General features: G+C 72.6%; 44 protein-coding genes, 1 tRNA gene and 4 pseudogenes (2 of these 49 running past the window's edge). 23 read left to right on the top strand and 26 right to left on the bottom strand.

Annotated features, from left to right (window positions below; all coding sequences use genetic code 11):
* From A8W25_RS05085 to A8W25_RS05070, 4 genes are all read right to left on the bottom strand, one after another.
* Positions 1-84 carry the 5' end (the start) of a VOC family protein gene (locus tag A8W25_RS05085; protein ID WP_067156335.1) on the bottom strand. 699 nt of this gene lie to the left of the window's left edge, so the window shows 84 of its 783 coding nt (coding positions 1-84); it begins with the start codon at positions 82-84; its stop codon lies beyond the left edge, outside the window.
* 208 nt (positions 85-292) lie between these two features.
* Positions 293-823 (bottom strand): VanZ family protein, encoded by a 531-nt coding sequence (locus A8W25_RS05080; RefSeq protein ID WP_067156332.1) that lies wholly within the window; start codon positions 821-823, stop codon positions 293-295.
* A 118-nt stretch (positions 824-941) separates the two neighbouring features.
* Positions 942-1,823 (bottom strand): diacylglycerol/lipid kinase family protein, encoded by an 882-nt coding sequence (locus A8W25_RS05075; protein ID WP_067156329.1) that lies wholly within the window; start codon positions 1,821-1,823, stop codon positions 942-944.
* A gap of 61 nt (positions 1,824-1,884) precedes the next feature.
* A complete protein-coding gene (locus A8W25_RS05070) occupies positions 1,885-3,501 on the bottom strand; it encodes an FAD-binding oxidoreductase (RefSeq protein ID WP_067156727.1) in 1,617 nt (538 codons plus the stop codon).
* 98 nt (positions 3,502-3,599) lie between these two features.
* Between A8W25_RS05070 and A8W25_RS05065 the strand changes: the two genes are divergently transcribed.
* Positions 3,600-4,199: a TetR/AcrR family transcriptional regulator gene (locus A8W25_RS05065; protein ID WP_199831659.1), complete on the top strand. Its 600-nt coding sequence runs from the start codon at positions 3,600-3,602 to the stop codon at positions 4,197-4,199.
* Entirely contained in the window at positions 4,196-5,776 is a 1,581-nt protein-coding gene (locus tag A8W25_RS05060; RefSeq protein WP_067156323.1) for a glycerol-3-phosphate dehydrogenase/oxidase, read from the top strand. Before A8W25_RS05065 ends, A8W25_RS05060 begins: the two co-directional genes overlap by 4 nt.
* Before the next feature lie 219 nt (positions 5,777-5,995).
* Here A8W25_RS05060 and A8W25_RS05055 read toward each other — a convergent pair whose 3' ends face one another.
* Both A8W25_RS05055 and A8W25_RS05050 read right to left on the bottom strand, forming a co-directional pair.
* Positions 5,996-6,238, bottom strand: a complete 243-nt coding sequence (locus tag A8W25_RS05055) for a WhiB family transcriptional regulator (RefSeq protein ID WP_067156320.1) — start codon at positions 6,236-6,238, stop codon at positions 5,996-5,998.
* A gap of 101 nt (positions 6,239-6,339) precedes the next feature.
* Complete coding sequence (locus tag A8W25_RS05050; protein ID WP_234386188.1) at positions 6,340-7,578, bottom strand: phosphodiester glycosidase family protein; 1,239 nt, start codon at positions 7,576-7,578, stop codon at positions 6,340-6,342.
* 84 nt (positions 7,579-7,662) lie between these two features.
* On the opposite strand from A8W25_RS05050, the gene A8W25_RS33810 reads away from it, so the two are divergent.
* Positions 7,663-7,806, top strand: coding sequence for a hypothetical protein (locus tag A8W25_RS33810; protein WP_158942382.1), 144 nt, complete (start codon positions 7,663-7,665; stop codon positions 7,804-7,806).
* Here the strand turns inward: A8W25_RS33810 and A8W25_RS05045 are convergent.
* The gene (locus A8W25_RS05045; RefSeq protein ID WP_067156317.1) at positions 7,803-8,198 is read right to left on the bottom strand and encodes a peptidoglycan-binding domain-containing protein; all 396 of its coding nucleotides are present in this window, start codon (positions 8,196-8,198) and stop codon (positions 7,803-7,805) included. The genes A8W25_RS33810 and A8W25_RS05045 overlap by 4 nt on opposite strands.
* Before the next feature lie 258 nt (positions 8,199-8,456).
* On the opposite strand from A8W25_RS05045, the gene A8W25_RS05040 reads away from it, so the two are divergent.
* Positions 8,457-8,603, top strand: a complete 147-nt coding sequence (locus A8W25_RS05040) for a hypothetical protein (RefSeq protein ID WP_420708400.1) — start codon at positions 8,457-8,459, stop codon at positions 8,601-8,603.
* A gap of 118 nt (positions 8,604-8,721) precedes the next feature.
* On the top strand, positions 8,722-9,807 hold the full coding sequence (locus tag A8W25_RS05035) for a hypothetical protein (RefSeq protein ID WP_067156312.1): 1,086 nt from the start codon (positions 8,722-8,724) through the stop codon (positions 9,805-9,807).
* Between the two features lie 68 nt (positions 9,808-9,875).
* On the opposite strand, the gene A8W25_RS05030 is transcribed toward A8W25_RS05035, so the two are convergent.
* Both A8W25_RS05030 and A8W25_RS05025 read right to left on the bottom strand, forming a co-directional pair.
* Positions 9,876-10,394, bottom strand: a complete 519-nt coding sequence (locus A8W25_RS05030) for an RNA polymerase sigma factor (RefSeq protein ID WP_420708406.1) — start codon at positions 10,392-10,394, stop codon at positions 9,876-9,878.
* Positions 10,395-10,488: 94 nt separating this feature from the next.
* A complete protein-coding gene (locus tag A8W25_RS05025) occupies positions 10,489-11,787 on the bottom strand; it encodes a phthiocerol/phthiodiolone dimycocerosyl transferase family protein (protein WP_067156723.1) in 1,299 nt (432 codons plus the stop codon).
* 839 nt (positions 11,788-12,626) lie between these two features.
* Between A8W25_RS05025 and A8W25_RS05020 the strand changes: the two genes are divergently transcribed.
* The 3 genes from A8W25_RS05020 to A8W25_RS05010 all read left to right on the top strand — a co-directional run bounded on the left by A8W25_RS05020 (position 12,627) and on the right by A8W25_RS05010 (position 22,879).
* Positions 12,627-21,278 (top strand): non-ribosomal peptide synthetase, encoded by an 8,652-nt coding sequence (locus A8W25_RS05020; protein WP_067156307.1) that lies wholly within the window; start codon positions 12,627-12,629, stop codon positions 21,276-21,278.
* Between the two features lie 44 nt (positions 21,279-21,322).
* Positions 21,323-21,982 (top strand): leucine efflux protein LeuE, encoded by a 660-nt coding sequence (leuE, locus tag A8W25_RS05015; protein WP_067156304.1) that lies wholly within the window; start codon positions 21,323-21,325, stop codon positions 21,980-21,982.
* Between the two features lie 108 nt (positions 21,983-22,090).
* Complete coding sequence (locus tag A8W25_RS05010) at positions 22,091-22,879, top strand: HAD family acid phosphatase (protein ID WP_067156301.1); 789 nt, start codon at positions 22,091-22,093, stop codon at positions 22,877-22,879.
* A gap of 86 nt (positions 22,880-22,965) precedes the next feature.
* Here A8W25_RS05010 and rox read toward each other — a convergent pair whose 3' ends face one another.
* Positions 22,966-24,393, bottom strand: a complete 1,428-nt coding sequence (rox, locus tag A8W25_RS05005; RefSeq protein ID WP_067156298.1) for a rifampin monooxygenase — start codon at positions 24,391-24,393, stop codon at positions 22,966-22,968.
* A 212-nt stretch (positions 24,394-24,605) separates the two neighbouring features.
* Between rox and A8W25_RS05000 the strand changes: the two genes are divergently transcribed.
* Positions 24,606-24,902: a chaplin gene (locus A8W25_RS05000; protein ID WP_067156295.1), complete on the top strand. Its 297-nt coding sequence runs from the start codon at positions 24,606-24,608 to the stop codon at positions 24,900-24,902.
* A 26-nt stretch (positions 24,903-24,928) separates the two neighbouring features.
* Here the strand turns inward: A8W25_RS05000 and A8W25_RS04995 are convergent, their stop codons facing one another.
* From A8W25_RS04995 to A8W25_RS04990, 3 genes and pseudogenes are all read right to left on the bottom strand, one after another.
* Positions 24,929-27,865 (bottom strand): type 2 lanthipeptide synthetase LanM family protein, encoded by a 2,937-nt coding sequence (locus tag A8W25_RS04995; protein ID WP_199831658.1) that lies wholly within the window; start codon positions 27,863-27,865, stop codon positions 24,929-24,931.
* Between the two features lie 149 nt (positions 27,866-28,014).
* A complete protein-coding gene (locus A8W25_RS34710; RefSeq protein ID WP_079125829.1) occupies positions 28,015-28,215 on the bottom strand; it encodes a DUF6229 family protein in 201 nt (66 codons plus the stop codon).
* A 411-nt stretch (positions 28,216-28,626) separates the two neighbouring features.
* Positions 28,627-29,395 (bottom strand): annotated as a pseudogene (locus tag A8W25_RS04990) (lytic polysaccharide monooxygenase auxiliary activity family 9 protein); the annotation flags it as partial.
* 209 nt (positions 29,396-29,604) lie between these two features.
* Here A8W25_RS04990 and A8W25_RS04985 point away from each other — a divergent pair.
* Entirely contained in the window at positions 29,605-30,108 is a 504-nt protein-coding gene (locus A8W25_RS04985; protein ID WP_067156292.1) for a GNAT family N-acetyltransferase, read from the top strand.
* A gap of 3 nt (positions 30,109-30,111) precedes the next feature.
* Here A8W25_RS04985 and A8W25_RS04980 read toward each other — a convergent pair whose 3' ends face one another.
* On the bottom strand, positions 30,112-30,612 hold the full coding sequence (locus tag A8W25_RS04980) for a DUF402 domain-containing protein (RefSeq protein WP_067156289.1): 501 nt from the start codon (positions 30,610-30,612) through the stop codon (positions 30,112-30,114).
* Positions 30,613-30,721: 109 nt separating this feature from the next.
* On the opposite strand from A8W25_RS04980, the gene A8W25_RS04975 reads away from it, so the two are divergent.
* A complete protein-coding gene (locus A8W25_RS04975; protein ID WP_067156286.1) occupies positions 30,722-31,096 on the top strand; it encodes a GntR family transcriptional regulator in 375 nt (124 codons plus the stop codon).
* A 69-nt stretch (positions 31,097-31,165) separates the two neighbouring features.
* Here A8W25_RS04975 and A8W25_RS04970 read toward each other — a convergent pair whose 3' ends face one another.
* Positions 31,166-32,260: a DUF5925 domain-containing protein gene (locus A8W25_RS04970; RefSeq protein ID WP_067156282.1), complete on the bottom strand. Its 1,095-nt coding sequence runs from the start codon at positions 32,258-32,260 to the stop codon at positions 31,166-31,168.
* A 149-nt stretch (positions 32,261-32,409) separates the two neighbouring features.
* Here A8W25_RS04970 and A8W25_RS04965 point away from each other — a divergent pair, with 149 nt between their 5' ends.
* Positions 32,410-33,762: a GH39 family glycosyl hydrolase gene (locus tag A8W25_RS04965; protein WP_067156278.1), complete on the top strand. Its 1,353-nt coding sequence runs from the start codon at positions 32,410-32,412 to the stop codon at positions 33,760-33,762.
* A gap of 56 nt (positions 33,763-33,818) precedes the next feature.
* Here A8W25_RS04965 and A8W25_RS04960 read toward each other — a convergent pair.
* From A8W25_RS04960 to A8W25_RS04940, 5 genes and pseudogenes are all read right to left on the bottom strand, one after another.
* Positions 33,819-35,078 (bottom strand): annotated as a pseudogene (locus A8W25_RS04960) (lipopolysaccharide biosynthesis protein); the annotation flags it as partial.
* 99 nt (positions 35,079-35,177) lie between these two features.
* On the bottom strand, positions 35,178-35,945 hold the full coding sequence (locus A8W25_RS04955; protein WP_079125828.1) for a polysaccharide deacetylase family protein: 768 nt from the start codon (positions 35,943-35,945) through the stop codon (positions 35,178-35,180).
* Positions 35,946-35,965: 20 nt separating this feature from the next.
* A pseudogene (locus tag A8W25_RS04950) lies at positions 35,966-36,947 on the bottom strand (glycosyltransferase family 2 protein).
* 11 nt (positions 36,948-36,958) lie between these two features.
* Entirely contained in the window at positions 36,959-37,762 is an 804-nt protein-coding gene (locus tag A8W25_RS04945) for a glycosyltransferase family 2 protein (RefSeq protein WP_067156273.1), read from the bottom strand.
* Between the two features lie 437 nt (positions 37,763-38,199).
* Positions 38,200-38,556, bottom strand: a complete 357-nt coding sequence (locus tag A8W25_RS04940; RefSeq protein WP_067156270.1) for a hypothetical protein — start codon at positions 38,554-38,556, stop codon at positions 38,200-38,202.
* Positions 38,557-38,864: 308 nt separating this feature from the next.
* Here A8W25_RS04940 and A8W25_RS04935 point away from each other — a divergent pair, with 308 nt between their 5' ends.
* Positions 38,865-39,680 carry an SGNH/GDSL hydrolase family protein gene (locus A8W25_RS04935; RefSeq protein WP_067156267.1) on the top strand — a complete coding sequence of 272 codons (816 nt, stop codon included), beginning with the start codon at positions 38,865-38,867 and terminating at the stop codon, positions 39,678-39,680.
* Between the two features lie 17 nt (positions 39,681-39,697).
* Here the strand turns inward: A8W25_RS04935 and A8W25_RS04930 are convergent, their stop codons facing one another.
* Complete coding sequence (locus tag A8W25_RS04930) at positions 39,698-41,353, bottom strand: serine/threonine-protein kinase (RefSeq protein WP_067156264.1); 1,656 nt, start codon at positions 41,351-41,353, stop codon at positions 39,698-39,700.
* A gap of 257 nt (positions 41,354-41,610) precedes the next feature.
* On the opposite strand from A8W25_RS04930, the gene A8W25_RS04925 reads away from it, so the two are divergent.
* Positions 41,611-41,874: a hypothetical protein gene (locus A8W25_RS04925; protein WP_067156261.1), complete on the top strand. Its 264-nt coding sequence runs from the start codon at positions 41,611-41,613 to the stop codon at positions 41,872-41,874.
* Positions 41,875-41,959: 85 nt separating this feature from the next.
* On the opposite strand, the gene A8W25_RS04920 is transcribed toward A8W25_RS04925, so the two are convergent.
* A complete protein-coding gene (locus tag A8W25_RS04920; protein ID WP_067156258.1) occupies positions 41,960-43,156 on the bottom strand; it encodes a CaiB/BaiF CoA transferase family protein in 1,197 nt (398 codons plus the stop codon).
* A 61-nt stretch (positions 43,157-43,217) separates the two neighbouring features.
* Positions 43,218-43,400, bottom strand: coding sequence for a hypothetical protein (locus A8W25_RS33805; RefSeq protein ID WP_158942380.1), 183 nt, complete (start codon positions 43,398-43,400; stop codon positions 43,218-43,220).
* Between the two features lie 91 nt (positions 43,401-43,491).
* Between A8W25_RS33805 and A8W25_RS04915 the strand changes: the two genes are divergently transcribed.
* Complete coding sequence (locus tag A8W25_RS04915) at positions 43,492-44,094, top strand: bifunctional DNA primase/polymerase (RefSeq protein WP_079125827.1); 603 nt, start codon at positions 43,492-43,494, stop codon at positions 44,092-44,094.
* Positions 44,085-44,158 (top strand) — tRNA-Lys (locus A8W25_RS04910). The genes A8W25_RS04915 and A8W25_RS04910 overlap by 10 nt, the downstream gene beginning before the upstream one ends.
* Before the next feature lie 65 nt (positions 44,159-44,223).
* On the opposite strand, the gene A8W25_RS04905 is transcribed toward A8W25_RS04910, so the two are convergent.
* Positions 44,224-45,492, bottom strand: coding sequence for a M6 family metalloprotease domain-containing protein (locus A8W25_RS04905; RefSeq protein ID WP_234386186.1), 1,269 nt, complete (start codon positions 45,490-45,492; stop codon positions 44,224-44,226).
* 372 nt (positions 45,493-45,864) lie between these two features.
* Here A8W25_RS04905 and A8W25_RS04900 point away from each other — a divergent pair, with 372 nt between their 5' ends.
* Positions 45,865-47,682 carry a putative bifunctional diguanylate cyclase/phosphodiesterase gene (locus A8W25_RS04900; protein WP_067156255.1) on the top strand — a complete coding sequence of 606 codons (1,818 nt, stop codon included), beginning with the start codon at positions 45,865-45,867 and terminating at the stop codon, positions 47,680-47,682.
* A gap of 461 nt (positions 47,683-48,143) precedes the next feature.
* Here the strand turns inward: A8W25_RS04900 and A8W25_RS04895 are convergent, their stop codons facing one another.
* Together A8W25_RS04895 and hmgA are read right to left on the bottom strand one after the other, a co-directional pair.
* Complete coding sequence (locus A8W25_RS04895) at positions 48,144-48,920, bottom strand: GntR family transcriptional regulator (protein WP_234386179.1); 777 nt, start codon at positions 48,918-48,920, stop codon at positions 48,144-48,146.
* A gap of 97 nt (positions 48,921-49,017) precedes the next feature.
* Complete coding sequence (gene hmgA / locus A8W25_RS04890; protein ID WP_067156248.1) at positions 49,018-50,337, bottom strand: homogentisate 1,2-dioxygenase; 1,320 nt, start codon at positions 50,335-50,337, stop codon at positions 49,018-49,020.
* 97 nt (positions 50,338-50,434) lie between these two features.
* On the opposite strand from hmgA, the gene A8W25_RS04885 reads away from it, so the two are divergent.
* The 6 genes and pseudogenes from A8W25_RS04885 to A8W25_RS04855 form a co-directional block, all read left to right on the top strand.
* Positions 50,435-51,049, top strand: a complete 615-nt coding sequence (locus A8W25_RS04885) for a TetR/AcrR family transcriptional regulator (RefSeq protein ID WP_107470617.1) — start codon at positions 50,435-50,437, stop codon at positions 51,047-51,049.
* A 115-nt stretch (positions 51,050-51,164) separates the two neighbouring features.
* A complete protein-coding gene (locus tag A8W25_RS04880; RefSeq protein ID WP_067156240.1) occupies positions 51,165-53,384 on the top strand; it encodes a molybdopterin oxidoreductase family protein in 2,220 nt (739 codons plus the stop codon).
* Positions 53,385-53,507: 123 nt separating this feature from the next.
* Positions 53,508-54,890, top strand: coding sequence for a CitMHS family transporter (locus tag A8W25_RS04875; RefSeq protein ID WP_067156715.1), 1,383 nt, complete (start codon positions 53,508-53,510; stop codon positions 54,888-54,890).
* 147 nt (positions 54,891-55,037) lie between these two features.
* Positions 55,038-55,673 carry a hypothetical protein gene (locus A8W25_RS04870; RefSeq protein WP_067156237.1) on the top strand — a complete coding sequence of 212 codons (636 nt, stop codon included), beginning with the start codon at positions 55,038-55,040 and terminating at the stop codon, positions 55,671-55,673.
* Positions 55,674-55,963: 290 nt separating this feature from the next.
* Positions 55,964-57,190 (top strand): annotated as a pseudogene (locus tag A8W25_RS04860) (aldehyde dehydrogenase family protein); the annotation flags it as partial.
* A 40-nt stretch (positions 57,191-57,230) separates the two neighbouring features.
* On the top strand, positions 57,231-57,671 hold the beginning of the coding sequence (locus tag A8W25_RS04855; RefSeq protein WP_067156228.1) for a Zn-dependent alcohol dehydrogenase. Its footprint extends 642 nt past the window's final position; only the first 441 of its 1,083 coding nucleotides appear in the window; its start codon is at positions 57,231-57,233; its stop codon lies beyond the right edge, outside the window.

The following is a 57,671-nucleotide window of genomic DNA, read 5'->3' as shown; positions in this document are numbered from 1 at the left end:
GTAGAACTCCGCCGACGCCGTCGTGTCGGGGCTGCCGAGGTCGAGCCAGTTGGGTGCGCCGGTGACGAAGTCGGTGCTGAGCATGGTGCGGTGCCTGCCTTTCGGGTCCGGCCGTAAGGGCGGGGAGTCCGCGTCCGGGCCGGCCTGCTCCCGAGGGGCGAACCAGCCCATAACGGATCGTAGTGACAGGGCCGCGCATCGGACATACGGAACAGCGGAACGGGTGACGTACGGACGGATCGCCCTCGCCCGACCGCGCCCGGCCCGCACACCCCGTATGAGCCGGCCGCCCTCAGCGGCGCGCGGCGGCCCGCCGCTCGCCGAAGCGCCACGTACGGCTCGTCCGGCGGGTCGTCCGGCGGCTCGTCCCCTTCTCACGCCGCCGCTCCCCGAGGTGGTGGAAGCCGCGTCCCAGGCGGCGGCCGAGCAGCAGATAGGCCAGGAGCGCACCGGAGGTGTTGAGGATGACGTCGTCCACGTCGAACGCGCGGCCCTCGACGAGCGCCCCCTGCGTCAGCTCGATGAAGACCATCACGACGACCGTGTACAGCAGGACGCGCACCGCCCGCAGCCGTCGGCGTACCAGCACCGGCAGGATCAGCCCGAAGGGCGCGCCCAGCAGCAGATTGCCGCCGACCTGTCGGCAGGCGGCGAGGAAGGTGTAGTCGTGGGCGTACTGGCGCAGCGAGTGCCCCGGCCGCAGATTCGACCCCGCGATGTCCCGCGACGCGGGCGAGGGGGTGAGGGTCAGCTCGGCGAGTACGACGGAGAACGCCACCAGCGCCGCGATCGCCACCACCATGATCAGAACCCGAACGGCCATGACCCGCCTGGCCGTTCGTACCCGGGCCCGCTCGGCTTGAGTGGTCATGCCGAGCGGATTCCCCGTAACGCGGACGGTACGCCCCGGCGCCCTGGGCGCACGGGGCACCGGAGGCCGGTCACGCGAGCAGCGTGAGCGCTCCCGGCAGGACGCGCGCGGTGACCGGCAGGACGGCCTCGACCTCTCCGTCCGCCCCGTACGGCAGCGGGCGGTCCGCCTCGATGCGCACCTCGCGGCCGCGCAGGATCTCCACCTGCGGGCGGCGGATGTGGCTGCCGTCCTCCAGTTCCCGCATGACGGTGAAGAACAGCCTGCGGGGGGAGTCGTTGAGGATGACCACGTCGAGGAGGCCGTCGTCCACGGCGGCGTTCGGCGCGATGTGCCGTCCGAACCCGTAGAAGCCGGAGTTGGCGGCGATGACGGTGTAGCCGCTGCGCTCGTGGAGCGTGCCGTCGATGGTGACGCGGTAGTGGGCGGTGCGCCAGCCGAGCACCGCGCGCAGTCCGCCCATGTAGTACGAGGCGGCGCCGCGCAGCAGCCGGGAGGCGTTGGCGTGGCGGTTGGCCACCGCGTCGACCCCGGCGTAGACGCTGCCGAGGACGGCGACCTTGTCGTGCACGGCCGACTCGACCTCGATGGCGTCGACCTTCCTCGGCTCGCCGCGCAGCAGCAGCTCGGCCAGCGCGGCGGGCTCGGAGGGCAGCCCGAGCGCGCGGGCGAAGTCGTTGCCGCGCCCGGCCGGCACGATGCCCACCAGGGCGTCGGTGCCGGCCAGGGCGCCCGCCACGCACCCCGCCATGCCGTCGCCGCCGACCCCGAGCACCACACGGCCCTGCTCGGCGGCCCGGCGGGCCAGGGTCCGGGCGTGATCGAGGCCGCGGCTGTACTCGACCTCCAGCTCCGCACCCCCTTCACGCAGCAGCCGGGCCAGCGGGATCAGGGCGGCGGCGCCCTGTGACCCGCCCGCGGTGGGGTTGACGACGGCCGTGAACTGTCGCATGGCTACGCTCCGATGGGCGACGACGGTGTGCTTGCGGGCGGGGGACGGAGGGTGCTGCGCCTCAGACGGCGGGCAGCGGCGGCAGCAGGATGCCGGGGTTCAGGATGCCTGCCGGGTCGAGCCGGTCCTTGACCGCGTGCAGGACCTCGACGCCGAGCGGGCCGATCTCCCGCGCGTACCAGTCGCGGTGGTCGGTGCCGACGCCGTGGTGGTGGCTGATGGTGCCGCCGGCGGCGAGGATGGCGTCGCCCGCCGCCCGCTTGGCCGGGGCCCAGTGCGCCACCGGCTCCTTGCCCTGGGCGCTGACCACGGTGAAGTAGAGCGAGGCGCCCGCCGGGTAGACGTGCGAGACGTGGCACATCACCAGCGGCGGGGTGCCCGCGTCGGTGAGCGACTGGGTGAGGGCGGTGCGCACGGCCTCGTACAGCGCCGGGATGTCGGACCAGAAGGCCGCCGTCTCCAGCGTCTCGGCGAAGGCGCCGGTGTCCAGGAGCGCGTCGCGCAGATAGGGCGCGTTGTAGCGGCCGTGGGCCCAGCCGGTGCCCGGCTCCTCGCCGAGCGGCTCGCCCTGCGCCTCGCTGAGGGCGCTGTGCACGCGCGCCCTGCGGTGGGCGACCTCCTCGGCGGTGCCCTCGTACCCGACGATCGCCAGACAGCCCGCGTCGGAGGAGAGGCCGCCGCCGATGGCGTCCGGCTTGGCCAGGCCGATCATGGTCTCGGTCTCGTCGGACAGCCGCAGCACGGTGGGCATCGGCCCGTCCTGGGCGAGGGTGCGCAGGGCGGCCCGGCCCTGGGCGAAGGACGGGAATCGCCAGCCTTCGTAGACCTTGGCCGCCGCCGTGGGGTGGATCCGTACGGTGACCGAGGTGATGACGCCGAACGCCCCCTCGGAGCCGAGGACGAGCTGGCGCAGATCCGGTCCCGCCGCCGAGCGCGGGGCCCGGCCGAGGTCCAGGGTGCCGCGCGGGGTGGCCACCTGAAGGGCCGTCACCATGTCGTCGAAGCGTCCGAAGCCCGCCGAGGCCTGGCCGCTGGAGCGGGCGGCCGCGAAGCCGCCGACCGTCGCCCACTCGAAGGACTGGGGGAAGTGGCCCAGCGTGTAGCCCCGTTCGGCGAGCAGCGCCTCCACCTCGGGGCCGCGCAGACCGGGTTGCAGGGTGGCGGTGCGCGAGACCTCGTCGAGGGCGACGAGGCGGTTCATACGGCGCAGGTCGAGCGCGACGAAGGCGTGGCGGGCGGCGTGGCCGTCGGGGGACTGGGGGGCCAGTCCGCCGACGACCGAGGTGCCGCCGCCGAAGGGGACGACGGCGACGCGGTGCTCGGTGCAGGCCGCCAGGACGGCCAGGACCTCGTCGTGGCTCGCGGGCAGCGCCACGGCGTCCGGTGCGTCGGTGACCTCACCGGCCCGGATGCGCAGCAAGTCGGGGGTGGACTTGCCCCGGGTGTGGCGGACCCGGCTCTCGTCGTCAGCGTGCACGTGCTCCTCGCCGACCGCCGCCGCGAGCGCGGTCAGGGCCGCCCCGGTCAGCCGCGAGGGGCCGGGCGCGATGGCCTCAAGGTCCGTCGCGGGGGCGTCCGCCGGGCGTACGCCCAGCAGGTCCCGCAGCAGACCCACCACCTCCTCGGGCAGTGGCGCCGCCTTGGCCGGATCGCCCCAGCCGCTCCACAGCATGTCCACCGAACCCACCTGATCACCCGCTTCGTCGCGCAGTTGTTCCGGTCCCACGGCGTGGGGGGCGGCTTGCCGTCGCCCGTTCCGTCGTTACACTGTGACAGATGAAGCCCATTCGTCACAACCGTCGGGACGACGAGACGGTGCTCGACGCCGCCCGGGACTGCGTTCTCGCGGTCGGCGTCCGCCGGACGACCCTGACCGACGTCGCCCGCCGGGCCGGGGTCTCCCGGATGACCATCTACCGGCGCTGGCCCGATGTGCGCACCCTGGTGGGCGACGTCATGACACGGGAGTGGGTGTCCGTCACCCTCGGGGACGCGCCCAGCACCGACACCACCCGCCCCGTGCGCGAGCAGTTGGTCGACGGGCTCGTGGCGGGGCTGCGCGCCTTCCGGTCCCATCCGCTGCTGTGCAAGATCCTCGACGTCGACCCGGAACTGCTGCTGCCGTACCTCTTCGACCGGCGGGGCGCCAGCCAGGACGCGCTGCTCGCCTTCGTCCAGGAGGCCCTCGAACAGGGGCACGCGGACGGCTCCGTACGCGCCGACCACCCGCTGCGTCAGGCCAGATCGCTCTTCCTGGTGATCCAGTCCTTCGCGCTCTCGCTGCAGACCATGGCCGACGCGGCGGACCCCGAACTCGCCGACGAAGCGTTCTACGACGAGCTCCGGCACATCCTTGAGAGGACCCTCGCCCCATGAGCCGTACCGAACCCCGCTCGGACTTCTCCCTCACCGCCGCCCGCCGGGCCCGCGACCTGGACCGGCTGGCCGCCGGGACGACCGTCGACGTCCTGGTCGTCGGCCTGGGCGCGACCGGCGCGGGAGCCGCCCTCGACGCCGCCTCGCGCGGTCTGTCGGTCGCCGCGATCGACGCGTACGACCTGGCGTTCGGCACCTCCCGCTGGAGCTCCAAGCTCATCCACGGCGGACTGCGCTACCTGGCCTCCGGGCAGCTCGGCGTCGCCCACGAGAGCGCCGTGGAGCGCGGGGTGCTGATGGAGCGCACCGCCCCCCATCTGGTGCGCGCGCAGCCGTTCGTGCTGCCCCTCACCTCGCTGACCTCCCGGCGCAACGCGGCGCTCGCCCAGGCCGGGCTGCGCGCGGGCGATCTGCTGCGCGTCTCGGCGGGCACCGCACGGCGCACCCTGCCAGGACCGCGTCGCCTCTCGGCCGTGGAGACCCTGCGGACCGCGCCGGGCCTGCGCCCGCACGGTCTTTACGGCGGGCTGCTCTCCTGGGACGGCCAACTGGCCGACGACGCCCGCCTGGTGACCGCCATCGCCCGCACCGCCGCCGGCCACGGGGCGCGCATCCTCACCCGGACCCGCGCCCTGTCCGTCACCGGCTCCGGCGCCCTCGTGCGCGACGAGCTGACCGGGCAGGAGCTGACCATCCGCGCCCGGGCGGTCGTCAACGCCACCGGCGTCTGGGCGGACCAGCTGGTCGACGGCGTCAAGCTGCGCCCCTCGCGCGGCACCCATATGGTGCTGCGCGGCAGCATGCTGCCCGGTCTCACCGCCGGACTGCACATCCCCGTCCCCGGCGAGACCAACCGCTTCGTCCTGGTCCTGCCGCAGGGCGACGGCCGGGTGTACGTGGGGCTCACCGACGAGCCCGTCGACGGGCCGCTCCAGGACGAGCCCACGCCCCCCGAGTCCGACATCGGCTTCCTGCTCGACATCCTCAACACGGCCCTGGACACCCCGGTCCACCGCGACGACGTGGTGGGCGCCTTCGCCGGGCTGCGGCCGCTCCTGGACGACACCCCGTCCGACGCGGCGGGCGGGCGTACCTCCGACATCTCGCGGCGGCACGCGGTACTGACGTCGAGCGAGGGCGTCGTGACCATCGTCGGCGGCAAGCTGACCACCTACCGGCGGATGGCCCAGGACGCCCTCGACGCCGCCCTGGCCGCCCGGGGCATGCAGGCGGCGCCCTGCCGCACCGCGCGGCTGCCGCTGGTCGGCGCCGCCGCACCGGCGGAACTCGCCGCCCTGCCCGTACCGCGCAGGCTGCTCGCCCGCTACGGCACCGAGGCCACCGCCCTGCACGCGCTCGGCGAGGCCGACCCCCGGATGCGGGAACCCCTGGCCGACGGGGTGGAGACCACCCGGGCCGAACTGTGGTGGGCGGTCCGGCACGAGGGCGCGCTCGATGCCTGTGACCTCCTCGACCGGCGCACCCGCGTCGGCCTGGTGCCCGCCGACCGGGCCGCGTCCCTCGACGCGGCGCGCGAGGCACTGGAGGCGGCGGCCCACGAGCCCGCCGGGCCCTGAGCCGCCTTCAGGAGGCCCCGGTTCGACGGCCGATGGACCGGGGGATATCCCCACCTGCGTCGACCGGCCTGCCGGATGTTCCCGGCCGGGCCGGGCGGGCCACCATAACCGCATGATCACGCAGTTCAGGAAGACCGCGGCGCTCGTCGCCGCACTGTGCACGCTCTCCACCATCGGTGTGGCGGGAGCCGCGGCACGGCCCGACCCGGCCCACCCGCGTCAGGCGACCTCCACGCCCGTCCGCCGCCGCAGCCTGCGCAGTTCGCTCTCGCTGAGCCCGCCCCACACCCCGCGCTTCTCGTTGTTGGACAGCGCCCACTGAAGGCAGGCGGTGGTGACCGGGCATCTGCGGCAGACCGCCTTGGCCTGTGCCAGCTGCTGGTCCGCGAAACGCCTGCTGTACGTCGGGAAGAACAGCTCCGGGTCCTCCGTACGGCACGCCGCACGCTTTCGCCAGTTCACAAGAAGACTCCCTCCTCGGCAACGAGTGACGCGATCGACTCCCGTAGGTGTCTTGCGCGTTGTTACGTCAGCCGCTGACGGACCGTTCAATGGAATGCGCCTCAGGGCCGGACGAAGATCCCGACGCCGTTGGCCACCGCGCGTTCGAAGCTGCCCGGCGGCCGGTTGCGCACCACGACGCCGGGGTCGCCCGGGCCACGGGTGGCCAGCGTCGAGGAGCCGCCGCCGTCCAGGTTGACCGCGTCGTCGGCGCCCATGTCCCGAAGCAGTCGCGCGAGTTCGGCAAGGGTCAGGCCCGCGTCGTTCTCTGCCGCGCCGTTCAGGGCGACGAGGTAGAGGCGGTGTCCTCGGTTCCCGATCCCCGCGCCGGTACGGGTGGCTGCCGTGAGGTCGTCGAGTCCGTTCAGCGGTGTGCGGGCCCGCAGTACCGGCATACCGCCCACCGCGAACGCCAGCGGTCCCCGGAGGCCGCGCAGCCGGTAGCTGAGCCCGGCCCGGTCGCCGGGCTTGAGCGCGTGCAGGGCCTGGGCCCCCTTCTCGCGTCCCACCAGCACGAACGTGCCGACGGGAACCGGCCCCGAACCCGGCACGGTGGACGTGTTGACGACGCGGCCCCGCCGTACCGTCACCTCGTAGGTGTCCTTGGTGCACGGCGCACCGCGCGCCGTGTCCGTCCCGCACGCCGCCCGCGCCCGGGAGGCGGACCCCCACTTCGCGGTGAAGGCACCCACCCCGTCGACCGGCACGGCGTACTGGTTGAGCCCGTCGAGGCGCAGCCCGCCCCGGCCGGTGTCGACGGTTCCCTCCAGAGTGAGGCGGTCGAGGCGCCCAGTGCGAGCCGGACCGACGCCGATGACGTCCCGGGCGCTGGTGCCCGGCGGCAGGGCGGGGCCGAACCGCTGGCCGTCGGGCACGGCGGCCTTCAGCGGGCGGCCGGAGGCGATCGCCGGGCCCGAGGAGGCGCCGGTGGCCTCGACACCGGGGTGCTGGGTCTCGCTTATGTGGAAGAAGTCGCCGTTGACGGCGGCGATCGCGTCCCGGGCGTCGGCCATCGCGGTCACCTTCGCCCGGGCGGCCACCGCGCCCGGGGTGAGGAGGTCCACCTTGACGTGCGGGTTGTTCAGCTCCGCCACGACGAGGTGACCGCGCGTCAGCCCGTGGGACGCGGTGACGGTGAAGCTCCGGTAGGAGACGCCGGGCGCGACGGCGACCGAGCGTCCGTACGCGACGGCCGGAGCGCTCTGCGCGGCGCCCGGAGCGAGCGCGCCCTCGCCCACGACCACGCCCAACGCGGCGATCCCGGTCATCGCCATGCGCGCCCAGCCCAGGGACCACCCCATCGCGCCTCATCTCCTGAGACCCACACCGCATCGGCAGCCGCAGCCTAGCGATCCGGGCGGCGCCCCAGGGGCAGGCTCGGCGCGATGACCGAGAACAGCCCCTGGAGAGCACCTCGTACGGCCGTACGGATGGCGGCAACGCCGTGGTGGCACGAGGAAAGCCCCTCGGTCCGCCGCCACTTGAGGGCGGCGGACCGGGGGGCGTACGCCGTGAACCGGCCGGGCTAGCGGGCGCTCAGCGGGCCGGGGGCGTCGGTGAGCTTGAGGCAGCGGTGGTTGCCGGCCATGGTGCGCCAGGCCCACCGGATCGCGTCACGGGTGTTGGGACCGTACACACCGTCGGCGGAGAGGCCGAGGCTGCGCTGGACGTTGCGCAGCGCCGTCTCGGTGCTCGGGCCGAAGTCGCCGTCGAAGCCGCCGGTGTTCTGGCCGTAGCACTCGTTCAGGGTGATCTGGAGCTCGTAGACGGCGTCGTTCTTCGCACCGCGGCGCAGCGTGCAGTAGTTGGTGCCGCGCATACCGACGGTCGGGATGTCGGTGTAGTAGTCGGCGGTGTCGAAGTACTTGGTCGTGGCGGTGCAGCCGGAGGCGGCCTGGGCCGCCGGGCCCGTCGTGATCATGCCAACGGTGATGACGGCGAACGCGCCAAGGCATGCCAAAGTACGCTTCATAAGAGTCTTGCTCCCCCGGAGATGGTGCTGAACTGGCCGCGTCTCAGATGGCGGCGAAGCGAAAATTTAGCAGACCTGGAGAGGTACTTGATCACTTCACCAACCGGCGGCACCCCGGGTGGAGTTCACGGCACCGAACCCGGGGCACCCGCGACGGTGTTCACTCCGGAGATCACCCACGCCGAGTGCCGCAAATGCGGTACGCGCGTGGCAGGACTCGACGGCCGGTACGCCTGTGGCGTCTGCGGGTGGACCAACGACTGGTCCGAGGGGCACCGGCCGCTGCCGCGCGCCGAGGACGACCCCGACTTCCCGGGCGCGGGCGTCTCCCCCGCGAACCCGCTGGCCGACTGAGGCGGCCGACCGGTCCGGGGCGAGGAGGGAAGGGGCCCGCGCCGCCGGTCACGACAGCGCGCCCGCGGGCGCCGTGCGCTTCAATGTTCCCCACCACCTGGGAAGGAACAGAGCTGCGGTGCGTGTACTACAAGGCATCACGGGTGCCGTCATCGTCCTCGGGATCTTCTCCTCGGTGCTGCGCACCCTGGTGATACCCCGGCCGACCCGTTCCGGCTTCACCCAGATCGTCCACGGTCTGGTCCGGCGGCCTTTCCAGCTGGTGGCCGACCGGCTGCCGGCGGCGGAGGCGAAGGACCGGGTGCTCGCCCCGGTGGCGCCGCTGGCCGTCGTGGTGACGCTGATGGGCTGGCTGGCGTGCTTCATGCTCGGCTACGCGCTGCTTGAGGCAGCCGTGAGCCGACTGCCGTTCAAGGACGCGATGGTCGAGTCCGGCTCCTCGCTGTTCACCCTCGGCTTCGCCGGCGGCACCCGTGTCACGCTCAACGTCATCGACTTCTGCGCCGCCGCCACCGGCCCCATCGTGATCGGCCTCCAGGTCGGGTATCTGCCCACCCTCTACGGTGCCTACCAGCGGCGCGAGACGGAGGTGACCCTCCTCCAGTCCCGCGCGGGCAACCCGCCCTGGGGGCCGGAGATCCTCGCCCGCTACGCCCAGGTCGAGCTGCTGCACAGCCTCACCGAGCTGTTCCGCAACTGGGAGCGGTGGAGCGCGGAGGTGAGCGAGAGCCACACCACCTACCCGGTGCTGGTCCACTTCCGCTCCCCCAAGGCCAACCGCAACTGGCTGATCGCCCTGCTGGCCGTGATGGACGCGGCCGCGCTGCGCCTCGCCTTCAACCCCTCCCAGCCCAAGGCCGAGATCCGGCTTGCCCTGCGGGCCGGGTTCGTCTGTCTGCGCGACATCGCGGATCTGCGCGGTATCCCGTACGACCGCGACCCCCACCCCGACGACCCGCTCCAGCTCACCTACGAGGACTTCCTCCACGGCGTGGCCCGGATGGCCGACCAGGGCTATCCGATGGAGCGCACGCCCGAGGAGGCGTGGCCGCACTTCCGGGGCTGGCGGATCAACTACGAGCAGCTGGCGTACTGGCTGGCCAGGGACATCGACGCCGTGCCGGCCCCGTGGTCGGGCCCGCGCCGCACCACGGTCGCGGTCCGCACCCCCGTCACCCCCGTCGACCGCCGCCCGGTGGGCTGAGCGGGGATCCGGCTCGCGGTGTGCCGCACCGGGCGTCGGGGCGCAGGCGGGGGTTCAAAGACAGGCTCTCAGGCCGACTGCTGGTGCCAGGCGTCCTGGAAGTTGCGGCGGGCGCGGTGCAGCCGGGAGCGGACGGTGCCGACGGGGAGCGCCAGGGTCCGGGCCATCTCCTCCTCGTTCATGCCGTAGACGGCGCGCAGCATCAGGACCTGGCGGTGCTGGTCGGGCAGCCGGTCCATGGCGTCGGAGATGTGCACGGTGTCCAGGGGGTTGCCGTCCAGGGCGCGGTCGGTGAGGTCGTCCGTGGGGCCCTGGCTGAGCCGCTTGGAGGTGCGGACCGCCTCCCGTACGGTGACCGCGCGGACCCAGCCGTAGAAGGCCTCGGGTTCGCGCAGCCCCCGTATGCCGCGGAATATGGCAAGCATGGCCTCCTGCGCGGCGTCGGAGCTGTGGCCCTGGGCGATCGGCAGACAGAGCCGGCCGACGAAGGGCGCGATGTGCAGGAGGATGTCGTTCATGGCCCGGTCGTCCCCGGCCTGGGCGCGCGGCAGCAGGGCCGTGGTGACGGGAGCCTGCGCATCGTTCATGGTGGTCACCGCGGGAGTACTCCTGGACTCGGTCTGCTCGAACAGGTGCGTGCGGGGTGCGGGCCACCCCCGGCGGGCGTCCCCGGCGCCTCCCTCACGCGGGCACCGCCACGGTGCCCCCGGCCTCGTCGCGGTGGGCGGCGAAGGCGAGCAGGCCGGTGTGCAGGGCGGCGCGCAGCTCGTCCATCTGCTCGTGGGTGAAGCACCCGGCGCTGTAGGGCAGTTCGATGCCGAGCCTGCCGTCGAAGGAGACCACGCACACCATCAGCGGGCCGCGCCCGGCCTGGGGGAAGTAGTGCTCGCGGGCCGGGGCGAGACGTACGTCGGTGACCTCAAGACCGGCCGGGGTCACCGGGCCGGAGACCCGCCCCATGTTGGTCACGATCACACTGGTGGCGAGGAGCGCCGGGTACTGCGGGACCTTGGGCATCAGGTGCAGTTCCTGGAGGAAGTCGCCCCGCTCGATGGCCGAGTGTAGATTCTCGGTGACCTGGCGGGCCAGGGCCAGCGGGTCGGCGTCGTGCGCCACTTCGAGCACGTCGAGGCAGGTGGTGACCGCGGGCACCATCACCTCGCGCTCCAGCGGCGGGGTGAGCCGGGAGCGCAGGTCGACGGGTGAGAGACAGCCGAGGGTGCGCGCCCCGGGCTCGCCGCCGAGGCGGTGGCGGACGGCGGTCAGGGCCGCGGCGGCGATCAGGCCGTGCACCGAGACGCCCTCGGCCTTGGCGAAGCGCAGCAGCCGGGAGGTCTCCTCGGGCTCCAACAGCACGCGCTGTACGCCCAGTTCCGGCTCACCGGGTGCGCGCTCGGTGCCCACGGCCTCGTACGGCAGACAGACCACAGGGGACTGCCGGGTCCGCTCGACGCGGCGGGCGAGATAGTCCTCGGCCTCCCGCGCGTCGACGGGCGGCAGCTGTTCGGAGACGGGGCTCGGCCACTGCTCGCTGTACTCCCCCACGCCGTCGGGAAGTTCACCGGCCAGCGCGCTGTAGGCGTCCCACAGGGCGTTCTGGAGCGCGATGCCGCTGTGGCCGTCGGTGATGGTGTGGTCGACGCTGAGCATCACGGTGTGCTCACCGGTCCCCCGCAGCAGCACGGCCCTCACCAGCGGGCCGCCGACGGGCAGCGGGATGTTGAACTCCTCGGTGAAGGAGCCGGGTCCGCCGTCGCGCACCAGCAGCCTCGGCAGTTCGTCCGCCGACAGCGGCTGGAGCACATGGGCTCCGTCCTCGACCGCGATCCGGCAGCGCAGCGAGGGGTGCTCGGCGACCTTGGCGGCGAACGCCGCGGCGAGCAACTCCTCGTCGAGGTCGCCGCGCACGGTGCAGGAGAGCACGGCACGGCTCCGCTGCGCCACGTAGATCGTCTCGACCGGGCATAACTTGCGCTGCATCCCCATGACCTTTCGACTTTCATTCCCGGCACCACGCCGGGTCCGGCCGCGTCCTGCCCCACCCCGTAAAGAACCGCTCGCACAGGTCGTCCGAGCAGGGTGCACGCATACACGCACGGAACCCATCACCCATTGCGCCTCAGCCGTATTGGCCGATGCACGGATCCCGAATCGCGCTTCAGTGAAGCGGCAATTCCATTCTCCCGCAAGGGTTTCCAGAAAGCCTGCGGCGTGACCTATCCCTCAGCCCCGCCGGCACACGGCCCACCGCCATGGACGGGGGAATACCCAGAGTGCACCGACCGCTAACCGGAGTCGAACCCTCACCCCCGCCGCGCAAGCCGATTTGGCTCAACATAGGCGCTCGACGGGCGTCGCAAAACGCTCGTATACAGCGCTTTCACCTTGGGGCACTTGCCAACAGCACGATCTTTCGCCGCGTCATGGCCGGTTCGTTGACGTGAAGTGAACTCCACAAGCTGGCCAAATTCATACCACCGTGCACATGACAGCGAACAGCCTGAACCCCATAATCCAAGGGGTTTTGACGGTTCGACGGGGGACACGCCCGGCGGATGATCCCCTTGACCCGTGGACTTCTCCTCATGCAGGGTTGCTGCTCCGAGGAAGGTGGCGCTCCATCACGGCACCGCCTGCTCTCACCGGAGTTCCGCGCCCGCAGCGGCATTTCGGCGACGCATTCCTTACTTCCGCTCCCCTGCCAATTCCGCTCACCAGGTGGGTGGATCGCACGCGCCTGCCGGGCGGCTTCCAGCGAGGGCCCGCGGGCTCTTTCCGCGTGCCGAGAATTTCAAAGACGCCTATTGAGGGTTGGTGCCATGTCTGTCCAGGAGGACACCAGTAGCCCGCTGACCGGAGCCCAGCAGGGACTCTGGTTCGCCCAGCGGCTCGACCCCGCGAACGCCGCCTACAACACCGCCGAGTACGTGGAGATCCACGGGCCCGTCGACACCGCCCTGTTCGAGACCGCGCTGCGCCGCACGGTCGACGAGGCGGGGACCTTCGCCCTGCGGTTCACCGACACCGCCGACGGACCCCGCTCGGAGCCTGCCGCGGGCGACGACTGGCCGCTGCGGCTGGTGGACGTCAGCGGCGAGGCGGACCCGCGCGCGGCGGCCGAGGCATGGATACGCGCCGACATGGCGACGGCGGCCGACCTCGGCGAAGGGCCGCTGTTCACCCACGCCCTCTTCACCGTGGCCCCGGACCGCTTCTTCTGGTTCCTGCGGGCCCACCACATCCTCCTGGACGGCTACAGCTACAAGCTCGTCGCCCGGCGGCTGTCCGAGGTGTACGCGGCGCTGGCGGACGGCCGGGAGGTGCCCGGGAGCCCGTTCGCCCCGGTGAGCCGGCTGCTCGACGAGGAGGCGGCCTACCGCTCCTCGGAGCGCTTCGTCCGCGACCGCGCCTACTGGACCGGCCGGTTCGCCGACTCCCCCGGCGCCACCGGTCTCACCGAGACCGTCGCACCGCCCGCCGCCTCCTTCCTGCGCCGTACGTCGCTGCTCTCCGCCGCCGACACCGAGCGGCTTTCCACCGCGGCCGCACGCCTGGGCGGGGCGCGCAACGACCTCGTGGTCGCGGCCGTCGCCGCCTATCTGCACCGGGTCACCGCGCGGCAGGACATCGTGCTCGGCCTGCCCACCATGAGCCGGCTCGGCTCCACGGCGCTGCGCACGCCCGGCACGGCGTCCAACATCCTGCCGCTGCGCCTGGCCCTCTCCCCCGCCACCACGGCCGGGGAACTGGTCTCGGCCGTCGCCGCCGAATTACGGGACGTCCGCAGGCACCAGCAGTACCGGGCCGAGGACCTGCGCCGCGACCTCAAACTCATCGGCGGGGCACGCCGGTTGTACGGGCCCGTCGTCAACCTGGTCCCGTTCGACGAGGAGCCGCCCTTCGGCGGTCACCGCACCACCTCGCACCACCTGTCCGGCGGCGCCGTCGAGGACCTCCAGATCAACGTCCGGCCGGGCGCGGGCGGCGAAGGGCTGTGGATCGCCTTCGACGCCAACCCGGCCCTGTACACCGAAGCCGAACTGGAAGACCACCAGCGGCGGTTGCTGCACCTGATCGACCAGCTCGCCGAGGCCGACGCCGCCCTGCCGCTCGCCCGCACCAGCCTGCTGCACCCCGAAGAGACCCCCTCGTACACCCGCGCCGAGCCCGCGCACACCGCGCCCGACGCCGTGCTCGCCACCCGCTTCGAGGCGCAGGCGGCCCGTACCCCGCACGCCGTGGCCGTCACCTGCGAGGGTGACTCGCTGACCTACGCGGAGCTCAACACCCGGGCCAACCGGATCGCCCGCCTCCTCGTCGAGCGCGGCGCCGGGCCCGGCCAGGTCGTGGCCCTGGCGCTGCCCCGCTCGCTGGAGCTCGTCGTCGCCCTGCTCGCCGTGGTCAAGTCCGGCGCCGCGTATCTGCCGCTGGACCCCGGCTACCCCGCCGAGCGCATCCGCGCGGTGGCCGCCGACGCCTCGCCCGCGCTGCTCGTCACCGACGCGGCCACCGCGTCGACGCTTCCCGAGACCGGCGCCGCCGCCGTGGTCGTCGGGGACCCGGCCGTCGAGCGCGACCTGGCGGCGCGCCCGGACACCGACCTCACCGACGCGGACCGTCCGGCGCCGCTCACCCCCGGCGACCCCGCGTACATCATCCACACCTCGGGCTCCACCGGGCGTCCCAAGGGCGTGGTGATCCCGCACTCCAACGTGGTGCGGCTCTTCGAGACGTCCGCCGCGCACTTCGACTTCGGCCCGGACGACGTGTGGACGCTCTTCCACTCGTACGCCTTCGACTTCTCCGTCTGGGAGATCTGGGGTCCGCTGCTGCACGGCGGCCGGCTCGTCGTCGTCCCGTACGCCACCAGCCGCTCCCCGCGCGACTTCCTGCGGCTGCTGCGCCGCGAGGGTGTCACCGTGCTCAACCAGACGCCCTCCGCCTTCCAGCAGCTCGTCCAGGCCGAGCAGGAGGCCGGCGGCGAGGACGGCCCGCTGCCCCTGCGGTACGTGGTGTTCGGCGGCGAGGCGCTGGAGCCCGCGCATCTGCGCCCCTGGCTGGAGCGGCACGGCGACGAGTCGCCCGCCCTCGTCAACATGTACGGCATCACCGAGACCACCGTGCACGTCACCCACCAGCGCGTCACCCGCGCGCTGATCGAGGACCCGCGCGCCCGCAGCGTCATCGGCACCGCGCTCCCGGACCTGCGGGTGTACGTCCTCGACCACTGCCTCCAGCCGGTCGTGCCCGGCCGGGTGGGCGAGATGTACGTGGCGGGCCCCGGTCTCGCCCTCGGCTACCTCGACCGCCCGGAGCTCACCGCCGAGCGCTTCGTCGCCGACCCCTTCGGCGCGCCGGGCGAGCGGATGTACCGCACCGGCGACCTGGCCCGGCACACGGCCGACGGCGCCCTGGAGTACGCGGGCCGCTCCGACCACCAGGTGAAGATCCGCGGCTTCCGCATCGAGCCGGGCGAGATCGAGGCCGCGCTCGTCGGCCTCCCGGACGTGTCCCGGGCCGCCGTGGTGGCCCGCGAGACGGAGGGAGCGGCCGACCGGATCCTCGTGGCGTACGCGGTACCCGCCCCGGGCTCGCGTCCGGACCCCGCGGAACTGCGCGCCCGTCTGGGCGAGTCGCTGCCCGAGCACATGGTTCCCAGCGCGTGCGTGGTCCTGGACGCGCTGCCGCTGACGGCCAACGGCAAGCTGGACACCAAGGCCCTGCCCGCGCCGGACTTCGCCGCAGCGGCCACCGGCCGAGCCCCGGCCACCGCCTCCCAGGCGCTGGTGTGCCGCCTCTACGAGGAGCTGCTGCGGCTGCCGGAGGGCACGGTCGGCGCCGACGACGACTTCTTCGACCTCGGCGGGCACTCGCTGCTCGCCACCCGGCTGATGGCCCGGCTTCGCGGGGCCACCGGCGCCGAGGTCTCCATGGCCGACTTCTTCGCCCGGGCCACTCCGGCGGCGCTCGCCGACCGTGTCACGGCGGAGGGCGCGGGCCCGGCCCGGCCGCCGCTGGTGCGCGCCGAGCGGCCCGACCCGGTGCCGCTCTCCGCCACCCAGCAGAGCATGTGGTTCCTCAACCAGCTGGACGGGGCCGCCGCCACCTACAACATCCCGCTGGTCGTCCCGCTGGAGCGGGAGATCGACGTGGATGCCCTGCGCGCGGCGCTGGCCGACGTCGCCGACCGCCACGAGAGCCTGCGCACCCTGCTCCCGGAGACCGGCGGCACACCGCGCCAGGAGATAGCCCCGCCCGGCTCGCTGCGGCCCGTGCTGCACGTCGTCGACTGCCCCGCCCAGGAGGTGGAGGCGCATGTCGCCCTGGCGCGCGGCCACCGGTTCGACCTCACCCGGGACCAGCCGCTGTGGGCCGGTCTGTACGGGACGGGGGCGGCGCGGACGCTGGTGGTCGTCCTGCACCACAGCGCGGCCGACGGCTGGTCGCTGCGCCCGCTGGCCGAGGACCTGTCGACCGCGTACGCGGCCCGCGCCGAGGGCCTCGACCCTGGCTGGGACGCGCTGCCGGTCCAGTACGCCGACTACGCCCTGTGGCAGCGCGCACTCCTCGAAGGCGACGGCACCCAGGACGGTCTGAGCGTGCGTCAGCTCGACTTCTGGAAGGAGGCGCTCGGCGGCCTCCCGGTGGAGATCCCGCTGCCCGCCGACCGGCCCCGCCCCCAGGCCCCGGGCCGCCGGGGCGGCCATCTGACCCTGGACGTCGCCCCCGAACTCCACCGCGCCCTGCTGCGCCTGGGCGACGAGAGCGGCGCCAGCCTGTTCATGGTGCTCCAGAGCGCCCTGGCCGCCCTGCTCACCCGCTGGGGCGCGGGCACGGACATCCCCATCGGCACCCCCGTGGCCGGACGCGCCGACGAGGCGCTGGACGACCTGATCGGTCTGATGGCCAACTCGCTGGTCCTGCGCACCGACACCTCCGGCGACCCCGCGTTCCGCGAACTGCTCGCCCGCGTACGGGACTTCGACCTGGCCGCCTACGACCACCAGGACCTGCCCTTCGACCGGTTGGTGGAGGAGCTCAACCCGGCACGCACCCCGGCCCGCCACCCGCTCTTCCAGGTCATGCTGGCACTGCAGAACAACACCGAGGCCGTGCTGCGGCTCGGCGGCAACGAGGCGCCGCTGCGGCCCAGCGCCACCGGCACCGCCAAGTTCGACCTCTTCGTGGACGTGGTGGAGCACCGCGGCCAGGACGGTGCCGGGAACGGCCTCGCCTGCCACATCGAGTACGCCGCCGACCTGTTCGACCACGCGACCGTGGAAGGCGCGGCGCGGGCCCTGCACGCACTGCTGGCCACCGTGGCCGACGACCCCGCCCAGCGCCTGGGCGTTCTGCCCGCCCCCGAGCCGGTCGTCCGGGCCGAGGCGGCGGAGGCGGCGTTCGACCCGGCGGACCTGGAGCGCGAACTCCTCGCCCGGGGCGATCTGCGCGACGCCGTGGCCGTGCCGGGCGCGGACGGACGGCCGACCGTGTTCGCCGTACCCACCCGGGCGGCCGCCGCCGAACAGGCGGCCCGCGCCCTGCGGCCCACCGGACCCGAGTTCCGCGTCACCGCCGTCAGCGACCTGCCCAGGCACCCCGACGGCACCCTGGACACCGCCGCGCTCGACCGGCTGCCCCTCATCGACACCGAGGCCGCCGAGCAGTGGGAGCGCACTCTGGCCGGGCTGCCGGGCGTCCGTTCGGCGACCGTGGCCCTGGAAGAGGTCACCGAGCAGATCGGCCGTCTGTACATCGGCTCCTCCACCGCACGGACGGACGCCCCCGCGCTCACCTCCGGTGCGGGCGCCGCCACGGCCGTGCCCGCACTCAGCGAAGGGCCCGAGCTGCCCGAGCCCACGGTGGGCAGTTGGGCCGAGGCACTGCGCCGGGCGGCCGGGGGCGGCCCGCACGCCGAGGTCGTCCACGTCCGCGCCGACGGCACCGAGACCCGGCGCGGCTACGCCTCGCTGATCGAGGAGGCCTCCCGCGTCCTGGGCGGTCTCCGCCGGCTCGGGCTGCGCCCCGGTGACCAGGTGATCCTCCAGTGCGAGGACACCGAGGACTTCCTCGCCACCCTGTGGGGCTGTCTGCTGGGCGGCTTCGTCACCGTACCGCTGACCGTCCCCGTCTCGTACGCGACGACCTCGGCGCCCGTGGCCAAGCTGGAGGGCGTGTGGGAGATGCTGCACCGCCCCTGGATGATCACCTCCGCGTCCGGTGAGGAGGGGCTGCGCGACCTCGCGCGGCGGCGGGAGTGGCAGGGCCTGCGGCTCACCACGACCGACGCGCTGCGCGCGGGACCGCGCGACGAGGACTGGCATCCCGCGCGGCCCGACGACGTGGCGCTGATGCTGCTTACCTCGGGCAGCACCGGGCTGCCCAAGGCGGTCCGGCTCAGCCACCGCAACGTGCTGACCCGGGCCGCGGCCACCGCCGCCCTCAACTCCCTGACCGAGCACGACGTCTCGGTCAACTGGATCCCGCTGGACCACGTCACCGGTGTGGTCATGTTCCACCTGCGCGACGTCTATCTGGGCTGCCGGCAGGTGCACGCGCCGACCTCCTGGATCCTGGAGGACCCGCTGCGCTGGATGGATCTGGCGCACCGGCACCGCGCCAGTGTCACCTGGGCGCCCAACTTCGCCTTCGGCCTGGTCAGCGAGCAGGCGCACCGGATGGCGGGGCGGCCCTGGGACCTCTCCCCGATGCGGCTGGTGATGAACGCGGGCGAGGTGGTCGTCGCCGCCACCGCCCGGCGCTGGCTGGAGGTGATGAAGCCGTTCGGGCTGCCGCAGGACGTGATGCACCCGTGCTGGGGCATGTCCGAGACGTCGTCCGTGGTCACCGACACCGTGCTCGCGGCCGAACCGCGGCCCGGCGAGGAGACCTTCGTCAGCTGCGGGCTGCCCTACCCGGGCTTCGCCATGCGGATCGTGGACGACCAGGACCGTATCGTCGCGGAGGGCACCGCGGGCCGGCTCCAGGTGCGCGGCACCACCGTGACCGCCGCCTACCACGACAACCCCAAGGCGAACGCCGAGTCGTTCACCCCCGAGGGCTGGTTCGAGACCGGCGATCTGGCGTTCCTGCGTGCCGGGGAGCTCTACATCACCGGCCGCGCCAAGGACGTCATCATCGTCAACGGCGTCAACCACTACAGCCATGAGATCGAGTCCTGCGTCGAGGAACTCCCCTTCGTCGTACGGAGCTTCACCGCGGCCTGCGCGGTGCGCACCGACCCCACGGCGGGCACCGACGAGCTGGCGCTCTTCTTCCACCTGGAGGAGGGCACCGACGTCACCGCGGCGCTGCGCGCGATCCGCGGCAAGGTGACCCGGGAGATCGGCATCAGCCCGGCGCATCTGATGCCGGTCGCGGCGGCCGTGATCCCCAAGACGGAGATCGGCAAGATCCAGCGCACCCAGCTGCGCAAGCGGTTCGAGGCGGGCGAGTTCGACGGGGCCGCGCAGGCCTCGGAGATCCTGCTCGGCAGCACCGCGACCGTGCCGGACTGGTTCCTGCGCCCCGTGTGGCAGCGCGCCGAACGCGTCCACGCCCCGGCCGTGCCCGACGGGCACACCCTGGTGCTGGCCGGGCGCCATGCCCCGGCCGCCGAGGTGGCCGACGCCGTCGCGGAGCTGCTGCGCGGACGGGGCGGCCGGTGCACGGTGGTCACCGCGGGACCGGAGTTCGCCCGGTCCGGCGCGGCCGCCTACCGGGTGCGCGTCGACGCGGCCGAGGACTACGGGCACCTGCTGGACGCCCTCGCGGCGGACGACCGGCCCGTGGAGACCGTGCTGCACCTGGGCGCCCTCGGCGCGGCGAGCGGTGAACCGGAGAGCGTGGACGAGCTGTTGGCGGCCCAGCGCGACGGCGCCGACGCCCTGCTCTGCCTCGCCCAGGCCCTGACGGCCCGCCACACCCCGGGCCGCCGGGTCGCCCTCCACTTCGTCGGTGTGCGGGGCCAGGCGGTGGGCGCGCACGAGCACCCCTCGTACGTACACGGCGCTGCCGGCGGTCTCCTCAAGAGCCTGCGCGAGGAGCTGCCCTGGCTGAGCACCGTCCAGGTGGACCTGGCGGCCGGGGGCAGCCCGCGCGAGCGCGCCGAACTGCTGCTCGCGGAGGCCGCCGCGCCGGTGGCCGACGCCGAGGTGGCCTTCCGTGACGGGCAGCGCTGGATCCGCCGGCTCGCCCCGCTGCCCGACCCCCTGCCGCGCACCGCCGCGCCCGCCGTCGAGGGCTTCCGCCTCGTCAGCGGCGGTCTGGGCGGCGTCGCCGGGCGGCTCGCGGAGCACCTGCTCAGGACACCGGGCACCCGGCTGCTCCTGGTCGGGCGCACCCGGCTGCCCGACGAGGACAGCTGGGACAAGCACCTCGCCGAGGGCGGGCCGCTCGCCCGCCGGATCGCGGCCTACCGCGGTCTGCGCGAGCTGGGCGAGGTGCGGTACGCGAGCGTCGACATCACCGACCCGGACGCGCTGCGTACGGTGGTCGACGAGGCGGCCGCGGCCTGGTCCGCCCCGCTGGCCGGGGTGGTGCACCTCGCGGGCCGCTTCGAGCAGCGGGCGGTGGCCGATCTGTCCCTGGAGGAGTGGCGGGCGGCGCTGGCCGCGAAGGTCACCGGCGGGTGGGCGCTGCACCGGCTCGCCCAGGAGCACGCGGCCCGCTCCTTCGTCTCGTTCTCCTCCGTCAACGGCTACTTCGGCGGCTCGATGAGCAGCTCCTACGCCGCCGCCAACGCCTTCCTCGACGCGCTCGCCGCCCATCAGCGCGGCGCCGGACTGGACGCGCAGAGCCTGGCCTGGAGCATGTGGGACGAGCTCGGTATGAGCGAGGGCTACGGGCTCAAGTCACTGACCGAGGCCCGTGGTTACCGCGTCCTGGACTCCGCCGCCGCGCTGCGCTCCTTCGACCTGGCCCGCACCCTGGACGAGCCGCACCTGCTGATCGGCACCGACCGGGCCATGCCCTGGGTGCGCGGCCACGTCCAGGCTCCGGCACGCCCGGTGCACCGCCTCGCGGGCCGGGTGGTCCTGGAGGACGACACCGACCTCGGCGCCCTGTACACGGCGGCCGGGAGGTCCGCCGACGCGGCCGGGGCGACCGGCAACTGGGTGCTGCGCGCGGCCGGTTCGTCGACGGCCGAGGCCGCCGGGGCATCCGAGGACTCCGCCGAGGGGCTGCGCCGCCTGGAGAAGATCCTCAGCGCCATCTGGTGCCGCGTCCTGGAACGCGACCGGGTCGGCGTCGAGGAGAACTTCTTCGACCTCGGCGGCCACTCGCTGCTCCTGGTCCGCGCCCAGGGCGCGGTCAACGAGGAACTCGGCTGCGACCTGAGCGTGGTGGACCTGTTCAGCCACCCCAGCGTCCGCGCCCTCGCCCGCCACCTGACCGACATCGGCGCCGGTGGCGGCTCTGACGGACGCGGCCCGCCCCGCCCCCAAGGCGGCGCCCGTGCCGCATCGTGAAACACACAGGCCCCGCCTCGCACTCGTGTGCGACACTCCCCCGCATGCTGGGTGTAACCGATCTTCCGACATACCTCATGGGCCTGGTGCTGATCATTCTGGCGCCGGGGCCCAACTCCTTGTACGTGCTCTCCGTCGCGGCCCGGCGCGGGGTGCGCACGGGATACGTCGCCGCGGCGGGGGTGTGGACCGGGGACACGGTGCTGATGACGCTCTCCGCGCTCGGGGCGGCGTCGCTGCTGCAGACGACGCCGCTGCTGTTCACCGTCGTCAAGTACGCCGGTGCCGGGTATCTCTCCTGGATGGCGATCGGCATGCTGCGCCAGGCCCTCGGCATGTGGCGCAACCGCCACACGGCGGCCGAGCCGGGTGCGGCCGAGCGGCCCGAGCAGGAGACCTCCGCCGAGCGGCCCTACCGGCGCGCGCTGATGCTCAGCCTGTTCAACCCGAAGGCGATCCTGTTCCTGGTCTCCTTCTTCGTGCAGTTCGTGGACCCCGGGTACGCCTATCCGGCGCTGTCCTTCCTGGTGCTCGGCACACTGCTCCAGCTGGCGAGCTTCCTGTACCTGTCCACGCTCATATTCAGCGGCACCCGGCTGGCCGCCGCCTTCCGGCGCCGCAGGCGACTGTCGGCGGGCGCCACCTCGGCGGCGGGCGTCCTCTTCCTCGGCTTCGCGGCGAAGCTGTCGCTCAGCGGGGCGTGAGCCTCACCGGGCCTCACCCTTCTGCTGCTCAGCGTTTTGTTACTCAGCGGTAAAGAATTGATCAAACCCCCTGGCGGGGCGGCGTGTGATGCGCGTAGATCTTTGCCCATGCGCACTGTCACCAAAACTGCGGCAACCCTCGCCGCCCTCGCCGTCACCGGCGCCGCCTTCTACGGCGCCGGAGCGGCCACCGCGGGGAACAGCACCCCGAAGAGCGACAAGGAGATCCCCAACATCACCAAGGTCGAGGAGAGGATCAACGCCTACTACGGCGGGGCTCCCGACTCCACCGGGGCCTACCAGGCCTCCCCGACCAGCAACTACGCCAAGCAGGTCGCCTCGATCGAGGCGCGCGCGAAGCGCCAGATAACGCATGCGGCCGAGCACCCGGAGCGGGACGGCCGTAAGCCCGCCATCGTCCTCGACGTCGACGACACCACACTGCTGACCTACGACTACGAGAAGAAGAACGGTTTCGCGTACAACGCCACCGCCTTCAACACGTACGTCCAGAGCGCGCAGTCGATCGCCGTGTTCGGCATGCCCGACCTGGTCAACTACGCGGCCAAGAAGGGCGTCACCGTCTTCTTCCTCACCGGCCGCGACGTCTCGCAGCGCGACGCGAGCGCCATCAACCTCACCAAGGCCGGCTATGCCGTCCCGGTCGACAGCGCGCACTTCTTCCTCAAGGACAAGGCCAACCCGCCGGCCTACCTGAGCTGCGGCAAGCCCACGTGGACGTGCTCCACGGTCGACTACAAGGCGGGCACCCGCCGGCACATCGAGAGCCTCGGCTACCGCATCGTCGCCAACCTCGGCGACCAGTACACCGACCTCTCGGGCGGCCACGCCGACAAGACGTACAAGATCCCCAACCCGATGTACTTCCTGCCGTAGGACGGACCGGCCGGGGCGCGCGGCCACACCGCGCACCCCGGCCGCACATCGCGCAGGCGGCGTTCCCGTCACCGGGCGGGGCGCCGTCAGCCGGCGTCGCCGAACCAGGTGGGCACCTGGGCGAGCAGATCCTGCTGGTCGTCACCCACCCACGCCACATGGCCGTCCGGCCGCAGCAGTACGGCGGGCGCGTCCAACTCCTCGCTGACGTCGACGACGTGGTCGACCCGGTCCGCCCAGCCCTCCACCGAGAGCCGGCCGGTCTGGTCGAGCAGCAGTCCGCGTCCTCCGTGCATCAGCTCGTACAGACGCCCCTGCTTCAGCGTCACGTCCCGCAGCCGTCGGCCGAGCAGTTCATGTCCCTCGCCGAAGTCGTAGCGGATCTCGACCGCGGTGATCATCCCGGTCACGTACCGGTTGACCTCCTCGAAGTCCATCAGCTTCGCGAACAGCTCCCGCAGCGCCGTCGGCCCCGCCTCGACGCCCATCAGGGTGATCTGCGCACGGGTGTTGTCCAGCACGGCGGCGCCCACCGGGTGCCGTTCGGTGTGGTAGCTGTCCAGGAGCCCCTCCGGCGCCCAGCCCTTGACCGCGGCGGCCAGCTTCCAGCCGAGGTTGAACGCGTCCTGCACACCGAGGTTCATCCCCTGGCCGCCGGTCGGCGGGTGGATGTGCGCCGCGTCGCCGACCAGGAACGCCCGGCCGACCCGGTAGCGCTCGGCCTGCCGGGTGGCGTCGCCGAAGCGGGACAGCCAGCGCGGCGAGTGCACACCGAAGTCGGTGCCCCCGTACGCCCGCAGCTGCTGCTTGAAATCGTCGAGGGTGGGCTCGGCCGCACGGTCCTCGGCGACCCCGTCGGCGGGTACGACGACGCGGACCACCCCGTCCGCGTCGGGCGGGGTGACGCCGAACCGCAGCTGGGTCTTGTTGACCTCCTTGACGACGGCGGCGACCGTCGCCGGGTCCTCGGTCACCTCCATCTGGCCCACCAGCGTCTCCACCGTGGCGGGTTCGCCGGGGAAACCGACACCGAGCAGCTTGCGCACGGTGCTGCGGCCGCCGTCGCACCCGACGAGGTAGCGCGAGCGCACCTCGGTGCCGTCCGCCAGCTCGACGGTCACCCCCTCCTCGTCCTGGCTCAGCCCGACCACTTCGCAGCCGCGGCGGATCTCGGTGCCGAGTTCGAGGGCGCGCTCGTTGAGCAGCCGCTCGGTGACCGGCTGCGGGGTGGCGACGCCGTACGGGTGCGCCGTGTCCAACCGCTCCGGCCACGGCTTGATGATGCCGCCGAAGAGACCACCCACCTGGTACTTCTCACTGACCGCGAGGAAGCGGTCCAGCAGGCCGCGCTGGTCCATCATCTCGACGCTGCGTGCGTGCAGACCCTGCCCCCGGGACTGCTTGGTCGGCTCGGCCAACTTCTCCAGCACGACCACCCGCACACCGTGCAGTCGCAGCTCACCGGCGAGCATCAAACCGGTCGGTCCACCGCCGGCAATGACCACGTCGATCATCAAAGTCTTCTCATTTCCGCAGGTCCTGGCTTCGCTGAGTGATTCTGCGGTATGACGGGGGCCTTGCCGCAAGCCCCCCGGTGCGCTATACATTGAGAGTGGCAAGGAGCGCATGACCTCCTTGCCTTTGTCGTTTGCCGACCGCTTCGGGCAAGCGAGTGAACCTCCGATCCCGGCGCGCGGGATCGGACGCCACCGGTTTTCATGGCCGTATGACCAACGCCAAGAAGTATCTGCTCGCCGCTGTCGTCGGCACCGCCCTCACCCTCGGCTCCGCCGCCCCCGCCATGGCAGGGGACCACGGCCCGGATCACGGGTACGGCGGGTACGACGACCGGCACCGCGACAACCGCGATGACCACGACGACCACGACGGGTCGGGGTGCACCAACCACGGCGGCGCCTACGCCGAGGGATCCGTCTCCGACTCCCCCGGCTTCCTCTCCGGCAATCTGATCCAGGTCGTGATCGACTTCCCGATCAACATCTGCGGCAACCGCATCGGCTGAGCTGTCCAACCCGCCGTCCCACCCCGTCAGTCCAGCAGAAGGGGATTGGGCAGAGTGGCCCCGGGGTGCATCCGCAGAAGGGTGTGGAGCACCCCGGACAGGCCGGACATCAGGCTCGGCGAGAACGCCTCGCGGGCCAAACCCCCCACCGGTCCGCGCTGTTCGAGGCCGGTGAGGATCTCACCGTCGAGGTCATCGGCGTCCCCGAGGCCCAGGGAGGTCAGGAACTCCCAGAGGCCCAGGTCGCCGTGGCACAGCGTGTGGCTCCAGCCGAAGCCCTCGGCGACGCAGGCGCGTGCGGCGCGCCGGACCATGTCGAGGTGCGCCGGATCGCCCGTGCGCCGGTGCAGATCCAGCATGGCGATGCCGACGCCCGCGCTGCCGTGGCACCAACTGGTGAAGAAGTCCTCCTCGGCGCCGACGCGCACGTCGAGCCAGTTGCCCTCCTCGGGCCGGTAGAGCGACTCCTGGAAGGCGAAGGCCCGTTCGGCGAGGTGTTTCCAGCCGCGGCGTTCGACGGCGGAACCCGCCTCGCTCAGGGCGAGCCGGGCCAGCGCCCAGCCGATGCCGGTGGCGCCGTGGGCGAAGCCTCCGATGCCCTCGGGGTTGAGCCGGGTCGTCCAGCGGGCACCGCTCGCGTCGACGGCGGCGAGGCCGGACAGCCGGCGGCCGATGTGCGCGGCGGCGTCGAGCCAGCGGTCCTGCCCGGTCGCCTCGGCCAGATTCAGCAGCGGAACCACTCCCCCGGCCGCCCCGTTGAGCAGGTCCACCTCCACGTCGTCCTCGATCAAACGGCCCCGCGCGAGCAGCAGGGCGCGCTGTGCCGCCCGCTCCACCAGCCAGTCCTCACCGAGCACCCGGTGCAGCGCCAGCCACGTCCACACCTGCGACGCCGCACCGCTGAACGCACCGGCCGACGGCGTCGGGGTCCGGTCCTCGGTGCTGATCAGCACCCGCAGCGCACCCTCGAACGCCTCGGTGACACCCGGCACTTCGTCCGCCCGCCCCGCCCGTGCCTCGGTCACGTACTCCGCGAGCGTCAGCGCCACACCGCCCTGCCCGGTGTAGAGGTCGGCGGGCAGCACCCTGATGGACCACCCGGCCGGGGTGAACACCGGGCTGATCCAGGTGGCCGTACCGTCCTCGCCCCGTACCGCGCCGTCGCACAGCCTGCGTACCATCTGCACGGCCAGGTCGCGGCGCCGCCGCTCGCGGTCACGGGCATGCGGGTCGCGGGCGGCGGCCTGCACCCGCTGCGGCAGGGAACGCTCGTTGAGGTACGCGCCCACCAGCGCGTCCTGGATCACCGACTCCTCAAGGGGCAGATCGGCGGTGTGCCAGTCCTCTACCGTGGCCCGTACGACGGCCGCGTCCACGGTGAACGTGAACATCGGTACGTCCCCGGCCAGCAGCTCCGCTATCTCGCCGTCGATGGCCGCGCGGTCGGTCGGCGCGCCGGGCAGCACCTCGGCGTTGCGCCGCAGGATGTCCCGGGCCCGCTCGACGGCACCCGCCTCGTCGTGCAGCGACGCGGGGTGCCACAGCATCCGGCCGATGTCCACGTACGCCTGCGTCGGCCGCAGGATCCGCCGCGCCCGGGCGCCCTCGAAGCGGCGCAGCAGCCGGTACGGGTCGGTCCCGGGCCTGCGCAGATGCGCGGTCATCTCCAGGAACCCGGCCAGGATCCGGTCCCAGTAGGCGCTCAGCACCGGGGTGGGGCTGGGGTGGTTGCCCGCGGTGGGCATGGCCACCAGGTCCACCTCGAAGCGGGCCGCGGCGGTGCCGCCGTCGGCGATCACGGGGTGGGGGATGAGCGGTTGCTGGCCGGGCAGCGCCCCGACCCCGGAGATGTCCACCCCGCCCAGCGCGAAGCCGGTGCCGCGCACGGGCAGCAGTCCGGTGCGCAGCACCGTGCGGCGGATGGCCGCCGCCGCCACGTCCACCGCGTCGCCCCGGCCACTGGCCGGGAAGGGCGCGGGGGCGTCGAAGAGCGTCTCCGCGTCCACGATCACCGGTACCGGCCCCGCCGCGATCATGTTCTCGGCGTGCATGTCGGTGCCGCCGGTGAAGCGCAGGACCGCGAGCCAGTGTCCGACGTTGCGGTAGAACGCGGCGAGTTCGCCGTCGTCGGCGCAGTAGCGGTGGCGTACGAACTCGGACCAGCCGTACCCGTCGCGCACCAACGTCCGCGGCACACGGATGCGTTCGCCGGATTCGGGGGCGTCGGGGAAGTCCGCGAACAGCTCGTCCAGGAGCTCGCCCAGGGCCACATCGGCCTGGGACGGGCGGGGTTTGTACATGACGGTGCCGCCGTCGAAGTCGACCCGGCTGACCGTCAGTCCGCCCCGATGGCTGTCGCCCGCGCCGAACTCGACGGCCCGTATCTCCCCCGCGGGTGCGCCCAGCAGCGGCCGCAGCAGTTCACGGTCCGCGGCGAGCCGTGCGGCGAAACCGGCCGTGGCCGCCACCGACAGCCGTGCCACCGACGCGATGCGCCGCCCGAGCGTCGGATACCGGTCGGCCAGCCGGTCGAGATAGCCCTCGTCGTCGGCCTGTTCGATGAACGCCGCCCAGATCTCCGTGTCCGGTCCGGCGCCCGCGTCGGCGCGCCCACCGCCCTCCGCCATGCGCAGGGCGTGCAGTTCGATCAGGAACAGCCGGGACAGCTTCGCGTGCAGGGACCCGAGCAGAGCGGTGTGTCCGGCCTCCAGCAGGGTGTCCCGCTCCGTGCGCTCCAGCGCGTCCACCGAGGCCAGTCGCCGGGCCAGCTCCTCCCGCCACGGGCGGGCGATGTTGCGTACCGGGCCGACGAACCACTCCGCCTCGTCGTCCCTCTTCTCCGGCGCCGAACCCTCCACGTCCCGCCCCTTTCCCATCCGTCGCACGTCGGCGCCGTCGAGGCGCTCCCGGGGTGCCGCACAGGGCGCGGGGAACCGCCCGACCAGCCTCAGACGGACACGCACTGCGGCATGGTGAGCGGTTCCCCACTCCTTTTCGTACTCTCCTGTCTCCGGACGTCACTCAGCGGCAGCGCCCCTGGCAGGCGCGCCACCGCAGGACGGTCAGGAGGCGCGCCCCGCGGAGCGAACTCCGCGGGGACACGCTCTGGTGATCAGCAACACCAGCTGCCGCGCGAGCCGGTCGGGCTGGAGCAGAAGCCGTAGAGGGAGTCGCTCGGGTCCGTGAGCGCGGCCTCGGCGGCGGCGCCACCGACATAGAGCGGCCCGGCGGGGTTGGACTGACCGTACGCACTCTCGGCGCCCGACAGCCAGGCGTTGAGCACGGCGGTTGCGGGAACACTGGTCTGGGGCATCTGCGGCCTCCGGACGTAGGTATCGGGACGGATCGCCCAGTCCCGAGTATTGCCGGATCCGAACACCTGTCAGATGACTAATCCGGCCACAGTCTTGGGGTGTGCGTGCGCGGTATCGCGGGCCGTGGGGCGACAGTTGACGCCCGTACGACAGACGAGGCGGCCACCCCACGGGCTTCGGGGAGGCTTCTTCAGCCTTTGACTTGATCCGGTCGCGTGGCTGCATTGCGCCTTGACGTCCGGGGGGACTTCGCGATGGCGGGCGAACGACCATGACGGGGCGGTACGAGGCGTACGCGTCGGCGCCGTCGGGGTGCGGCTGGTTGCCGGACCGCTCCTTGCCGCCGACCTGTTCGCCCGGCTGCCCGCCGCTCCGCTGCCCGCCCTTGTCGGCGGCCTGCCGTGCCGGTGCGCCCGCGCCCGTCTTCGCGTCGTCGTCGCCGTGGCCGTGGTGCTCCACCGTCGACTTGGCGGCGCCGTCCTCGACCTGCTGCCGGGTCGGCGCCGAAGCCGTCGGGGCCGGGGCCGATCCGGAGCCGCCGCTGTCCTTGCCGAACACCGCGTCGGAGCAGGTGTAGAAGGCCTCGGGGCTGTCGGAGCGCTGCCAGATCGAGTACACGAGGTGGCGGCCGGACTTGGCGGGCAGGGTGGCGTCGAAGACGTAGTCGCCGTTCCGCATCGGCGGGTTCGTCACCTTGGCGAACGGCGTGGACTCCAGGTCCGACCACTTCAGCGGCTTGGCGGGGTCGTAGCCGTCCTTGGTGACGTACAGCTCGAACGTGCCCTTGTGGGGGGCCGTTCCCTTGTAGCGGAAGGTGTGGTGCCCGGCGGTCAGCTTGGTGGAAGGCCAGTCGGCGCGCGCCAGATCGAGTCCCTTGTACTTGTCGTTGCCCGCGCTGCAGAGCCTGCCGTCCGGGATGATCTGCTTCGACCTGCCCGCCGCGTTGGCGATGTTGACCGCGTTCCAGTCGTAGAACGCCTGGGTCCCACTGGCGGCGACGGCCGCCTTGCAGGCGGCCGAGCGGGGGCTCTCGGGCCCCTCGGCGTAGCAGGCGGAGACCCGGCTGACCGGGTCCGTCATCGAGCCGTGGGCAGCGGCCGGACCGGCCGCGAGCCCGGTCAGCGCGAGCGGCGCCATGGCCAGGGCGGCGACGGTGGCGGCCTTGCGACGAGCGGTCATCGTGACGTTCTCCTTCGGTGCTGCACGGGGTGGGCGTGCAGCACGCTAGCCGCCGGAAACCGCGAAATCGGCTGCTGGGAGCGGGGGATGGCGATCTTTATGGCCGCGTTAAGGGACGACTGAGAGACGGTTAAGAACGGGCCCCGCCCGCCACGGAAACCGGCCGCCCGGGCCGGAGCGCGGGCGGCCCCGGACCGTAACGTGTCCGCATGATCCTCACGCCCGACGTCATCGACGCAGACCCCTACGACGACATCCGCCTCGCCACCGACGACGACATCGCGCGCGTGAAGGAGGTGACCGACGCCGCGTACGGGCACTATGTGGAACGCATCGGCGTGGTGCCCGCGCCGATGGAGGACGACCACGGGGCGAACGTCGCGGCCGGGCGGGTCTTCGTGACGGGCGATCCGGTCGTCGGCCTCCTCGTGCTCGTTCCGGAGGCGGACCACCTCTTCCTCGACTCCGTGGCCGTACACCCCGACGCCAAGGGGTCGGGGCTCGGCAGACGGCTGCTCGCGTACGCCGAGGCGCACGCCGGCCGGCTCGGGCTGCCCGAGGTGCGGCTCTACACCAACGCCAAGATGTGGGAGAACCGCCGGTTGTATCCGCGCCTCGGGTACGAGTTCGTGGAGCGGCGGGTGGACGGGCCGTACGACCGCTTCCACTACCGCAAGGAAGTCGTCTACCGCGAGGAAGCCCTCCAGCCGTGACCGCTAGTCGATCAGTGCGGTGAACTTGCCCAGCCTGGCGAGGAGTTCGAGCTCGTCCAGGGCCTGTACCGCGCGGTCCGCCGCCTCCCGGTCGCTCTCGGCCAGGCCGCTCTCGGCGAACTCGTCCTCGTCCAGGCGGAGCACGGTGTCTCCGTCGGCGGAGACCCAGAGGTCGAGGTCCAGGTCCTCCACGACCACCGCTCCGTCGCCCACCACGGCGGGGCGGGTGATGTCGCAGTACCAGCCCTTGAGCGAGGCGTCGGCCGCCCGTACCTCCTTCACCGCGTACCAGCGGTCCCGCCAGTAGTGCTCGGTGAAGACGTCGCCCGGCTCGAAGCGGACGAACCCGAAGTCGCGGACGCCGTCGGCCGCCCAGGGGGCGCTGACCGTGAGCCGGACGCCGTCGTCGGACACCACCGACGCCGGGTAACCGATCTTCGTGCGTCCTGCCTTGACCAGGGTGACGGTGAGGAGGGAGCCGGGCTCGGCCGAGTTCGTGGACATTGCGTATCTCCGTAGCGCGGGTCACGGTCAGGGAGTCGGACGTTACGCGTGGGGCCGCGGCGGGTGCCTCCCATTTTCGCCCCGCGCGAGGGAGGGGCAGAATCGGTCTGTGACCCTGAAGATCGCCATTGACCAGGAAGCCGCGAGCGCGCCGTACGAGCAGCTGCGGGCCCAGATCGCCGAGCGGGCCCGGGCGGGGGTGCTGCCCGTGGGATACAAGCTGCCCACCGTGCGCGGCCTCGCCGAGGAGCTCGGGCTCGCCGCCAACACCGTGGCCAAGGCCTACCGCGCGCTGGAGGCGGACGGAGTGATCGAGACGCGCGGCCGCAACGGTACGTTCGTCGCGGCGGCGGGCGACGCGGCGGAACGCCGGGCCGCGGCGGCCGCCCGGACGTACGCGGAGGAGGTACGGCGTCTGGGCCTCGGCCGCGAAGCGGCGCAGGCGGCGGTGGCGGACGCCGTGCGAGCGGTGTACGGCGACTGACCGCCACTCGGCCGCGAGCCCCAAGCCGTAGGCGGTCGGCCGGGTGCCCCTTGAGCCGGGCGGTGCCCCTTACAGGTACAACCCCGCGTCCGCGCTCTCCCGGGGATCCGGGACGTTCGGCGGTGTCGTGCCGCGGCGCAGGGCGAACAGCTCGGCCAGTGTGGCGCCCTCGCGGCCGACGCCTTCCTCCGTGCCCAGCCAGGTGACCGCCTCGCGGCGGGTCATCGGGCCGACTTCGATACGGGCCAGACAGCGGCCGGGGCGGACGACCGCGGGATGCAGTCGCTCCAGGTCCTCGTTGGTGGTGACGCCCACCAGGACGTTGCGGCCCTGGCCCAGCAGGCCGTCCGTCAGGTTCAGCAGGCGCGACAGGGCCTGCCCCGCCGTGTGCTTGGCCTCGCCCCTGATCAGCTCGTCGCAGTCCTCCAGGAGCAGCAGCCGCCAGCGGCCCTTCGCCGTGCCGTCGTCCTCGCCGATCGCGATGTCCATGAGATAGCCGACGTCGTTGAAGAGGCGCTCGGGGTCCAGGACGCAGTCGACCTGGCACCAGTCGCGCCAGGAGCGGGCGAGCGTGCGCAGCGCCGAGGTCTTGCCGGTGCCCGGCGGGCCGTGGAGCAGCAGCAGCCGGCCCGCGATGTCGTCGGGGGTCACCTTCATCAGGCGGTCCATCGCCTCGGCCACCGGCGCCGTGTAGTTGGGGCGGACCTCCTCCCAGGTGCCGGCCGCGATCTGGCGGGTGGTGCGGTGCGGGCCGCGGCGCGGCGAGACGTACCAGAAGCCCATCGTCACGTTCTCCGGCACCGGTTCCGGTTCGTCCTCCGCGCCCTCGGTGGCCTGCTTGAGCACTCTCTCGGCGAGGTCCTCGCTGGTCGCGGTCACCGTGACGTCCGCGCCCCGGTTCCAGCGGGAGACGAGCAGGGTCCAGCCGTCGCCCTCGGCGAGCGTGGCGCTGCGGTCGTCGTCGCGTGCCGCGCGCAGCACGGTGGCACCCGGCGGCAGCAGACTGACGCCCTTCTTGACCCGGTCGATGGAGGAGCTGTGCGAGAAAGGCTGCTCGCCCGTGGCGAACCGGCCGAGGAACAGCGCGTCGACCACATCGGACGGGGAGTCGCTGTCGTCCACGTTCAGCCGGATCGGCAGCGTGGCTTCAGGGTTCGCGGACATGGCTTCCATGATCCGGCAACACGCCCCGCCGCGCACGGTGTTTTGTCCCGTTGGGCCGGGGCGGGAACCGGAGGCGGGGGCGGGACGTTCCATGAGTGTTCGTTGGGAAAACATCCGAAAGGCAACGTTCGTCGATAGGCTGGATCGTGATGCGTCGTCATGTATGGGCTCCGGCCGCACTGTTCGGCCTCGTCGCCGCCGTGCTCGCGCTGGTCCTCGCCATGAGCGGCTCCACGGGCGGCCCCTCCGAAGGCAAGTCCGGCTCCGGCGGCGCCACCGGCCCCGCCCGGGACGACCCCGAGCTCGGCTGGGGCTTCACGCACACCCAGTTCAGCGCGGACAGCGGCACCCCCGACGCCGTCGCGCGCGCCCGCGAGCTCCTGTCCGGGCAGTCCGTGCCACAGGACCAGGCGATCATGGGCTGGGGGGCGGGCAACCCGGAGCCCTCCCCGGGGGTGTACGACTTCTCGGACCTCGACCGGCGCATCGCCTTCATCCGCTCCACCGGGTCCACCCCCGTGATCACGCTCTGCTGCGCGCCCGACTGGATGAAGGGCGGCAAGCCGGGCGCGGAGCACACCGACTGGAGCCTCAAGTCCCTGGAGTCCGCGCCCCTCGCGGCGCACTACCAGGACTTCGCGGACCTCGCCGCGACCGTCGCCCGGCGCTATCCGGACGTGCGCCACTTCGTGGTGTGGAACGAGTTCAAGGGCTTCTTCGACGACACCAGCCAGCGCTGGAACTACGAGGGGTACACCCGGCTCTACAACCTCGTCTACGACGAGCTGAAGAAGGTCGACGAGGACAACCGGGTGGGCGGCCCCTATCTGGTCATGGACAGCTACGCCCCGGCGGACACCCAGTTCGCCTCCGAGCTCAAGGGGCCCTGGGGCTCGGTCGACCGACGGGTGCTCGACGCCTTCACCTACTGGAACGCGCACAAGAAGGGCGCCGACTTCGTGGCCGTCGACGGCGCCGGGTTCACCCGCGACGACCAGGCGCTGCCCGATGCCTTCACCGCGCTCGACAAGTTCACCGACGTCGGCCGCTGGCTGCGCGAGCAGTCGGGCGGACTGCCGCTGTGGTGGACGGAGTACTACGTGGAGCCGGAGAACTCGGGCTGGAGCGAGCAGCGCCGGGTCGCCGCCCAGGCCACCGCGATGATCGCCATGGCCCGGGGCGGGGCGACCACCGCGTTCTACTGGAGCCCCCAGCAGACCACCGCGCGGTGCCCCGGCTGTCTGTGGAAGCCGACCCAACTGGCCGACGGGGGAGCGGCGCTGCCGATGTACGGACTGGTCTCCCGCTTCGCCAAGGAGTTCCCGCCGGGTACGCGGTACGAGAAGGCGGGGAGCACCGCCGGCGACATACCGGGGGTCCGGGCGCTGGCGAGCGGCAGGACCGCCCTCGTCGTCAACACCCTGGACCGCGCGGTCCAGGCCCGTATGGACGGCCGGTCGATCCCGCTGGCGGCATACGAGGTGCGCTGGCTCGACCGCTGAGCGGCGGCCCGGCCCGGTTGCCGAGCCCCGGTCGCCGCGTGCGGTCGCGCTCAGCCGCCGAGCCCGGCGGCACCGGGCTCGGGTGCGGGCGCGGGGTCGTCCGGGGCAGGCCCCGTCCCCGCCCGCAGCACCCCGTACAGCTTCACCGACGCGATCACCGCGATCACCGCGAGGCTGGCGACCTCGGCGATGCCCACACCCGTGAGACCCATCGGCGGGAGCAGCGCCAGGGTCGAGCCGAGCACCAGGACGCACAACGCGCCCTGGAGGAAGGCGAGTCCGGCGGTCCGGCTGCGGGCGCGCAGCACCGCGAAGTACAGCTCGATCACGACCCGGAGGAGGGCCCCGGTCACCAGCAGGCGCAGCAGCGGCGTGGCGTGGTCCGCGTACCCCTGGCCGAAGACCCGCAGGACCAGCGGGGCGAGGACGAAGAGCGCGGCGCAGATCGGCACCACGATCTTGGCCATCCGGATCAGCGCGGCGCGCGCGTTGCGGCCGAGGCGGTCGGGGTCGTGGGCGCCCTCGACGGTCAGCGAGGCACCCATGTTGATGGCGAGGAGTTCCACCGTGCCGCCGATGGTGGCGGTGATGTAGAAGTACGCGTTGTCGGACGAGCTCACCTGGGAGGCGACGATCACCGGCACCAGATAGACGACGGCGAGGGCGAAGAGTGAGCCCGTGTAGTCGCCCGCCAGGAAGCGGCCTAGCTCGCGGTGGCCGGGCGGTCGCGCGGTCGCGGCGGTCAGTTCCACATGGCGGGGCACCAGCCGCCGGAAGACCAGCCAGCCCAGCGGCAGTACGGAGACGGCGATGGCCGCCACCCAGGAGACGAAGACGCCCGTGGTGGGCAGCGCCGTGGCGATCGCCACCAGGAGCAGAAGCTTCACCGTGGAGAAGGCGGTGTTGCCGACCGGCACCCAGAACGCGCTGCGCAGCCCGGTCAGCACCCCCTCCTGGAGGGTGAGGACCGCCCAGGCGGCGACGGCGGCGACGAAGCCGAGGCCGTGCAGCGGCCCGTGCAGAAAACGGTAGGAGGGACCCCAGACGTTCAGCGTGAGGAGGAAGACCGCCGCCGCCACGGCGACGACCGAGGCGCCGGCCGCATAGGTGCGGAACACCAGCCGGCCGGTCGCCGCGCCCGACACCGGGATGAAGCGGGCCAGCGCCCCGGTCAGGGTGAGCGCGGTGATCCCGGCGAGGAACTTCATCGCCGCGATGGCCGCCGACCCCTGGCCGACCGCGTCCTCCGTGTAGTAGCGGGCGGCCACCAGCCAGAAGCCGAGGCCGAGGACCGCGCTGATCCCGGTGTTGACCATCAGGGCATAGGCGTTCCGGAAGAGCGGGGTGCCGTCACGGCCGCCCGGGGAACGCGCCCCGCGCCGCCGGGCGGTGGTCGCCTCGGTCACCGTCGCCGCTCACCTTCCGGCCAGTGCGCGCCCGGCCTGCCGTCCCCGGCGGATCATCGCGTACCCCTTGGTGAGGACGCGGTCGCGGGCGAAGGTGCGGCCGATGGCACGCCCCTCGACCAGCCGCTCGAACTCCTCGGTCCCGGTCCCGCGCCGCACGGTGACCCGCTCAAGGGCGTACGGGCCCTGGCGGCGCTCGGCGAGTGCGTTGCCCACCGCCAGTGCCTGGGCGAACCCGGCCGCGCGGACGGTCCTGCGCACCCGGCGGCTGGAGTATCCGTAGGGGTAGGCGAAGGAGACCGGCCGGGCGCCGAGCTCCTCGGTGACGATCTCCTTGCAGCGCAGGGTCTCGAACCACAGCCGGTCGTCGCCGAGCTGGTCGAGCTGCGGGTGGGTGTGGCTGTGGCCGCCGATCTCCATGCCGGCCGCGGCCAGTTCGCGCACCTGGTCCCAGTCGAGCATGGTGTCGAGGGCGCCGCCCTCCTCGTGCGCGCCGCGCAGCCAGCCGGTCGAGACGAAGAGCGTGGCGGCGAAGCCGTGCTTGGCGAGCACCGGCAGGGCGTGCCGGTGCACTCCCTCGTACCCGTCGTCGAAGGTGATCAGGACGGGGCGCCTCGGCAGCGCCCCCGCCGTGCGCCAGGCCCGGGCCAGCCGGGCCGTGGTGAGCGGGGTGAAGCCCCGGTCGGCCAGCACGCCCATCTGCTCGGCGAACGCCTCCGGCGAGACGGAGAGCCCATAGGCCGCCTCGGCCACGCGGTGGCCCACCGCGTGGTACATCAGGATCGGCACGGGAGCGCTCACGCGGCCTCCTCCTCGTTCCCGGCCGAGGCGCCCGCGATCGGGGCGACCTCGAAGACCGTCCCGCCCCGGCGGGCCCGCAGGGTGCCGACCAGGTAGCCGGCCGCGGCCACCGCGACCCCCGCCCGTCCGTCCGAGCACCGCGTCGCGCAGCCCCCGGACGACACCGGCCGGGAGCACCCTCGTCGTGTAGCGGCGCTCCGACTCAAGGCCCTTGCCCGCCCCCACGCTTCGCGCCACCAGCGCCTTGGAGAGGCCCTCGGCGTACGTACGCGTACGGAAGTAGCCGAAGTGCTCACGGGCGGGCGGGACGCGGTGATGGATCACCGCACGGTCGTCGATCAGGAGCACCGCGTCGGGCAGGGCGCGTGAGAGCCGGATGCACAGCTCCGTCTCCTCGCAGCCCAGCGGCCGTTTGTCGCCGTCGCGGCCGATGCCGGTGGCGAAGCCCCCGGCCGCGTCGAACGCCGTGCGCCGGAAGGAGGCGTTGCCGCCCAGGACGTTGCGGACCCGCACCCGGCCGGGCGGCAGGCCCCGGTACGTACAGCCCACCACCCAGTCGAACTCCTCGGGGAACCAGGCCGGGCGGCGTCCGCGGGACCAGGCAGGCTCGGTGCGCCCGCCGACCGCCATCACCCGGGGGTCGGCGTACCCCTCCTGGAAGTGCCGCAGCCAGTCGCGCTCGGCCACGGCGTCGTCGTCCAGGAAGGCCACGAACGCGCCCCGCGCCGCGGCGATCCCGGTGTTGCGGCCCGCCGAGAGGCCGCGGGGGCCCGCGTTGGCGAGCACCCGCACCTCCCCGTCCGCCGCGCACTCCTTGTACTCCCTGCCCAGCCGTTCGAGCAGCGCCGGGTTGTGGTCCACGACCAGCAGGGTCTCCAGGGCCGGCCGTGACTGGTGGCGCACCGAGGCGACCGCCGCGAGGATGTCCTCCCAGCGGTCCTCGGTGTACACGCAGATCACCACGGAGAAGCAGGGGATCTGACGCTCGGTCAAGATGCTTCTCCCCGCCTGGCGTTGAGGCCGATCGCCTGCGGCCGCCGATGGCTGCGGGGCACGGCCTTCTCCTTGAGGATCACCTTGAGCACCCGGATGCCGTCGCGCACGGCGCTGAGGTTGGAGACGCCGTGGATCCGGTTGTACTCGTGGCTGGGCACCTCCTGGACCCGCAGACCGGCCTTGACGATCCGGATGTTGATCAGGGTCTCTATCTCGAAGCCGCTGCAGTCGAGGACGATCTTGTCGAGGCAGTGCTTCCAGAAGGCGTTGTAGCCGTAGCAGAGGTCGGTGTAGCGGGCGCCGAACTTGTGGTTGACGATGCCGCAGAGAGCCCAGTTGCCGAGCTTGCGGACGGGCGTCATGTCGTCCGTGCCGCCGCCGTTGGCGAAGCGGGAGCCCTTGGCGAAGTCGGCGCCGCCGACCAGGGCGGACACATAGCTGACGATCTCCTCGCCGTCCGCCGAGCCGTCCGCGTCGACCATCACGATGATCTCGCCGGTGCAGGCGGCGAACCCGCTGATGAGGGCGTCTCCCTTGCCCTTTCCGACCTGCTTGACGACCTTGACGTCCGGCCACAGTTCGCGGGCGACCCGTACGGTGTCATCGGTGGAGTTCCCGTCGACCAGAACGACTTCATGGATCCAGTCCGGAAGCGTTTTGAAGACGTACGGGAGGTTCTCCGCCTCGTTCATCGCGGGGATCACGACGCTGACCGGCGGCGCGATCGCGAGATTGGGCGAGACCGCGCGGAACTGCGCGGGAAAGGCCGGTATTCGCGTGGCGGATTCGGCGGTCATCTCGACGGTCGTTTCGCCGGCCGCACCCCGGTCCGGCGCTGCGACCGATGGATCTTGCTCCCGGCTTTCCGGGCGCACAAAAGAGCTCATGGAGTCTCTGTCCCTCTCGTCCGGTGGACCGCCCGCCCCCGGGCGGTCCGGCTGAGTTTCCGGTGACGAAAGGGGGGTTCTCACCCCGGTCATGACGGGCTGGCATTCCGCCATGACGGTCTTGCGATCCGTGCTGTGTCGGGTGAGTGGCTTTGCTGTCCGCGCGGCCCGCGACCGGTCGACGACGCACGAAGACCGAGCACGGTACCCCCCTAGCGCGCCCCGCTCCGGCACCCATCGCGGCGCTTGAGCCCTCCCCTGGTGCCGCTGTGCGTGATGGACCGATGCGGGTGGATGTAAGACGGTATTGATGATTGGGACCGTATGGCAAGACCTGGAACGAGGCCTCACGTTTTTGGGTTTTTGACCTTTCTCGACCGGTCGCTTGCGGAGTTATTTACTCCTGTTCCCGCAAGGAAAAGAAGAAAGCTGATCAAGGCGACTGCGATGATCTCGCCGCGCAGGGACCGGACATGGGCACGCGCCATGATTTCGGCGATCACCAGATCGATGAGTAGCGCCCCAGAGAACGACGCCGCGATACGGGCGAGCGGTTCCAGTCGGCGCAAGGCGAAAACCAGCGCCTCGGCGGGGGCGGCGATCAAGAAGAACAGCGCCAGGGGCGCGCGCAGGGGTGAATCCAGCGGAATGTACGCGAGTACGGCACCGGCCGCGGACACGGCGAGCGCGGCGCCGGCCGTCACCGCCGCCAGGTCCGCGTGAACCGATGACCTGTCATGTCGCGGACCCCGTGGGGCCGATGCCGTCCGGGCCACTCTGATCCTCTGCGTGGGGGAGCGAGGCTTCAATGTGGCGCACCCCCAGGAGGGCCGTCAAGGCAAGGGGCGTGCAGTGAAGTTCCGTGCGGTGAAGGTCAATTGACGGGAAGTCAGGGTCAGGGGTTTCCCCCGTTGGAGCGGATTTCTGAAAGGTCTTGGCATGTCCACTTCCGGTGATCCCTACTCGCTGGTACGACATCTGTGGCGGATATCCCGCACTAGGAGGCCCCCACATGAAGCTCTCCCGTATGACGGCCTATGTGTCGTCGATCTTCCTGACCGCAGCCTTCGCCCTCACCGGGGCAGGCGTGGCCAGTGCCGCGACCCACGCCCAAGCCGCGGGCACCGACTACGTGGCGCTCGGCGACTCCTACTCCTCAGGAGTGGGAACCGGTACGTACGACAGCTCCAGCGGCTCCTGCAAGCGTTCGCCCAAGGCCTACCCGTCCCTCTGGGCGGCGTCCCACGCCCCCGCCTCGTTCGCCTTCACCGCCTGTTCCGGCGCCGTCACAGGCGATGTGACGGCCAATCAGCTCGGCCCGCTCAACTCCTCCACCGACCTCGTCTCGATCACCATCGGCGGCAATGACGCGGGCTTCTCCGACGTCATGACCACCTGCGTCCTGTACTCGCAGTCCACCTGCATCAACCGCATCAACCAGGCGCGCACCTACGCCGACACCGTCCTGCCCGGAAAGCTCGACTCCGTCTACGACGCGATCAGAGCCAAGGCGCCCAACGCCCATGTCGTCGTCATCGGCTACCCGCACTTCTACAAGATCGGCGGCAGCTGCTTCGGCGGGCTGAGCGACACCTCGCGCGCGGCGATCAACGGCGCCGCGGACGAGCTGAACACGGTCACCGCCAAGCGCGCGGCCGACCACGGCTACACCTTCGCCTCGGTCGTCCCGCCCTTCACCAACCACGAGATCTGCTCCAGCAACTCGTGGCTGAACAGCCTCGTCTGGACCAACATCGGCGAGTCCTACCACCCGACCGCCGCCGGTCAGTCCGGCGCCTACCTGCCCACCTTCGCCAACGCGGCCTGATCCCCGCCCGGCATCACTCAGCCGGCGGGCGGACCCGAGCCACCGTCCGCCGGCTCCGTGTACGAGGAGGAGGCCCCGCCCGTCGGGGTCTTCTCCGTGCAGGTGACCGAGTACGCGACCGAGTTCGAGTTCGCGGCGACCGGCGAGCGCACCTCCAGCTGCACCGCGTTGTGCACGGTCTTCTCCGCCTCGTACCCCGTCTCGACGTGCTGTACCTGCCTGCTCCTGGGATCGCCGGACCCGAAGCTCAGCGTCTTCCAGCCCGGGTCGGACGACTCCCCGTCCGCCGTCACCCAGCGGTACTGGACGTCCACCGGCGTACGGCCCACGGTGAAGGTGGCGACCACGGCCGGAGCCGCGTCCTCCGGCGGCGGGCACGTTCCCTCGTAACTTCCGCGAACCTTCTTGAGGGAGACCTTCACGGACGGTGCGGGCGGCGGCGAGCTGCCGGCGCTGTGACTGGGGGTGTCACTGGTGTCCGCGGTGGCGCTGTGGCTCTTGGTGGTGGCGTCGCTGCTCCGCGGTGTGGAGTGCGAGACCGGGCCCGGCGCGGAGGGCGTGCCCGCGGTGTCGCCGCCGCCTCCACCCCCGTCGTTGTGCGCCAGGGCCCACGCCAGCCCGCCGAGCGCGAGCAGCAGGACGACGGCCCCCACCAGCAGCACCACTCCCGCGCGACTCTGCCGGTCGGGCGGTCCACCCGGTGCATCGGCGGTGGTCGGGCCGAACGCCCCCGGCGCCACCCGGGTCGGGAGCGGTGGCGTCCCCCCGGCCCCCGGCGTCCCGTAAGCGACCGTCGGTGTGCCGTACGGCCCGGGGTCCGGCGGCGGAACCTCCCGCACCTCACCGCCGGCGCCCACCACGCGCAGCTGGTGCTCGGCCTCCTCCGTCGACAGCCGCTCGGCCGGGTCCTTGCGCAGCAGCCCCGCGATCACCGGGGCGAGCGCGCCCGCCCGGCGCGGCGGCGGCAGCTCCTCGTCGACCACGGCGCGCAGCGTGGAGAGCGGGGTGGCCTGGCGGAACGGCGAGCTGCCCTCGACCGCCGCGTACAGCAGCACCCCGAGCGACCACAGGTCCGAGGCGGGCCCCGGGGTGCGCCCCAACGCCTGTTCGGGGGAGAGGAATTCGGGTGAGCCGATCACCTCGCCCGTCATGGTGAGCGTGGACGTGCCCGCCACCATGGCGATCCCGAAGTCGGTGAGGACCACCCGGCCGTCGTTGGCGAGCAGCACGTTGGCGGGCTTCACGTCGCGGTGCAGGACCCCGGCGTCGTGCGCGGCACGCAGGGCGGCGACGATCTCGGCGCCGATGTGCCCGGCGCGCTGCGGGGACAGCGGCCCGTCCGCCTCCAGTACGTCGGAGAGCGAGAGTCCGCGCACCAGTTCCATCACGATCCAGGGGCGGCCCTCGTGGGTCGCCACGTCGTAGACCGTCACCACGTTGCGGTGCGAGATCCGGGCCGCCGCCCAGGCCTCGCGCTCCAGGCGTGCGTACAGCCGCTGTTCGTCGGGCGAGTCCAGTCCGGCGGGCGCCCGCACTTCCTTGACCGCGACCTCGCGCCCCAGTACCTCGTCGCGCGCCCGCCACACCTCGCCCATGCCGCCGCGGCCGAGCGGGGAGAGCAGTCGGTAGCGGCCCCCGATCACGCGCTCTTCGTTGCCCGGCACTTCGCTCACTGGCGGGCCTCCTCGTGGACGGCACGACCACAACCGCGGATCCTCACCACGTTAGCTCAGGTCAGCGCGGTAGCGTCCCCTTCTGACGCGTTGTCCAACTCGCCCTGGAATCAGGCATATTCGGAGAGTAATCGGGGTCCTCTGTCAACCCCTCCCCGGGAGAGGTGAATCCCACCACCGGGATACACGAGTGTGATGCGAGGGCGATAGGGTTACCCTGCCCGGGGCCGGGTGCCCTCGTATGGGTGGGGAGTGACATGGAACAGATAACAGTGCGCAGCAGGGCGCGAGTGCCTGCCATCACCTGCGGGAGCAGTGCGACCAGCTCGCGGCTCGACCGCCATCTCTCGGTGCTGGGCGGCCCCGCCGTCCCGCTGCGGGAGTCGGCCGAGGCGACCTTGCTGATGCGTGAGCTGACCTCGCGTGACGCCGCGCACCGCCGGAGGAGCAAGAGCGCCCGCGTCTCGCTCTTCGCCCCGCTGCGGCGCCTTCGCCGCTCGCTCTTCGGCAGCCGCGGCTGAAGCCCACTCCAGCTCACGATCAGTGACTCCCCCGAGTAACCGGCGTCCCGGCGTCCTGAGAACCCAGTGACCTTCTGATACCCACTCAGGCGATCACGCCGTCCCGGCGCAGCGCTGCTGTCAGCTCCTCTGTCATCCCCAGGGCTCGCAGCAGCGCTTCGGTGTGCTCGCCCAGTGCGGGCACCGCACCCATCCTCGGCTCGGCGCCGCCCGGCAGGACGACCGGCGGCAGCAGAGCGCGCAGCGGCCCCACCGGCGAGTCCACCTCCCGCCAGCGGTCGCGCGCCGCCAGCTGGGGATGCGCCGCCACCTCCGTGACCGTGTTGAGCCGGGCGCACGCGATGCCCGCCGCCTCAAGGCGCCCGAGCGCCTCGGCGGCGGTCATCCCGGCCAGCGCCTCCCCGACCGCCTTGTCCGTCGCCGCCCGGTGCGCGGTCCGCGCGGTGTTGGTCGCGTACGCCGGGTCAACGGCCAACTCCGGTCGCTCCAGGACCTGTTCGGTCAGCCTCCGCCACTCGCGGTCGTTCTGTACGGAGAGCAGCACCTGGCCGTCCGCCGTCGCATAGGCGTTGTACGGGGCGATGACGGCGTGCGCGACCCCGGTGCGCGCCGGTTCCGTTCCCCCGTGCATCACATGGTGCAGGGGATGGCCCAGCCACTCCGCCAGGGAATCCAGCATCGAGACCTCCACCGGGCCGCCCCGGCCGGTCGTGCCCCGGCGCAGCAGCGCCGCGAGGACGCCCGAGTAGGCGTACATGGCGGCGGCGATGTCGGCGGCCGGGACCCCCGCCTTCACGGGCTGCTCCGGCGTCCCCGTCACGGACACCAGACCGGCCTCGCACTGGACGAGCATGTCGTACGCCCGCTTGTGCGCGTACGGGCCGTCGGCGCCGTACCCCGATATGTCGACCGCGACCAGCCTGGGGTGCGCGGCGCACAGGGTGGCCGCGTCCAGGCCCATCCGCGCGGCGGCCCCGTGCGCCAGGTTCTGCACGAACACGTCGGCCCCGGCGATCAGCCGCCTCAGGATGTCGAGTCCGCGCGGGTCCTTCAGATCGAGGGCGATCGACTCCTTGCCCCGGTTGCACCAGACGAAGTGCGAGGCGAGGCCGCGGGCGGCCGTGTCGTAGTGGCGGGCGAAGTCACCGCCGTCGGGCCGCTCGACCTTGATCACCCGGGCGCCGAGGTCGGCGAGCTGGCGGGTGGCGAACGGGGCGGAGACGGCCTGTTCCACGGCGACGACCGTGATCCCGTCGAGGGGGAGGGGCTGGGGAGTGCTCATAGGAGCCGTGCTTATCGTGTACAGGGCACTTTTGTCACGGGTCGCCTCCGGCCGGTCCCGCTCAGAGGAGGGCCAGCTGGCCGTCCGGGCCCTCTTCCCGGTGGTCGAGTACGGAGGCGGGGCGGCGGGCCGACGGCGGTACGGGCAGGACGCGCGCCTCGACGAACTGCGCGACCAGCCACCCACCGGCCCGCAGACGGGCGCCGGGCACAGAATCGCCCGGCATATGCCATGGGCCGCGCAAGATACTCCTCCCCGCCCCACCCTGTCCCGGTTTCGCGTAATCGTCCCAGCCTGGGGTGCCCAGAGCCGTAGATCTAGTGCGTATGAGCATCATGCAGCGCGACGAGGCCCCGCTCCCTCGTGACGGTGACAGTGACGGTGACGGAGCCGGGGACGTGACTCCCGAGGGCGCGGCCTGGCTGGCCTCGGCCGGGGCGTATCCGCGCAGCACCCTCGCACTGTGGGAGGACCGGCCGAACGCACCCGTGGTGCTGCCCTGCGGCTCGGCCTTCGACGTGGTCAACGTGCCCGCCGTCTTCGGGCGCCGGATGCTCGACCGGCTGTGGGGCGAGGGCGCCGGCTCCGGGCCGGTCGCCCAGCACCGGGGCCGGATGCTGCTCTTCGCCGCCCCCGGCACCGCCCACCGGCTGCCCGCCCTGCTCGACTGGGAGGAGTGGACCGAGGTGCCGCCGCTGCTGTGCCACGGCACCGGCGACGCGGTCACCGTGCCCGGCCTCGCGCGCCCCGAGCACCCCGGCGCCGCCCGCTGGCTGGTCGCCCCGGACACCCGGCACCCCTGGCTCCCGGGCCCCGACGTACTGCTCTGGGCGTGCGTCCGGGCGGCCCGGGACACCGCCCCCGCCGACCGGCGCTTATCGATTTTTCCTCCCGCCGATCAGGATGCTAAGGTCTACGACGTCAGCAGGCGCCGCTAGCTCAGTTGGTTAGAGCAGCTGACTCTTAATCAGCGGGTCCGGGGTTCGAGTCCCTGGCGGCGCACAGACGGAAAAGGCCCCTCGCGCAAGCGGGGGGCCTTTTCGTGCGCTCGGAGCGACGGACCCCGCCTACGGCGTGACCCGCACCGTCCAGCCCCCCGACCGCGTCCGCCCCGTCGCCTCGATCCGGATCCCGTCCCCCGGCACGGTGAACGTCTCGCCCACGTTCAGCGGCGCGTCCGCGAGCGCCGGGTAGACCGAGTGCTCCCAGCACGCCCCCGAGTCCGGGTGGGTGTCGAGGACCTCGACGGGGCCGGTCCCCGACGCCGACCCACCGCGGACCCGGTAGATCAGCAGCCCCGACGTACAGGTCGTCCGGTCGTTGCCCGCCGTGTCCCGGGCCTCGATGGCGACCGCACTGTCCTCCGAGGTCCGTACGACCGCGAGCCGGACCCCGCCGGGGCCCACCCGCGCGGGCGACTCGGAGAGCGGCGCCAGGGTGAGGCGCGAGGACCCGCGCGTCGCCACGCACGCCACCTGGCGCCGGTCCAGCCACCCCAGCTTCCACTTCTGCCAGCCGAACAGGTCCGGGGCCATCCCGAACTGGCTGCCCATCACGTCCCAGTCGCCGACGTACGTGTCCCAGTCGCCCTTGCCGTCCATCGGGCGGTGATAGAGGTCCGGCAGGTCGAAGACGTGGCCGGTCTCGTGGGCCAGCACGTTGCGGTCCGGCGGGTGCTGCTCGAAGACCGTGACGACCCGCTTGAGGTCCGTCCCGTCGACCCGCAGCGGCTGATCGAAGTTGACGACCTTGGTGGCGTCCGAGTCGACGCCCGGCGCGTCCGGGTCGGCGACCAGGTAGACGATGTCGTACGCGGAGAAGTCCACGCCCGGGTCGGCGGCCGTGACGGCGTCGCGCAGGTACTCGGTGCGCCGGTCGGCGTCCCAGTCGCGCTGTATCCGGTACGCGGTGGACGGCTTCGGCATCCTCACCCACTGCGGCCGCGCATCGGCCTTCAGCCGGAACTTCCCGTACGAGGCACGGGTGAAGAAGTCGCTGGTAGCGGGAAAGTAGTCAGTGGCGAGGTCCTTCGGGGCGGCGACGGGCGAGGAGTCCGGGAAGGAGAGGAAGACCATCACCGCGTTGAGCGTGCGCACCGGGCGCGGATAGGCGGTGTTCCAGGTGTCCACTCCCAGCGAGTGGTGTGCGGCGGTACGGGGCAGGGCGCAGGGCATCGCGGATTTGGCGGCCACGGCGGGGCCGGCCACGAGGGTGGTGGCGGCGACCGCCGTCAGGGAGGTGAGCGCGGCGGCGGCACTGCGCAGCCGGGCACGCTCCACTCCCCCGGGTGTCAGCTGACGCTCCACGTCGACCTCCGGGTACGGAATGCGGGACACCTCACCCACCTTGTGGTGGTTTGTGTGATTACGCCCTGTTCCGCTGCCCCAGGTGGGTGAGGGGCCCGACACCAGCCCGACACCCCGACGCCTTACAGAAAGTCACAATCGGTCACACGAGAATCGCCCCTGGCCAGGCGCGTGCAGAAACGATCGGCCTCTGCTCCCGGGTGCGCATGATCACGGCCGTGGAGCTGGATCGGCCGTTGCGCCTGCCTCTATGATCGGCACACTTTCCTGCGTGGATTCAGCCCCGGGCGGCTGTCCTCCACTCGGCCGACGGCCCCGACCACATCTCTGTACGACTCGAATGCACAGCGGGAGCGAGCGGTGAGCGGAACCCCCGAAGGACCGGGAGCAGCCCCCGGGACCATGCGGCCACCGGTCACAGAGCGTCATCAGGACGGGCCTGAGCAGCCCATTGTCCGGCCGCCCGAACGTCACGCGGTCGGACGCACCACGGCCGAGCCGCGCGACTACCGCGCGGCCTTCGACGCGGCCCATCTGGCGATGGCCGTCGTCGACCGGGACGGCACGGTGACCGCCGTCAACGACGCGCTGGCCGAACTGCTCGGCTCCGAGCCCGCCGCGCTGTGCGGCCAGGCCGCCGCCGACCTCGTCGACCTCGCCGCCGACGCCCGCACCTGGCACATCTACCAGGACGTGCTGAGCGGCAGCCGTTCCCGCTTCCGCTGCACCCGCCGCCTCAAACACCCCGACGGGCACTCGCTCTGGGCCGAGGTCACCGTCTCGCCGGTGCGCGACAGCACCGGCGCGCTGCTCTCGATCACCGACATCAGCGACCGCCGCGAGCTCCAGGCGCGGCTGCGCCACCTCCAGATGCACGACCCGGTGACCCGGCTGCCCAACCGCACGCTGTTCTTCGAACGGCTCGCGGGCGCGATGGAGGCCTCCACGTACGGGCGCGGCGGCACCGGCCGGATCGGGATCTGCTACCTCGACCTCGACGGCTTCAAGGCCGTCAACGACACCCTGGGCCACCGCATCGGCGACCGGCTCCTGTCGGCGGTCGCGGCCCGCCTCACGCACTGCGCCGACCAGTGCGGCTACGCCCGCAGCGGCGGTCACCTGGTGGCGCGCCTGGGCGGCGACGAGTTCGCGGTCCTGGTCGAGGACTCCACGGGGACCGAGCAGCTGGCGGACCTGGCGAAGTCCGTACTGGCCGTGCTCCAGCAGCCGTTCGACCTGGCCGGGCAGCGGCTGTCGGTCTCGGCGTCGATCGGCGTGGTGGAGCGGGCGGTCGCGGGGACGACGGCGACGGGTCTGATGCAGGACGCCGACACGACGCTGTACTGGGCCAAGGCCGACGGCAAGGCCCGCTGGACGCTCTTCGACCCGGAGCGCAACGCGCACCGGATGACCCGTCAGGCACTCTCCTCGACGCTGCGGCCGGCCGTGGACCGGGGCGAGTTCGCGCTGGAGTACCAGCCGCTGGTGGGGATGGCGGACGGGGTCGTGGAGGGCGTCGAGGCGCTTGTCCGATGGAACCATCCGCAGTTCGGCACACTTGCGCCGAATCGGTTCATCGGAATTGCGGAAGAGGACGGCTCGATCGTCCAGCTCGGCAGCTGGGTCCTGCGGACGGCCTGCCGGCAGGCGCGCCGCTGGCAGATCGAGCACCCCGGGGTGCCGCCGATCTTCGTGAGCGTGAACGTGGCCGTGCGCCAGGTCTGGGACTCCGACCTGGTCGCGGACGTGGCGGAGATCCTGGCCGAGACGGGGCTGGCGCCGCACCTGCTGCAACTGGAGCTGACGGAGTCCGCCGTGATGGGCTCGGCGGGCCGCCCGCTGCAGGCCCTCCAGGCCCTGTCCGACATGGGCGTACGGATCGCGATCGACGACTTCGGTACGGGTTACTCGAACCTGGCGTACCTGTCCCGCCTCCCCGTCTCCGTCCTCAAGCTCGACGGCTCGTTCGTCCGGGGCTTCCAGTACGACGAGGGCGGCACGCACCCCAACCCCGCCGACGAGACGATCGTCGAGGCGCTGGTGCAACTGGCGCACCGGCTGGGTCTGAAGGTGACGGCGGAGTGCGTCGAGACGTCCCACCAGGCGGGGCGGTTGCGGCGGATCGGCTGCGATACGGGGCAGGGGTGGCTGTACTCGCGGGCGATCGCGCCGGAGCTGATCGCGGCGATGCTGTCGGCGGGCTGCCGGGCCCCGGCGTAGCCCACCGTCCCCGAACACGGGGTCGGCCCCCCCGGGCCGGGCCCCTCCTGGGGTACGTGATTCACCCGCGGGCCGGTGGGGGCCGGCCGCGCAGTTCCCCGCGCCCCTCTCCGGCCCGGACTTTGCCCGCGGCCCGGTGGTGGGTTGCTCGCGCGGTTCCCCGCGCCCCTAAACCCTCTGGATCTGCGGACCGTGGGTGGTTCTCGCGCAGTTCCCCGCGCCCCTCAGGTAGGGGCGCGGGGAGCTGCGCGCCCAGCCACAGACGGCCCGCGGATGGCCACCGGCAGAGGGGGCGCGGGGAACTGCGCGAGCAACTCCCACTCAGCCGCAGACAAACACCGGGCCCAAAGGGGCGCGGGGAACTGCGCGCCCAGCCCCCACCGGGCCTGCGGGTGAACTCCGGGCATGGGGGGCGCGGCCAGTCACAGCGCACCCGCAGGTGAACCCCGGGTCCGGCGGAGCTACCGCGCCTCCACCGTTACCGAGAACGAGAACCTGTCGCCCCGGTAGCGGATTCGGGCCACGTCCACCACTCGGCCCGCCGCGTCGTACGACACCCCCGTGTAGTGCAGGATCGGGGACAGGAGGGGGACCTCCAGGAGTTCTGCCGTGAGGGGGTCGGCCAGGCGGGCCTCCACCGTGTCCGTGATGCGGCTGATCCGGACCCCCACCGAGTCCCGCAGGACCTTCGTCATCGGCCAGCGTTCGAGGTCGGACACGTCGATCCCGGCCGCGAGGTCCGGGCGGACCGCGTTCTCCGCCCAGTTGGTGGGCTCGCCGGTCCGGCCGTCGCGGCGCAGGCGGCGGTAGGTGACGACCGCGTCGCAGTCGGGGAAGTACTCAGCGAGTTCCCCGGGCACGGGCGCCGGACCGTGGCCGAGGACCGTCGTCGGCTCGCCCGACTGCTGGGCCACGATCGCGTCGATCGAGCCGAGCAGCCGCACCGGCGCGCCCCGCCGCGCGGCCGGCTCGATGAACGTGCCGCGCCGCCGGTGCCGGTTGATCAGGCCCTCCTCCTCCAGCTCCTTCAGTGCCTGCCGCATCGTCAGGACGCTCACGCCGTAGTGCGCGGCCAGTTGCTCCTCGGTGGGCAGCCGCAGCGAGGCGTCGGGGGCGCGGCCCAGTATCGACGCGCGCAGGGACTGCGAGACCTGGTACCAGAGCGGCAGCTTGCGGTTCAGGACCAGCGAGTCCGGAGCGAAGGAGGAGGCCGGGGGCGTTGCGGGGGAGGAGGTCACGGGCATTCCGTATCAGGCTCTGGGGCGCGGCGGAAGGTGCCGCTCAGGATCCGGGAGCGCCCGCCCCGGCCGGTGCGGGCCGGGGCCGGCGCGTGCCTCACGCGCGGAAGTGGCGCTCCAGGCCCTGCCACACCTCGTCGTAGCCCCGCTGGAGATGGTCCGCCGACGCCGCCTGCTCCGTCGCCGTCACCGGCCACCGCGTCTCGAACATGAACGCGAGGCCGTCGTCGATCTTCTGTGGCTTCAGCTCGGCGGCGCTCGCCCTGTCGAAGGTCTCCCGGTCGGGGCCGTGCGCCGACATCATGTTGTGGAGCGAGCCGCCGCCGGGGACGAAGCCCTCCGCCTTCGCGTCGTACGCGCCCTCGATCAGGCCCATGTACTCGCTCATCACATTGCGGTGGAAGTACGGCGGCCGGAAGGTGTCCTCGCCCACCAGCCAGCGCGGTGCGAAGACGACGAAGTCGACGCCCGCGAGGCCGGGGGTGTCCGACGGGGAGGTCAGGACCGTGAAGATCGACGGGTCCGGGTGGTCGTACGAGATCGTGCCGATGACGTTGAAGCGGCGCAGGTCGTACACGTACGGCACGTGGTTGCCGTGCCACGCGACCACGTCCAGCGGCGAGTGGTCGTACCGCGCGGACCAGAGGTTGCCGCAGAACTTGTTCACCACCTCCACCGGGCCCCCGACCTCCTCGTACGCCGCGACCGGCGCCAGGAAGTCGCGGGCGTTGGCGAGGCCGTTGGCGCCGATCGGGCCGAGGTCGGGGAGCTGGAACGGCCGGCCGTAGTTCTCGCACACGTAACCGCGGGCCGTCTCGTCGAGGAGCTCGACCCGGAAGCGCACACCGCGGGGGATCAGCGCGATCTCGCCGGGGCGGGCCGCGAGCAGGCCGAACTCGGTGCGCAGCAGCAGTCCACCGCGCTCGGGGACGATCAGCAGCTCGCCGTCGGCGTCGCTGAAGACCCGGTCCATGGAGGCGTTGGCGTGGTAGAGGTGCACCGCCATGCCGGTGCGCTGGGTGGCGTCGCCGTTGCCCCCGAGCGTCCACAGGCCGGCCAGCCAGTCCGTCCCGGGCGCGGGCTGGGGCAGCGGGTTCCAGCGCAGCCGGTTGGGGTCGGGCACCGTCTCCGTGAAGGGCGCGCTGCGCAGGTTGCCGTTGTCGGTCCGCACGAACGCGGGGTGCGCGGCCGACGGGGCGATCCGGTACAGCCAGGAGCGGCGGTTGTGCGCCCTCGGCTCGGTGAACGCGGAACCGCTCAGCTGCTCCGCGTACAGCCCGAGGGGAGCGCGCTGCGGCGAGTTCCGGCCATGCGGCAGGGCGCCGGGAACCGCCTCCGAGCTGTGCTCGTTGCCGAACCCCGGGGAGTACGCCAGCGCCTCCGCCGTCTTTCTGGCCTGCTCGCTGCTGGTGGTCATCTGCCGCTCCCGCCGCCGAAGAATCCTGCAATCCTATGGGTCACCGTAGGATTCGGATTCGACCGCGTCAACGGCAAAACCGGCCGAGCGCGGCATGATGGGGCCCGTGCCCCATGCGAACCTCCGCCGCGCACCCGTGCAGCAGCGCAGTGCCGAGCGCCTCAGCCGGATCCTGGACGCCTGCGCCGAGCTGCTCGACGAGACCGGTTACGAAGAGCTCTCGACCCGGGCCGTCGCCCAGCGGGCCGGGGTGCCCATCGGCTCGGTGTACCGCTTCTTCAGCAACAAGCGGGCGCTCGCGGAGGCGCTCGCCGCCCGCAACCTGGACCGGTTCGCGGAGATCGTCGGTGCCCGGCTCGCCACCATCGAGGCCGAGGACTGGCGCGGGGCGATCGACGCGGTACTCGACGAGTACCTGGACCTGAAGAAGACCGTGCCCGGCTTCAACCTGGTCGACTTCGGCGGCCCGCAGCCGGTCGTCGACCCCGCCGCCGACGCCAACCACCTGCTGGCCGACCGGCTCGCCGAGCTGCTCCCGGCCCAGTTCGGCCGCGCCCCCGACGCCGAGCTGCGCCGGACCATCCTGGTCGCGGTCGAGGCGGCGGACGCCCTGCTGCGGCTCGCCTTCCGCACCGACCCGGACGGGGACCCGGGCATCGTCACCGAGACCCGCGAGCTGCTGCACGCGTATCTCGCCAGGACGCTGGGCTGAGCGGGCGGCCGCGGCGGCGGCAGTAACGGTCCTCCTCAGCCCTCGCCACCATGCCTACCGGTCGGTATGCTCGGACCGCCCGCGCGTCACCACCCGCCGCCCCGGGGAGGACCCCATGTCCGCACTCCGCATCTGCCCCCTCTGCGAAGCCACTTGCGGGCTGACCCTGACCGTCGAGGGGACCCGGGTCACCGGCGCCCGCGGCGACCGGGACGATGTGTTCAGCCAGGGGTTCATCTGCCCCAAGGGCGCCTCCTTCGGCGAGGTCGACGGCGACCCCGACCGGCTCACCACGCCCCTGGTGCGCCGGGACGGCAGACTGGAGCCGGCCACCTGGGACGAGGCGTTCGACGTGGTCGCGGCGCGGCTGCGGCCGGTGGTCGAGACGTACGGCGCGGACGCCGTCGGGGTGGTGCTCGGCAACCCCAACGTCCACACCATGGCGGGGGCGCTCTACCCGCCCGTCCTGCTCGGCGGCCTGCACACCCGCAGCCTCTTCACCGCCAGCACCCTCGACCAGATGCCCAAGCACGTCTCCAGCGGGCTGCTCTTCGGCGACCCGTTCGCCATCCCGGTGCCGGACCTCGACCGCACCGACCATCTGCTGCTGCTCGGTGCCAACCCCCTGGAGTCCAACGGGAGCCTGTGCACCGCGCCGGACTTCCCCGGCAGGCTCAAGGCGCTGCGCGGGCGCGGCGGCACCCTCACCGTCGTCGACCCGCGCCGCACCCGTACCGCCAAGCTGGCCGACCGGCATCTGGCCCCCCGGCCCGGCACCGACGCGCTGCTGCTCGCCGCGCTCGCCCACGTCCTCTTCGAGGAGAAGCTGACCTCGCCCGGCGAGCTCGCGGACCGGGTGGAGGGGCTGGCCGAAGTGCACGAGGCGGTACGGGAGTTCACCCCCGAGGCGGTCGGGGCGGCCTGCGACCTCGACCCGGACGAGATCCGCATCCTCGCCCGGGAGCTCGCGGCCGCGCCCACCGCCGCCGTCTACGGCCGCATCGGCAGCTGCACGGTGGAGCACGGCACCCTGGCCAGCTGGCTCGTCGACGTCCTCAACATCCTCACCGGCAATCTGGACCGGCCCGGCGGAGCGCTCTTCCCGCTCTCCGCCACCGACCGCGCCCCGCGCCCGGCCGGGCCCGGCAAGGGGTTCGAGACAGGCCGCTGGCGCAGCCGGGTCGGCGGCCACCCGGAGGCCAAGTCGGAGCTCCCGGCGGCCGCGCTCGCCGAGGAGATCGAGACGCCGGGGGAAGGGAAGATCCGGGCGCTGATCGTCTGCGCCGCCAACCCGGTGCTCTCCGCTCCCGACGGCGACCGGCTCGACCGGGCGCTCGGCGGGCTCGACTTCATGGTCAGCGTCGACCCGTACCTCAACGAGACCTCGCGCCACGCCGATGTGGTGCTGCCCCCGCCGCCGCCCTCGCAGAGCGCCCACTTCGACTTCGCCTTCAACGCGCTCGCCGTCCGCAACCAGGTCCGCTACACCCGCCCCGTCGTGCCCCTCGCCGAGGGCAGCCTCGACGAGTGCGAGATCCACGCCCGGCTCGTCCTCGCGGCGACCGGGACGCACGGCGCCCCGGCGGGCGCCGTGGACGCGATGGTCGTCGAGCGCACCCTGGGCAAGGCCGTGGCCGACCCGCACTCGGCCGTGCACGGACGTGATCCGAAGGAGCTCGCCGCACAGCTGACCGGGGAGAGCGGCCCCGAGCGGCGGCTCGACATGATGCTGCGGCTCGGCCCCTACGGCGACGGCTTCGGCGCCACCCCGGACGGCCTCACCCTGGAGCGGGTGCTGGCCCACCCGCACGGCATCGACCTCGGCCCGCTTCGCCCCCGGCTTCCGCAGGTGCTGCGGACCCGCAGCGGGCGGATCGAGCTGCTGCCCGCGCCGATCGCCGAGGATCTGCCCCGGCTGCGCGCGGCCCTCGGCGCCCGGCCCGACGGGCTCGTCCTGGTCGGCCGCCGCCATCTGCGCTCCAACAACAGCTGGCTGCACAACATCCCGTCCCTGAACGGCGGTTCCAACCGCTGCACCCTCCACGTCCACCCCGAGGACGCGGCGCGGCTCGGTCTGCGCGACGGCGACCCCGTACGCGTCAGGGCCGACGGCGGCGAGGTGGCGGCGCCCGTCGAGATCACCGACTCGGTCCGTACGGGCGTGGTCAGCCTCCCGCACGGCTGGGGACACGACCGCCCCGGGACCCGGCTCGGGGTCGCCGCCGGGCGCCCCGGGGTCAACGTCAACCAGCTGCTCGACGGCTCGCGCCTTGACCCGCTGTCGGGGACCGCGGTACTCAACGGTTTCCCCGTCGAGCTGATCGCACTTCGTTGACCTGGGGTTTTGCTCGTATTGCTCACACGTCAACGTCTTGTTAACGCCGGAAGGGCCGACCTAACGTCATCCGCACCGCCAGCCCCCTGGTGGGAGTTCAAGGGTGAACGTTAGGTGTCCTCCATGCTGACCGTCCTCGGCTTCACCATGATCGCGACCTTCCTGGTGCTGATCATGCTGAAGAAGCTGTCGCCCATCGCGGCGCTGGTTCTGATCCCCGCCCTCTTCTGCGTCTTCGTGGGCAAGGGCGCCCATCTCGGCGACTACGTGGTCGACGGCGTGGGCAAGCTCGCGCCGACCGCCGCGATGCTGATGTTCGCGATCATCTACTTCGGGGTGATGATCGACGTCGGCCTCTTCGACCCGATCGTCCGGGGCATCCTGCGGTTCTGCAAGGCCGACCCGGTGCGGGTGGTCGTCGGTACGGCGGTGCTCGCCGCGATCGTCTCCCTCGACGGCGACGGCTCGACCACCTTCATGATCACGGTCTCCGCGATGTACCCGCTCTACAAGCGGCTGAAGATGAGCCTCGTGGTGATGACCGGAGTCGCCGCCACCGCCAACGGCGTGATGAACACCCTGCCCTGGGGCGGCCCGACCGCCCGCGCCGCCACCGCCCTCAAGCTGGACGCGACCGACATCTTCGTCCCGATGATCCCGGCCCTCGCGGTCGGACTGGTCGCGGTCTTCGTCCTCGCGTACGCACTGGGGCGCCGCGAGCGCAAGCGGCTCGGCTACCTCACGCTGGACGAGGTCCTGGAGCCGGAGAGCGAGACGGCCCTGGTGGCGGCGGGCGGCTCCGAGCCGGCCCGCCCGGCCGGGGGCGGTGACGGGGCGGACCTGCCCGGGGCCCAGGATCCCGGCTTCCAGGGCCTCGACCCGAAGCGCGCGACCCTGCGCCCCAGGCTGTACTGGTTCAACGCGGCCCTCACCGTGGCGCTGCTGACCGCCATGATCATGGAGTGGCTGCCGATCCCGGTGCTGTTCCTGCTGGGCGCGGCGCTCGCGCTCACCGTCAACTTCCCGCACATGCCGGACCAGAAGGCCCGGATCGCCGCCCACTCCGACAATGTCGTCAACGTGGCCGGCATGGTCTTCGCGGCGGCCGTCTTCACCGGCGTCCTCAACGGCACCGGCATGGTCAAGCACATGGCGGACTGGCTGGTCGGGGCCGTCCCCGAGGGCATGGGCCCGCACATGGCGCTGGTCACCGGCATCCTGAGCCTGCCGCTCACGTACTTCATGTCCAACGACGGCTTCTACTTCGGCGTCCTGCCGGTCCTCGCGGAGGCCGGGGCCGCGCACGGCGTCTCCTCCGTGGAGATCGCCCGCGCCTCGCTGGTCGGGCAGGCGCTGCACATGTCGAGCCCGCTGGTTCCCGCCGTGTACGTCCTGGTGGGCATGGCCAAGGTCGAGTTCGGCGACCACACCCGGTTCACGGTGAAGTGGGCGGCGCTCACCTCGCTGGTGGTCCTCGGCGCGGGGATCCTCTTCGGGATCATCTGAGGCGGGGACGGGCGCGGAGCCCGCTTGCGCCGGACGGGCGATATCCAGCGGCCCGTCCGGCGCTGCTCCGCCGTTTCGCCGTGCGGGTGTGAAAGAGAGTCAGACGAAAGGTCGATTTATATGACAATCTGACTCAAAGGAAAGCGCATGCCTGCCTCCTCACCCCCGCGCCCCACCGTCCGCCGCCCGGCCGCCACCGCCGCCGCTCTCGCCCTCGGGCTCGCGGGAGCCGCCCTGGCCGGGGCGCCCACCGCACACGCCGCCCCCGGCGACAACGGCGACGTCAAGATCCACAACCTGGGCACCCCGTTCACCGACCAGCGCAACGAGCCGAAGGTCTGCGGGTTCTACCTCGACGCCTTCAACTTCGACGTCGCGCAGGGCATCACCTGGTCCATTCAGACGCAGCCGCTCAGGGCGGGCGGCGCGACCCTCAGCGGCGCCATCACCCTCGCCACCGGCACCGGCCACACCCTGCCGCTCACCCTCCCGGACGGGCAGTACAAGCTCACCTGGAACATCACCGGCGGCAAGGGCGCGGGCAAGCACAAGGTCTTCAAGGTCGACTGCCTCCCCATCACCAACCCGCCGGGCGGCTCGACCGGCGGCGGCAACGGCGGCCCCAACGGCGGTCCGAACGCCGGTGGCGGCGGTCTGGCCGGGACCGACGGCCTCACCGACGGCGTCTCGCCGGCGGCGGGCATCGCGGCCCTCGGCCTCGTCGGGGTCTCCGGGGTGCTCTTCGTCCGACGGCTGCGCCGCCGCCCCCATGGCGCCGCGTAGCGGTTCCCCCAGGCCCTTCCACCGCACCCGCGCCTACCGGCTGACGCGGACGGCGGCGCTGGCCGCGACCCTGGTCGTCGGCGGCGTCTGGTGGGCCCAGGACGACGGGTCGGTCGCACCGGTCGCCATGGGCGCCGTGGGAGCCGGGGGCGCGGCGACGCCCTCGGCCCCCGCGGGGGCCGAGGGGAACGGGCAGGCCCCGGGGGCGCCCGCGGCCCCGGACGTGCCGGGCGCCAAGCCGCCCGTCAAGCCGTCCGCCACGCCGGGCCGGGCCGCCCCCGGCGGGCGCGGGCTGGGCCGCGACCCCGCCCGCCGGGCGCGCCGCCCTGATCGCCGCCCTGCGCGACCGGCTGGCCGCCCGCAAGGACGAGCTCGCCGCCACCGTCACCGCGGAGCTCGGGGCGCCCGAGCAGTTCGCCCAGCAGGTGCATGTCGGCCTGCCGATCGCGGTCGCCGGTTCGTACGCCGAACTCGCCGCCGCCCACGCCTTCGAGGAGCGGATCGGCAACTCGACCGTCTTCCACGAGCCGGTCGGCGTGGTCGGCGCGATCACGCCCTGGAACTACCCGCTGCACCAGATCGTCGCCAAGGTCGCCCCCGCGCTCGCGGCAGGCTGCACGGTCGTGCTCAAGCCCGCCGAGGACACCCCGCTCACCGCACGGCTCTTCGCCGAGGCGGTGCACGAGGCCGGGCTGCCCGCCGGGGTGTTCAACCTGGTCACCGGTCTCGGCCCGGTCGCCGGCCAGGCGCTCGCCGCGCACGAGGGAGTCGACCTCGTCTCCTTCACCGGCTCGACGGCCGTGGGCCGGCAGATCGGCGCCACGGCGGGCGCGGCCGTCAAGCGCGTCGCCCTGGAGCTGGGCGGCAAGTCCGCCAACGTCATCCTGCCCTCCGCCGACCTCGCCAAGGCGGTCGCCGTCGGCATCGCCAACGTCATGAACAACGCGGGCCAGACGTGCAGCGCCTGGACCCGGATGCTGGTCCACACCGACCGGTACGAGGAGGCCGTGGAGCTCGCCAAGGCCGCCGTGGCCAAGTACCCGGCGGGCGACCGCGTCGGCCCGCTGGTCAGCGCCAAGCAGCGGGAGCGGGTGCGCGGCTACATCGAGAAGGGCGTCGAGGAGGGCGCCCGCCTCGTCGCGGGCGGCCCCGAGGCCCCGCTGGAGCAGGGGTACTACGTGGCGCCGACCGTCTTCGCGGACGTCACCCACGAGATGGCCATCGCCCAGGAGGAGATCTTCGGCCCGGTCGTCTCGCTCATCCGGTACGAGGACGAGGACGACGCGCTGCGGATCGCCAACGGCACGGTGTACGGGCTCGCGGGCGCGGTCTGGGCCGGGGACGAGGCGGAGGCCGTCGCCTTCGCCCGGCGGATGGACACCGGGCAGGTCGACATCAACGGCGGCCGGTTCAACCCGCTGGCCCCGTTCGGCGGCTACAAGCAGTCCGGCGTCGGCCGCGAGCTCGGCCCGCACGGTCTGACCGAGTACCTCCAGACCAAGTCCCTCCAGTTCTGACGTCCCTCCTTCTTCGCCTCTCATCGAACCCGGGAGCAGCATCGTGGTCCGCGCCGCCGTCCTTCCCTCCATCGGCTCCCCGCTGGAGGTCACCGAGATAGAACTCCCCGAGCCCGGCCCCGGTCAGGTGCGGGTCCGCCTCGCCGCCGCCGGGGTCTGCCACTCCGACCTGTCGCTCTCCAACGGCACCATGCGCGTGCCGGTCCCGGCCGTCCTCGGCCACGAGGGCGCGGGCACGGTCGTCTCCGTCGGCGAGGGGGTCACCTCGGTGGCGCCGGGCGACGGTGTGGTCCTCAACTGGGCGCCCTCCTGCGGAAGTTGCCACCCCTGCTCACTGGGCGAGGTCTGGCTCTGCGTGAACGCCCTGACGGGCGCCGGCGCGGTGTACGCGCGCACCTCCGCCGGAACCGAACTCCACCCCGGACTCAACGTCGCCGCGTTCGCCGAGGAGACGGTGGTCGCCGAGAACTGTCTGCTGCCG

Origin of the sequence: Streptomyces sp. ERV7 (assembly GCF_001653515.1) — a bacterium.
GTDB lineage: Bacteria > Actinomycetota > Actinomycetes > Streptomycetales > Streptomycetaceae > Streptomyces.
This window is presented reverse-complemented; position numbering and strand designations above follow the sequence as displayed.

Excerpts from the sequence above, each read along its gene's own strand:
- A8W25_RS04875 (WP_067156715.1), top strand. The coding sequence starts at position 53,508 with ATGCTGACCGTCCTCGGCTTCACCATGATCGCGACCTTCCTGGTGCTG.
- A8W25_RS05075 (WP_067156329.1), bottom strand. The coding sequence starts at position 1,823 with ATGCGACAGTTCACGGCCGTCGTCAACCCCACCGCGGGCGGGTCACAG.
- A8W25_RS04970 (WP_067156282.1), bottom strand. The coding sequence starts at position 32,260 with ATGTCCGCGAACCCTGAAGCCACGCTGCCGATCCGGCTGAACGTGGAC.
- A8W25_RS04900 (WP_067156255.1), top strand. The coding sequence starts at position 45,865 with ATGCGGCCACCGGTCACAGAGCGTCATCAGGACGGGCCTGAGCAGCCC.
- rox (WP_067156298.1), bottom strand. The coding sequence starts at position 24,393 with ATGATCGACGTGGTCATTGCCGGCGGTGGACCGACCGGTTTGATGCTC.
- A8W25_RS05065 (WP_199831659.1), top strand. The coding sequence starts at position 3,600 with ATGAAGCCCATTCGTCACAACCGTCGGGACGACGAGACGGTGCTCGAC.
- A8W25_RS05050 (WP_234386188.1), bottom strand. The coding sequence starts at position 7,578 with ATGGGGTGGTCCCTGGGCTGGGCGCGCATGGCGATGACCGGGATCGCC.
- A8W25_RS04915 (WP_079125827.1), top strand. The coding sequence starts at position 43,492 with ATGCAGCGCGACGAGGCCCCGCTCCCTCGTGACGGTGACAGTGACGGT.
- A8W25_RS04870 (WP_067156237.1), top strand. The coding sequence starts at position 55,038 with ATGCCTGCCTCCTCACCCCCGCGCCCCACCGTCCGCCGCCCGGCCGCC.
- A8W25_RS34710 (WP_079125829.1), bottom strand. The coding sequence starts at position 28,215 with ATGCCCCAGACCAGTGTTCCCGCAACCGCCGTGCTCAACGCCTGGCTG.
- A8W25_RS05030 (WP_420708406.1), bottom strand. The coding sequence starts at position 10,394 with ATGAACGATGCGCAGGCTCCCGTCACCACGGCCCTGCTGCCGCGCGCC.
- A8W25_RS33810 (WP_158942382.1), top strand. The coding sequence starts at position 7,663 with ATGACCGAGAACAGCCCCTGGAGAGCACCTCGTACGGCCGTACGGATG.
- leuE (WP_067156304.1), top strand. The coding sequence starts at position 21,323 with ATGCTGGGTGTAACCGATCTTCCGACATACCTCATGGGCCTGGTGCTG.
- A8W25_RS05000 (WP_067156295.1), top strand. The coding sequence starts at position 24,606 with ATGACCAACGCCAAGAAGTATCTGCTCGCCGCTGTCGTCGGCACCGCC.
- A8W25_RS04935 (WP_067156267.1), top strand. The coding sequence starts at position 38,865 with ATGAAGCTCTCCCGTATGACGGCCTATGTGTCGTCGATCTTCCTGACC.
- hmgA (WP_067156248.1), bottom strand. The coding sequence starts at position 50,337 with ATGACCACCAGCAGCGAGCAGGCCAGAAAGACGGCGGAGGCGCTGGCG.
- A8W25_RS05045 (WP_067156317.1), bottom strand. The coding sequence starts at position 8,198 with ATGATCACGACGGGCCCGGCGGCCCAGGCCGCCTCCGGCTGCACCGCC.
- A8W25_RS05080 (WP_067156332.1), bottom strand. The coding sequence starts at position 823 with ATGGCCGTTCGGGTTCTGATCATGGTGGTGGCGATCGCGGCGCTGGTG.
- A8W25_RS04885 (WP_107470617.1), top strand. The coding sequence starts at position 50,435 with ATGGGGCCCGTGCCCCATGCGAACCTCCGCCGCGCACCCGTGCAGCAG.
- A8W25_RS05010 (WP_067156301.1), top strand. The coding sequence starts at position 22,091 with ATGCGCACTGTCACCAAAACTGCGGCAACCCTCGCCGCCCTCGCCGTC.
- A8W25_RS04985 (WP_067156292.1), top strand. The coding sequence starts at position 29,605 with ATGATCCTCACGCCCGACGTCATCGACGCAGACCCCTACGACGACATC.
- A8W25_RS05020 (WP_067156307.1), top strand. The coding sequence starts at position 12,627 with ATGTCTGTCCAGGAGGACACCAGTAGCCCGCTGACCGGAGCCCAGCAG.
- A8W25_RS04925 (WP_067156261.1), top strand. The coding sequence starts at position 41,611 with ATGGAACAGATAACAGTGCGCAGCAGGGCGCGAGTGCCTGCCATCACC.
- A8W25_RS05060 (WP_067156323.1), top strand. The coding sequence starts at position 4,196 with ATGAGCCGTACCGAACCCCGCTCGGACTTCTCCCTCACCGCCGCCCGC.
- A8W25_RS04880 (WP_067156240.1), top strand. The coding sequence starts at position 51,165 with ATGTCCGCACTCCGCATCTGCCCCCTCTGCGAAGCCACTTGCGGGCTG.
- A8W25_RS04965 (WP_067156278.1), top strand. The coding sequence starts at position 32,410 with ATGCGTCGTCATGTATGGGCTCCGGCCGCACTGTTCGGCCTCGTCGCC.
- A8W25_RS04980 (WP_067156289.1), bottom strand. The coding sequence starts at position 30,612 with ATGTCCACGAACTCGGCCGAGCCCGGCTCCCTCCTCACCGTCACCCTG.
- A8W25_RS04955 (WP_079125828.1), bottom strand. The coding sequence starts at position 35,945 with ATGTACCACGCGGTGGGCCACCGCGTGGCCGAGGCGGCCTATGGGCTC.
- A8W25_RS04945 (WP_067156273.1), bottom strand. The coding sequence starts at position 37,762 with ATGACCGCCGAATCCGCCACGCGAATACCGGCCTTTCCCGCGCAGTTC.
- A8W25_RS04920 (WP_067156258.1), bottom strand. The coding sequence starts at position 43,156 with ATGAGCACTCCCCAGCCCCTCCCCCTCGACGGGATCACGGTCGTCGCC.
- A8W25_RS05025 (WP_067156723.1), bottom strand. The coding sequence starts at position 11,787 with ATGCAGCGCAAGTTATGCCCGGTCGAGACGATCTACGTGGCGCAGCGG.